This window comes from Actinacidiphila polyblastidii (assembly GCF_036353415.1).
Lineage (GTDB): Bacteria > Actinomycetota > Actinomycetes > Streptomycetales > Streptomycetaceae > Actinacidiphila > Actinacidiphila polyblastidii.
Genome location: NZ_JAZEWV010000016.1, coordinates 1 through 57,159 on the forward strand (window position 1 = coordinate 1; position 57,159 = coordinate 57,159).

Annotated in this window: 49 protein-coding genes (1 of these 49 only partly in view); 17 read left to right on the forward strand and 32 right to left on the reverse strand. The window is 73.8% G+C overall.

The window, feature by feature from the left end; genetic code table 11:
• Positions 1–195 precede the first annotated feature (195 nt).
• From V2S66_RS19895 to V2S66_RS19930, 8 genes are all read right to left on the reverse strand, one after another.
• A complete protein-coding gene (locus V2S66_RS19895) occupies positions 196–825 on the reverse strand; it encodes a hypothetical protein (RefSeq protein ID WP_330797232.1) in 630 nt (209 codons plus the stop codon).
• A 93-nt stretch (positions 826–918) separates the two neighbouring features.
• Positions 919–2,370: an adenosylhomocysteinase gene (ahcY, locus tag V2S66_RS19900; protein ID WP_330797233.1), complete on the reverse strand. Its 1,452-nt coding sequence runs from the start codon at positions 2,368–2,370 to the stop codon at positions 919–921.
• A gap of 247 nt (positions 2,371–2,617) precedes the next feature.
• Positions 2,618–3,577, reverse strand: a complete 960-nt coding sequence (locus V2S66_RS19905) for a cation diffusion facilitator family transporter (RefSeq protein WP_330797234.1) — start codon at positions 3,575–3,577, stop codon at positions 2,618–2,620.
• Between the two features lie 96 nt (positions 3,578–3,673).
• Positions 3,674–4,882 (reverse strand): mannose-6-phosphate isomerase, class I, encoded by a 1,209-nt coding sequence (manA, locus tag V2S66_RS19910; RefSeq protein WP_330797235.1) that lies wholly within the window; start codon positions 4,880–4,882, stop codon positions 3,674–3,676.
• A 5-nt stretch (positions 4,883–4,887) separates the two neighbouring features.
• Positions 4,888–6,039 (reverse strand): SIS domain-containing protein, encoded by a 1,152-nt coding sequence (locus V2S66_RS19915; RefSeq protein ID WP_330797236.1) that lies wholly within the window; start codon positions 6,037–6,039, stop codon positions 4,888–4,890.
• Between the two features lie 105 nt (positions 6,040–6,144).
• Positions 6,145–6,324 (reverse strand): Trm112 family protein, encoded by a 180-nt coding sequence (locus V2S66_RS19920; RefSeq protein WP_330797237.1) that lies wholly within the window; start codon positions 6,322–6,324, stop codon positions 6,145–6,147.
• A 288-nt stretch (positions 6,325–6,612) separates the two neighbouring features.
• Entirely contained in the window at positions 6,613–7,971 is a 1,359-nt protein-coding gene (locus V2S66_RS19925) for a phosphomannomutase/phosphoglucomutase (protein WP_330797238.1), read from the reverse strand.
• A gap of 238 nt (positions 7,972–8,209) precedes the next feature.
• Positions 8,210–8,680 (reverse strand): DUF3499 domain-containing protein, encoded by a 471-nt coding sequence (locus tag V2S66_RS19930; protein WP_330797331.1) that lies wholly within the window; start codon positions 8,678–8,680, stop codon positions 8,210–8,212.
• Between the two features lie 245 nt (positions 8,681–8,925).
• Between V2S66_RS19930 and V2S66_RS19935 the strand changes: the two genes are divergently transcribed.
• Entirely contained in the window at positions 8,926–9,378 is a 453-nt protein-coding gene (locus tag V2S66_RS19935; RefSeq protein ID WP_330797239.1) for a metallopeptidase family protein, read from the forward strand.
• Positions 9,379–9,450: 72 nt separating this feature from the next.
• Here V2S66_RS19935 and V2S66_RS19940 read toward each other — a convergent pair whose 3' ends face one another.
• The 3 genes from V2S66_RS19940 to V2S66_RS19950 form a co-directional block, all read right to left on the reverse strand.
• Positions 9,451–10,977, reverse strand: coding sequence for a DUF5719 family protein (locus V2S66_RS19940; RefSeq protein ID WP_330797240.1), 1,527 nt, complete (start codon positions 10,975–10,977; stop codon positions 9,451–9,453).
• The gene (locus V2S66_RS19945; RefSeq protein WP_330797241.1) at positions 10,974–15,026 is read right to left on the reverse strand and encodes a glycosyltransferase; all 4,053 of its coding nucleotides are present in this window, start codon (positions 15,024–15,026) and stop codon (positions 10,974–10,976) included. The genes V2S66_RS19940 and V2S66_RS19945 overlap by 4 nt, the downstream gene beginning before the upstream one ends.
• A 210-nt stretch (positions 15,027–15,236) precedes the next feature.
• Positions 15,237–15,500, reverse strand: coding sequence for a WhiB family transcriptional regulator (locus V2S66_RS19950; protein ID WP_031519519.1), 264 nt, complete (start codon positions 15,498–15,500; stop codon positions 15,237–15,239).
• Positions 15,501–16,185: 685 nt separating this feature from the next.
• On the opposite strand from V2S66_RS19950, the gene V2S66_RS19955 reads away from it, so the two are divergent.
• Genes V2S66_RS19955 through V2S66_RS19965 form a run of 3 tightly spaced genes read left to right on the forward strand, consistent with a single transcriptional unit; the run spans position 16,186 to position 19,052 of the window.
• Complete coding sequence (locus V2S66_RS19955; protein WP_330797242.1) at positions 16,186–16,713, forward strand: cysteine dioxygenase; 528 nt, start codon at positions 16,186–16,188, stop codon at positions 16,711–16,713.
• Between the two features lie 39 nt (positions 16,714–16,752).
• The gene (gene cofD / locus V2S66_RS19960) at positions 16,753–17,709 is read left to right on the forward strand and encodes a 2-phospho-L-lactate transferase (RefSeq protein ID WP_330797243.1); all 957 of its coding nucleotides are present in this window, start codon (positions 16,753–16,755) and stop codon (positions 17,707–17,709) included.
• A complete protein-coding gene (locus tag V2S66_RS19965) occupies positions 17,706–19,052 on the forward strand; it encodes a coenzyme F420-0:L-glutamate ligase (protein WP_330797244.1) in 1,347 nt (448 codons plus the stop codon). The genes cofD and V2S66_RS19965 overlap by 4 nt, the downstream gene beginning before the upstream one ends.
• Positions 19,053–19,073: 21 nt before the next feature.
• On the opposite strand, the gene V2S66_RS19970 is transcribed toward V2S66_RS19965, so the two are convergent.
• Together V2S66_RS19970 and manB are read right to left on the reverse strand one after the other, a co-directional pair.
• On the reverse strand, positions 19,074–20,027 hold the full coding sequence (locus V2S66_RS19970; RefSeq protein ID WP_330797245.1) for a DNA-3-methyladenine glycosylase family protein: 954 nt from the start codon (positions 20,025–20,027) through the stop codon (positions 19,074–19,076).
• Between the two features lie 244 nt (positions 20,028–20,271).
• Positions 20,272–21,474, reverse strand: coding sequence for a mannose-1-phosphate guanylyltransferase (manB, locus tag V2S66_RS19975; RefSeq protein ID WP_330797246.1), 1,203 nt, complete (start codon positions 21,472–21,474; stop codon positions 20,272–20,274).
• A 153-nt stretch (positions 21,475–21,627) separates the two neighbouring features.
• Here manB and V2S66_RS19980 point away from each other — a divergent pair, with 153 nt between their 5' ends.
• The 4 genes from V2S66_RS19980 (at position 21,628) to V2S66_RS19995 (ending at position 27,889) form a co-directional block, all read left to right on the forward strand.
• Complete coding sequence (locus V2S66_RS19980) at positions 21,628–22,401, forward strand: TIGR03089 family protein (protein WP_413966436.1); 774 nt, start codon at positions 21,628–21,630, stop codon at positions 22,399–22,401.
• 224 nt (positions 22,402–22,625) lie between these two features.
• Complete coding sequence (locus tag V2S66_RS19985) at positions 22,626–24,035, forward strand: LCP family protein (RefSeq protein ID WP_330797248.1); 1,410 nt, start codon at positions 22,626–22,628, stop codon at positions 24,033–24,035.
• 152 nt (positions 24,036–24,187) lie between these two features.
• Positions 24,188–25,948: an LCP family protein gene (locus V2S66_RS19990; RefSeq protein WP_330797249.1), complete on the forward strand. Its 1,761-nt coding sequence runs from the start codon at positions 24,188–24,190 to the stop codon at positions 25,946–25,948.
• Positions 25,949–26,077: 129 nt separating this feature from the next.
• The gene (locus V2S66_RS19995) at positions 26,078–27,889 is read left to right on the forward strand and encodes an LCP family protein (protein WP_330797250.1); all 1,812 of its coding nucleotides are present in this window, start codon (positions 26,078–26,080) and stop codon (positions 27,887–27,889) included.
• Positions 27,890–27,965: 76 nt separating this feature from the next.
• Here the strand turns inward: V2S66_RS19995 and V2S66_RS20000 are convergent, their stop codons facing one another.
• On the reverse strand, positions 27,966–29,024 hold the full coding sequence (locus V2S66_RS20000; protein ID WP_330797251.1) for a glycosyltransferase family 2 protein: 1,059 nt from the start codon (positions 29,022–29,024) through the stop codon (positions 27,966–27,968).
• A 113-nt stretch (positions 29,025–29,137) separates the two neighbouring features.
• Here V2S66_RS20000 and V2S66_RS20005 point away from each other — a divergent pair, with 113 nt between their 5' ends.
• Positions 29,138–31,015 carry an LCP family protein gene (locus V2S66_RS20005; RefSeq protein ID WP_330797252.1) on the forward strand — a complete coding sequence of 626 codons (1,878 nt, stop codon included), beginning with the start codon at positions 29,138–29,140 and terminating at the stop codon, positions 31,013–31,015.
• 24 nt (positions 31,016–31,039) lie between these two features.
• On the opposite strand, the gene V2S66_RS20010 is transcribed toward V2S66_RS20005, so the two are convergent.
• The gene (locus V2S66_RS20010; RefSeq protein WP_330797253.1) at positions 31,040–31,666 is read right to left on the reverse strand and encodes an acyl-CoA thioesterase; all 627 of its coding nucleotides are present in this window, start codon (positions 31,664–31,666) and stop codon (positions 31,040–31,042) included.
• A 117-nt stretch (positions 31,667–31,783) separates the two neighbouring features.
• Between V2S66_RS20010 and V2S66_RS20015 the strand changes: the two genes are divergently transcribed.
• Entirely contained in the window at positions 31,784–32,977 is a 1,194-nt protein-coding gene (locus V2S66_RS20015; protein ID WP_330797254.1) for an LCP family protein, read from the forward strand.
• Between the two features lie 114 nt (positions 32,978–33,091).
• Here V2S66_RS20015 and V2S66_RS20020 read toward each other — a convergent pair whose 3' ends face one another.
• The 4 genes from V2S66_RS20020 to V2S66_RS20035 form a co-directional block, all read right to left on the reverse strand.
• Positions 33,092–33,514: a hypothetical protein gene (locus V2S66_RS20020; protein ID WP_330797255.1), complete on the reverse strand. Its 423-nt coding sequence runs from the start codon at positions 33,512–33,514 to the stop codon at positions 33,092–33,094.
• Between the two features lie 196 nt (positions 33,515–33,710).
• A complete protein-coding gene (locus V2S66_RS20025; RefSeq protein WP_330797256.1) occupies positions 33,711–34,397 on the reverse strand; it encodes an LAETG motif-containing sortase-dependent surface protein in 687 nt (228 codons plus the stop codon).
• A gap of 215 nt (positions 34,398–34,612) precedes the next feature.
• On the reverse strand, positions 34,613–34,984 hold the full coding sequence (locus V2S66_RS20030; RefSeq protein ID WP_330797257.1) for a VOC family protein: 372 nt from the start codon (positions 34,982–34,984) through the stop codon (positions 34,613–34,615).
• Positions 34,985–35,073: 89 nt separating this feature from the next.
• On the reverse strand, positions 35,074–36,414 hold the full coding sequence (locus tag V2S66_RS20035; protein WP_330797258.1) for a UDP-glucose dehydrogenase family protein: 1,341 nt from the start codon (positions 36,412–36,414) through the stop codon (positions 35,074–35,076).
• A gap of 143 nt (positions 36,415–36,557) precedes the next feature.
• On the opposite strand from V2S66_RS20035, the gene V2S66_RS20040 reads away from it, so the two are divergent.
• From V2S66_RS20040 to V2S66_RS20050, 3 genes are all read left to right on the forward strand, one after another.
• The gene (locus V2S66_RS20040) at positions 36,558–37,709 is read left to right on the forward strand and encodes an LCP family protein (RefSeq protein WP_330797259.1); all 1,152 of its coding nucleotides are present in this window, start codon (positions 36,558–36,560) and stop codon (positions 37,707–37,709) included.
• A gap of 83 nt (positions 37,710–37,792) precedes the next feature.
• Entirely contained in the window at positions 37,793–38,968 is a 1,176-nt protein-coding gene (locus V2S66_RS20045; RefSeq protein ID WP_330797260.1) for an acyl-CoA dehydrogenase family protein, read from the forward strand.
• A gap of 197 nt (positions 38,969–39,165) precedes the next feature.
• Complete coding sequence (locus V2S66_RS20050) at positions 39,166–40,188, forward strand: lysylphosphatidylglycerol synthase domain-containing protein (RefSeq protein ID WP_330797261.1); 1,023 nt, start codon at positions 39,166–39,168, stop codon at positions 40,186–40,188.
• Between the two features lie 50 nt (positions 40,189–40,238).
• On the opposite strand, the gene V2S66_RS20055 is transcribed toward V2S66_RS20050, so the two are convergent.
• The 4 genes from V2S66_RS20055 to V2S66_RS20070 all read right to left on the reverse strand — a co-directional run bounded on the left by V2S66_RS20055 (position 40,239) and on the right by V2S66_RS20070 (position 44,206).
• Positions 40,239–40,940: a hypothetical protein gene (locus tag V2S66_RS20055; protein ID WP_330797262.1), complete on the reverse strand. Its 702-nt coding sequence runs from the start codon at positions 40,938–40,940 to the stop codon at positions 40,239–40,241.
• A gap of 313 nt (positions 40,941–41,253) precedes the next feature.
• Entirely contained in the window at positions 41,254–42,438 is a 1,185-nt protein-coding gene (locus tag V2S66_RS20060) for a dipeptidase (protein ID WP_330797263.1), read from the reverse strand.
• A gap of 81 nt (positions 42,439–42,519) precedes the next feature.
• On the reverse strand, positions 42,520–43,074 hold the full coding sequence (purE, locus tag V2S66_RS20065) for a 5-(carboxyamino)imidazole ribonucleotide mutase (protein WP_330797264.1): 555 nt from the start codon (positions 43,072–43,074) through the stop codon (positions 42,520–42,522).
• On the reverse strand, positions 43,067–44,206 hold the full coding sequence (locus V2S66_RS20070; protein ID WP_330797265.1) for a 5-(carboxyamino)imidazole ribonucleotide synthase: 1,140 nt from the start codon (positions 44,204–44,206) through the stop codon (positions 43,067–43,069). The genes purE and V2S66_RS20070 overlap by 8 nt, the downstream gene beginning before the upstream one ends.
• Positions 44,207–44,388: 182 nt before the next feature.
• On the opposite strand from V2S66_RS20070, the gene V2S66_RS20075 reads away from it, so the two are divergent.
• Complete coding sequence (locus V2S66_RS20075; protein ID WP_330797266.1) at positions 44,389–44,916, forward strand: GtrA family protein; 528 nt, start codon at positions 44,389–44,391, stop codon at positions 44,914–44,916.
• Between the two features lie 78 nt (positions 44,917–44,994).
• On the opposite strand, the gene V2S66_RS20080 is transcribed toward V2S66_RS20075, so the two are convergent.
• Together V2S66_RS20080 and V2S66_RS20085 are read right to left on the reverse strand one after the other, a co-directional pair.
• On the reverse strand, positions 44,995–46,263 hold the full coding sequence (locus V2S66_RS20080; RefSeq protein WP_330797267.1) for an ATP-binding protein: 1,269 nt from the start codon (positions 46,261–46,263) through the stop codon (positions 44,995–44,997).
• A 12-nt stretch (positions 46,264–46,275) separates the two neighbouring features.
• Complete coding sequence (locus tag V2S66_RS20085) at positions 46,276–46,950, reverse strand: response regulator transcription factor (protein ID WP_330797268.1); 675 nt, start codon at positions 46,948–46,950, stop codon at positions 46,276–46,278.
• 185 nt (positions 46,951–47,135) lie between these two features.
• Between V2S66_RS20085 and V2S66_RS20090 the strand changes: the two genes are divergently transcribed.
• Complete coding sequence (locus V2S66_RS20090) at positions 47,136–48,668, forward strand: peptide MFS transporter (RefSeq protein WP_330797269.1); 1,533 nt, start codon at positions 47,136–47,138, stop codon at positions 48,666–48,668.
• A gap of 57 nt (positions 48,669–48,725) precedes the next feature.
• Here the strand turns inward: V2S66_RS20090 and V2S66_RS20095 are convergent, their stop codons facing one another.
• Entirely contained in the window at positions 48,726–49,271 is a 546-nt protein-coding gene (locus tag V2S66_RS20095) for a carboxymuconolactone decarboxylase family protein (protein ID WP_330797270.1), read from the reverse strand.
• A gap of 47 nt (positions 49,272–49,318) precedes the next feature.
• Here V2S66_RS20095 and pdxR point away from each other — a divergent pair, with 47 nt between their 5' ends.
• Positions 49,319–50,851: a MocR-like pyridoxine biosynthesis transcription factor PdxR gene (gene pdxR / locus V2S66_RS20100; RefSeq protein ID WP_330797271.1), complete on the forward strand. Its 1,533-nt coding sequence runs from the start codon at positions 49,319–49,321 to the stop codon at positions 50,849–50,851.
• Between the two features lie 25 nt (positions 50,852–50,876).
• Here the strand turns inward: pdxR and V2S66_RS20105 are convergent, their stop codons facing one another.
• Together V2S66_RS20105 and V2S66_RS20110 are read right to left on the reverse strand one after the other, a co-directional pair.
• A complete protein-coding gene (locus V2S66_RS20105) occupies positions 50,877–51,374 on the reverse strand; it encodes an ATP-binding protein (RefSeq protein ID WP_330797272.1) in 498 nt (165 codons plus the stop codon).
• A 143-nt stretch (positions 51,375–51,517) separates the two neighbouring features.
• A complete protein-coding gene (locus tag V2S66_RS20110) occupies positions 51,518–51,886 on the reverse strand; it encodes an STAS domain-containing protein (protein WP_330797273.1) in 369 nt (122 codons plus the stop codon).
• A gap of 203 nt (positions 51,887–52,089) precedes the next feature.
• On the opposite strand from V2S66_RS20110, the gene V2S66_RS20115 reads away from it, so the two are divergent.
• Complete coding sequence (locus V2S66_RS20115) at positions 52,090–52,974, forward strand: RNA polymerase sigma factor SigF (protein WP_330797274.1); 885 nt, start codon at positions 52,090–52,092, stop codon at positions 52,972–52,974.
• Here V2S66_RS20115 and hutI read toward each other — a convergent pair.
• The 4 genes from hutI to hutU form a co-directional block, all read right to left on the reverse strand.
• A complete protein-coding gene (gene hutI / locus V2S66_RS20120; RefSeq protein WP_330797275.1) occupies positions 52,939–54,162 on the reverse strand; it encodes an imidazolonepropionase in 1,224 nt (407 codons plus the stop codon). The genes V2S66_RS20115 and hutI overlap by 36 nt on opposite strands.
• A gap of 133 nt (positions 54,163–54,295) precedes the next feature.
• On the reverse strand, positions 54,296–55,642 hold the full coding sequence (locus tag V2S66_RS20125; protein ID WP_330797276.1) for a formimidoylglutamate deiminase: 1,347 nt from the start codon (positions 55,640–55,642) through the stop codon (positions 54,296–54,298).
• On the reverse strand, positions 55,633–56,847 hold the full coding sequence (locus V2S66_RS20130; RefSeq protein ID WP_330797332.1) for an allantoate amidohydrolase: 1,215 nt from the start codon (positions 56,845–56,847) through the stop codon (positions 55,633–55,635). Before V2S66_RS20130 ends, V2S66_RS20125 begins: the two co-directional genes overlap by 10 nt.
• Before the next feature lie 92 nt (positions 56,848–56,939).
• Positions 56,940–57,159, reverse strand: partial view of a urocanate hydratase gene (gene hutU, locus V2S66_RS20135; protein ID WP_330797277.1) — the end only. It continues 1,445 nt past the right edge of the window; the window shows 220 of its 1,665 coding nt (coding positions 1,446–1,665); its start codon lies beyond the right edge, outside the window; it ends in the stop codon at positions 56,940–56,942.

The following is a 57,159-nucleotide window of genomic DNA, read 5'->3' on the forward strand; positions in this document are numbered from 1 at the left end:
AACCTTAGCAGATGCTTTCCGGTCGGAATTACCACCCGCTTTTCGAAGACACGAAAGCCCAACCTGAGATTTCTCCCGGCTTGAGCTTGTTGGTGACTTCGTCGAGCGAAGTAGCGACGATCCATTGTTCACGTCCGGGTAGTCCCAGCTCGTGACAACCGTTCAAACCTACATCCCCCCCACGGCAGCGTCAAATCAGCCGAAGCTGGGCGCGCCGAAGGACGAGGGGGGCGACTCCAGGTCCTCCAGTTCGATGCCGGGAGCGGCCAGGACCACGTCCCCCGCGATGTGGATGTCGTACTGGTCTCCGGTGGCCAGGTCGGCGACGCGGTAGTTATCCACAGGCAGCGAACCGCTGTCCGTCGAGTGTGCTGTCCTGGTGATCAACGACCAGGACTGGTCGACGGTCAGCGGTGCGAGCACGGGGGGTTGGAATGACACGAGCCGGATGCGGGTGGCGGGGCCGCCTGGCTGCAGGCGTAGCAGTCTCGCGGTGGCGATCAAGAACGCGGGCGAGGCGCCGGTGAAGGCGTGGGCCTGGGTGTTCCCCTCTTGCGCGTGTTCGCCGGCGGGGTCGCTCCGGACCCAGGTCACACCGTCGAGCGCGGCTCCGCGGACCTGCCAGGAGGCCGCGTGCAGTTCGAGGCGGATGGGACGGCCGAGGTCGTCGAGCGTGAGGTCGACGGAGCCCGCGTGGGCGCCGTCGGGTGCGGTGTTCTGTGCCGTGTAGCGCCAGCCGGAGGGACCGGTGGCGCAGTGGAAGTGTTCTGAGCCGAGGGAGGTGTGGTCATGGGTGTCGTGGAACGAGTAACGGCCGCGGGGCATGGTGTGGTCTCTGAATCCGGCGAGGCCCCCGCCTCGCGGGCGAGACGGGGGCCGGTGTGCGTCAGGAACTGCTTCGGTCGGGTGCGCCGCTGGTCAGTAGCGGTAGTGGTCCGACTTGTACGGGCCCTCCACCTTGACGCCGATGTAGGCCGCCTGCTCGGGGCGCAGGGTGGTGAGCTTGACGCCCAGCGCGTCGAGGTGGAGCCGGGCGACCTTCTCGTCGAGGTGCTTGGGCAGCACGTAGACGCCGATCGGGTAGGACTCCGGCTTGGTGAAGAGCTCGATCTGGGCCAGCGTCTGGTCGGTGAAGGAGTTCGACATGACGAAGGACGGGTGCCCGGTCGCGTTGCCGAGGTTCAGCAGCCGGCCCTCGGACAGGACGATGAGCGTCTTGCCCTCGGGGAAGGTCCAGGTGTGGACCTGCGGCTTGACCTCGTCCTTGACGATGCCGGGGATCTTGGCCAGGCCGGCCATGTCGATCTCGTTGTCGAAGTGGCCGATGTTCCCGACGATCGCCTGGTGCTTCATCCGGGCCATGTCGGAGGCCATGATGATGTCGCGGTTGCCGGTCGTGGTGACGAAGATGTCGGCGGTCTCGACGACGTCGTCCAGGGTGGTGACCTGGTAGCCGTCCATCGCGGCCTGCAGTGCGCAGATGGGGTCGATCTCGGTGATGACGACGCGTGCGCCCTGGCCGCGCAGCGACTCCGCGCAGCCCTTGCCGACGTCGCCGTAGCCGCAGATGACGGCGACCTTGCCGCCGATCAGGACGTCGGTGGCGCGGTTGATGCCGTCGACGAGGGAGTGCCGGCAGCCGTACTTGTTGTCGAACTTCGACTTGGTGACCGCGTCGTTGACGTTGATCGCCGGGAAGAGCAGCGTGCCTTCCTGCTGCATCTCGTACAGCCGGTGGACGCCGGTGGTGGTCTCCTCGGTGACGCCGCGGATCTCGGAGGCGAGCTGCGTCCACTTCTGCGGGGTCTCGCCGAGGGTGCGGCGGAGCAGGCCCAGGACGTAGCCGTACTCCTCGCTGTCCTCCGCGGTGGTGGCGGGGACGCTGCCGGCCTTCTCGAACTCGACGCCCTTGTGGACCAGGAGGGTGGCGTCGCCGCCGTCGTCCAGGATCATGTTGGGGCCGCCGGTGGGGGTGTTCGGCCAGGTCAGCGCCTGCTCGGTGCACCACCAGTACTCTTCGAGGGTCTCGCCCTTCCAGGCGAAGACGGGGACGCCCCTGGGGTTGTCGGGGGTGCCGTCGGGGCCGACGGCGATGGCCGCGGCGGCGTGGTCCTGGGTGGAGAAGATGTTGCAGGACGCCCAGCGGACCTGCGCGCCGAGCGCGACGAGGGTCTCGATCAGGACGGCGGTCTGCACGGTCATGTGCAGGGAGCCGGTGACGCGGGCGCCGGCGAGCGGCTGGGCGTCCGCGTAGTCCTTGCGGAGCGACATCAGGCCGGGCATCTCGTGCTCGGCGAGGGTGATCTCCTTGCGGCCGAATGCGGCAAGGGAGAGGTCCGCGACCTTGAAGTCGGTGGCGGTGGTGGTCATGCGGGCTGCTCCTCGCGGTTGAGGTCGAGGTGGACGGGGATCGAGCGCGGCCGTGGGGCGGCGTGGGATGCCACGCCTTACGGACACACCCGTCCCCTTGCGGCAGCGCAATCCGTCGGAGGCCCTCTCTCCCTCGGCCGGTCTCCGTGCGGGGACCGCCCGACCGCCATCAGCAGCGACGTCTGGCTAAGGACGAATCTACACCGGCGGGCCCATGCGCCCCAGCGGACCGGGAGAACAGGTGTCCTCAGCGTCCGCCGGGGGTCTGGTCGGGGTCGGGGCCCGCCGCGGCTGCGGCTTCGCTGTAGATGTCGGGTTCCAGGTAGATGACCCGGGAGAACGGTTCGGCGGCCCGGATGCGGGCCTCGGCGGCGTCGATGGCCCGGGCGACCTCGGTGGCGCTGTCGTCGTGCCGGACGGCGATCTTGGCGGCGACGAGGAGTTCCTCCGGGCCCAGGTGCAGGGTGCGCATGTGGATGACGCCGGTGACGGTGTCGCCGTCGACGATGGCGTCGCGGATGCGCGCGGCGGATTCCGGATGGGCGCCTTCACCGATGAGCAGCGACTTGGTCTCGGCGGCGAGCACCAGGGCGATGCAGATGAGGAGGGTGCCGATGCAGAGGGTGCCGACGCCGTCCCAGATCCCGTCGTCGGTGGCGAGCGAGATGCCGACGCCGGCCAGGGCCAGGGCGAGGCCGATGAGCGCGCCGAAGTCCTCGAGCAGGACGACGGGGAGCTCGGGGGCCTTGGCCCGGCGGATGAACTCGATCCAGGAGTGCTGGCCGCGGGTGTGGTTGGACTCCTTGATGGCGGTGCGGAAGGAGGAGCCCTCGGCGACGATCGCGAAGGCGAGGACGCCGACCGGCCAGTACCAGTGGTCGATGGCGTGCGGGTGGCGGATCTTCTCGTAGCCCTCGTAGAGCGCGAACATGCCGCCGACGGAGAACAGGACGATGGAGACGAGGAAGGCGTAGACGTACCGCTCCCGGCCGTAGCCGAAGGGGTGTTCCTCGTTGGCGGCGCGGGTGGCCTTTTTGCCGCCGATGAGGAGCAGGGCCTGGTTGCCCGAGTCGGCGACGGAGTGGACGCCCTCGGCGAGCATCGAGGAGGAGCCGCTGAAGGCGAACGCCACGAACTTGGCCGCGGCGATGGCCAGGTTGGCGCTCAGCGCAGCGACGATCGCCTTGGTTCCGCCTGACGCGCTCATAGCTGGTGGAGGTCCCTTCCGTCGTCCTGCTGTGTGCCACCTGTTGACGCCCGGTGGCGGACGGTCATTCTTGCAGCCGCCTGCCCCGGTCCGGCGTCAGGAAGCCACGGTGGCCCGGAAGACGGTGCCTTCGCCGTCGAGTGCGGTCCGCTCCCCGGCCGGGACGAAGGCGGATTCTCCGCGCGCCAGGGTGAGGACGTCGCCGGGGTCGCCGGGGGTGCGCAGCCGGACGGTGCCGCTGGTGCAGAGCAGGATCTGCGGGGCGCCCGGGTCGAGGACGCGGGCGTCGGCGCCGGGGGCGAGGACGTAGCGCGAGAGGCGGAACTCGTCGATGGGGGCGGCGTACAGCTCCTCGCCGTCGGGGGCGGCCTCGGGGCGGAGCACCCCGGGGTCGCCGGCCTCGAAGCGGACGATGCGCAGGAGTTCGGGTACGTCGATGTGTTTGGGGGTGAGGCCGCAGCGCAGGACGTTGTCGGAGTTGGCCATGATCTCGACGCCGAGCCCGTCGAGGTAGGCGTGCGGGACGCCGGCGCCGAGGTAGAGCGCTTCGCCGGGCTGGAGCCGTACGTGGTTGAGGAGCATCGCGGCGATCACGCCGCGGTCGCCGGGGAAGCTGCGGGCGGCCTTGGCGTAGGCGGCGTAGTCCGCGGCGTACCGGGCGCCGGGGGTGCCGGCGAGGCGCGCGGCGGCCTCGGTGGCGGCGTGCACGGTCTCGGCGATCGCTTCGGCCTCGGCGCCGAGGATGGCGGCCAGCACCTCGCGCAGCGCCTGGTCCTCGGGGTGGGCGCGGAGGATGTCGGCGTAGGGCCGCAGGGTGTCGACGCCGAGGGCTTCGATGAGGTCGGCCGCCTCGGCGGGCCGCCGGAAGCCGCACAGCCCGTCGAACGGCGAGAGGGCCACGATCATCTCGGGCTTGTGGTTGGGGTCCTTGTAGTTGCGGTGCGGCGCGTCGAAGGGGACGCCGCGGGCCTCCTCGTCGGCGAAGCCGGCCCTGGCCTGCTCGAGGTCGGGGTGGACCTGCACGGACAGCGGGGCGCCCGCGGCCAGCACCTTGAGGAGGAACGGCAGGTGGGGGCCGAAGCGCTTGACGGTGGCCTCGCCCAGCTCCGCGGCGGGGTCGGCGTCGATCACGGCGTCGAGCGGCACGGGGCCGTCGCCGCGGTCGACGCGGGAGGGTGCGCCGGGGTGGGCGCCCATCCACAGTTCCGCCTGGGGTTCGCCGGTGGGTTCGGCGCCCAGGAGCTCGGGGATGGCGGTGGCGGAGCCCCAGGCGTAGGGGCGGACGGTGTTCGTCAGGCGGTTCATGCCGGTCATGGTCTCTCGGTCGTGGCGACGGCCAGGTAAACGGCTGCGAAGTCCGTCAGGGCCAGGAGTTCGGCGGCGACGTCGAGGGCGTTGCCGCCGGCTGCGGTGATCTCGCTGAGCGGGGTGTCGTGCGCGTAGGCCTGTTCGCGGGCGGCGGGGGCGGCCGAGCCGGACTGGTCGGCGGCCTCCTGCAGCAGCACGATGCGCAGCCGCAGGCTCGGGGATTCCTCGACGCGGTCGCGGAAGAAGTCCTCGGGGTCGGCGGACAGGGCGGCGGCGCTCGCCTGGAGCGGGCCGTGCACGGTGAGGGCGGCGGGCAGCTCGGCGCTGAGGGCCGGCTGTCCCGAGCGGGTGCCGAGCACGGATGCGAAGCGGCGGGCGGCGGCCGCGGCGAGCGGGCCCTGGCTCCACAGCAGCGGGAGGGAGTCGTTGAGTTCGGCCGCGAGGGTCTTGGCCGGGTTGGAGTAGGTGGCGACGGCGGGGCCGCAGCGGGTGGCGACCTCGTCGAGCCGGTCGGCGACGCCCTGGAGCACGTCGGCGGGCGCGGTGATCACGCCGAGCCGGTCGGCGAGGGCGAGCATCGGGGTGAGCAGGGCCCAGAAGGCACCGGTGTCGGAGGCGGCGTTGTCGCCGTACGCGCCGCCGTAGGAGGGCACTCCGGTGCCGTTGTCGCCGCCGGCGAAGGGCAGGGCGAGGCCGCGGACCTGGGCGACGGCCGCGGCCAGCGGCGCGTCGGCGGGGGTGACGGCGCAGGCGGTGCAGCCGCGCCGGTAGGCCTGTTCGACCAGGTCGGTCAGGCCCTGCTCGGCGCCCTGCGGGGTGATCAGCAGCAGCAGGTCGAGCGGGCCCGCCCAGCCGGGCAGGGTCCAGCGGGACTGCTGCGGGGTGGGTCCGGTGGGCGTCAGCACCTCGACCGGGCAGCTGCCGGCGCCCAGCGCGCCCAGCAGGTCGGCGATGGCGGCGGCCTCGGGCCCGCTGCCGGCGACCAGCAGGGTGCGGGGGCGGCCGTCGGGGCGGAGCGCGCCCACGCCGGCCTCGTCGGCGAGCCGCAGGGCGGTGCGCACCCGGGCGCCGGCCGCGGCGACACCGCGCAGCAGTCCGTGCGCGTCCGCGCGGGCGAGCGCTTCGGGATCTTCCAGCAGCGACTCGTCGAACAAGGTGCGACCTCCCGGTCGGATGGGGTCCGCTCCGCCCCGGACGCCGTCGCGGGCCTCGGTGGGTCTTCGCGGGGGCCGGGCGGGGTGGGGTGGGCCGGGGGTGGCTCAGACGGGGCGGCGGGCCTCGTCGACCAGGAGCACCGGGATCTCGTCGCGCACCGGGTAGGCCAGGCCGCAGGTGTCGGAGGTGCAGACGAGCTCCTGCGCGTCGACGTCCTCGCGCAGCGGGGCGTGGCAGGCCGGGCAGGCGAGGATCTCCAGAAGGCCGGGTTCGACGAGCGGCATGACGATGTCCTCCGGACGGGTGGTACGACAGGGCGGTTCCGCGGCGCGGCGGCCGCCGGAAGTGCGGGACGGCGAGCCGCCCGGCGGCCCTTCGGTGAGGGGTCCGCGCAGGGTTTCTCTCCGCCTCCTCAGCCTATCGCCAGGCGGTCGCGCCCGGTCGCCCCGGCCGCATGCCCGATCGGCTCGGCCGTACACCCGGCCGGCCCGGCCGGTTCGCCCCGTTGAGCCGGTTCAGCCGGTTCTCCCGCGTCAGCCCGTCAGCCGTCGGCCCGTCAGCCCGTCAGCCCGTCAGCCGCGGACGATCGCCAGTACCTCGTCGCGGACGGCCGCGACGGTGGCGGCGTCGCGGGCCTCGACGTTGAGCCGCAGCAGCGGTTCGGTGTTGGAGGCCCGGAGGTTGAACCACCAGTCGGCGGCGCTGACGGTGAGGCCGTCGAGGTGGTCGAAGCAGACGCCGTCGCGCCCGGTGTAGGCCGCCAGCACGGCGGCGGTGCGGCCCTCCTGGTCGGCGACGGTGCTGTTGATCTCGCCGGAGGCCGCGTAGCGGTCGTACTCGGCGACCAGTGCGGACAGCCGTCCGTCCTGGCCGCCGAGGGCGGCCAGCAGGTGGAGGGCGGCGAGCATGCCGGTGTCGGCGTTCCAGAAGTCGCGGAAGTAGTAGTGCGCGGAGTGCTCACCGCCGAAGACCGCGCCGGCGGCGGCCATCTCCTGCTTGATGAAGGAGTGCCCGACGCGGGTGCGCACCGCGATACCGCCGTGCTCGGCCACGACCTCGGGCACCGAGCGGGAGGTGATCAGGTTGTGGATGATGACGCCGCCGGGGTTCGCGGCCAGCTCGCGGGCCGCGACCAGCGCGGTGACCGCCGAGGGGGAGACGGGCTCGCCGCGCTCGTCCACGGCGAAGCAGCGGTCGGCGTCGCCGTCGAAGGCCAGCCCGAGGTCGGCGCCGGTCTCCAGGACCTTCGCCTGGAGGTCGACGAGGTTCTTCGGGTCCAGCGGGTTCGCCTCGTGGTTCGGGAAGGTGCCGTCGAGTTCGAAGTACATCGGCACGAGGTCGACGGGCAGCCCGGCGAGGACGGTGGGCACGGTGTGGCCGCCCATGCCGTTGCCGGCGTCCACCACGACCTTCAGCGGCCGGATCGCGGCCAGGTCGACCAGGGAGCGCAGGAACTGCGCGTAGTCGCCGAGGACGTCGCGTGCGGTGATCGCGCCGGGCGCGGCGGCGGAGGCGGGCACGCCGGTCCGCGACCACTTCTCGGCGAGCGCGCGGATCTGCGCGAGCCCGGTGTCGCGGCCGATGGGGGCGGCGCCTGAGCGGCACATCTTGATGCCGTTGTACCGGGCGGGGTTGTGGCTGGCGGTGAACATCGCGCCGGGCAGCGAGAGCCGCCCGCTCGCGAAGTACAGCTCGTCGGTGGAGCACAGGCCGATCTCGGTGACGTCGGCGCCCCTGGAGGCGGCGCCGCGGCCGAAGGCGCGGCTCAGGCCGGGCGAGGAGGGCCGCATGTCGTGGCCGACGACGATCGCCGTCGCGTCGGTGACGGTGGCGAAGGCCGCGCCGAAGATCTCGGCGAGCGGCTCGTCCCACTGGTCGGGTACGACGCCGCGCACGTCGTACGCCTTGACGATCTGCGACAAGTCGGCCACTGAGCACCTCTGTTGAACGTGTGCGGAAAGGTCCCGGGCGCCTGTCGCGGCCCAGCGGCGCACCCGCGCCCGGATGGCAGCGGAAAAGCCCTGCACAACCTACCGAACGACCCGCACCCGCCGGACCTGCCCCGACCGCGATCCCGGCCAGGGGACCGGCCCCGGCCACGACCACGGCACCGACCCGGTTCCGGATACGGCCTCGCGGGAGGGCGTGTGGCGGCGGTCCGGGAGCGGTCTAGGAGTCGGGCGAGCGCAGCACCCGCAGGTGGCCGCGGCGGGCGACCTCCAGCGGATCGATGTCGCGCGGTCCCGGCCCGCTCCTGCGCCGCTCCTGGGGCCGTGCGGCCTCGCGCACCGCGTTGGCGAGCGCTTCCAGGTCGTCTCCGCTGGGCCGCACCGGACCGGAGTCCGTGGCCAGCCGTACGACCTCCCAGCCGCGCGGCGCGGTGAGCCGCTCGGAGTGCTCGGAGCAGAGGTCGTAGCAGTGGGGTTCCGCGTAGGTCGCGAGAGGGCCGAGGACGGCCGTGGAGTCCGCGTAGACGTACGTCAGCGTCGCGACGGCGGGGCGGCCGCAAGCGGTGCGCGAACAGCGACGTACAGGGCTCACGAGGTTGGACGGTACCGCACTCTTGAGCGGGCCGCGACGACTCTCCGCGAGGTCACCCGCTCGTGTCGCCGGCCGCCGATCCGAAACGGTCGCGCCGATCACGCCGGGCTGACCTGCGGGTACGGGGAGTGCGGCGAACCGGTGTACCGAGGGTAACGCCGCGGTCACCTGGGCGGAGTGTGACGGGTTCGGTCGCCCGGTGGCGCATATCCGTCAGTTCCGTGGCCGGATGCCGTCCAGGCCCGCCGCGGCGCGCGCCGTGAAGCCGGAGGCTTTCGCTCGATCGGCGACAAGGGCAGGATCTGTGGCTGTGCGCGCCTTCCGCGAGGACTAGGCTCTCGCTGATGGACAGCTCGGCTCCCACCCCTCCGATCCCGCCCTCGCCGCGTCCGCGTCACCGCGACCGGCACGGGCGCGGGATGCGCGGGCCCATCGCGCCCCCGCAGGTGCCGCTGGCCCTCACCAGGGCCGACGCCTTCGACGATCTGGTGCGGGACGCCGCGGACCGGCTGGAGCGGCGCTGGCCGCAGCTCGCCGACGTGGAGTTCGCCGTCCAGGAGGTCCCGTGGCCGCAGGACGGGCCGGCCAGGGACGGCGACTCGGTGCCGCTGGGGCGCCTCATCGGGGCGGCGAAGGACCGGCCGAGCCGGATCGTCGTCTACCGGCGGCCGGTGGAGATCCGCGCCAAGACGCGCGACGAGCGGGCCCTGCTGGTCCACGAGATCGTGGTGGAGCAGGTCGCCGAGCTGCTCGGCCTGTCACCGGAGAACGTCGACCCGAAGTACGGCGAGGACTAGGACCGGCAGAGCCGCCCCGCCGCCCGCGCCGGCGCCGCCCACCCCCGGCGGCAGGCGGCCCCGGCGGCAGGCTCAGCGATTCAGGATGCGCAGGTCGGGCCCCGCGTCCGGCACCGCGACGAGCCCGCGGTCGTCCGGCATCGGCTGGATGGTGAACATCTGCACGCCGCCCTGCGGCAGCGCCAGCGTCCGCGAGGCGTAGACCGGGCCGCCGGAGAGCGTCTGGACGGTCACCGCGAAGACGCCCTTGCCGCCGTCCGGCTGCGGCGCCGCCAGCGACAGGGTCGCGCCCGCCTTGACCGTGACGGTGCTGGTCCTCGCCGTGCCGCCGGACGAGCCGGCGGACGAGGTGATCTTCACGCTGGCGGCGGCGCCGGGCGCGGTGAGCGCCAGCGTCGAGCCCTTGGCGCGGTTGTCGGCGACCGTCGAGCGGGTGCCGACCGGCGCGGTCGACGGCAGGAACGCCAGCTCCTGCGAGCTGCCCTTGCCGCGGGTGATCCGCAGGGCCGCGACCACCGGTTCCGCGCTGTGCACGGTGCTCGACCCGAGGATCAGCGAGCCGGCGTCGCCCTTGGTGATGTCGCCGAGGTCGACGGCGGTGGTCATACCGCTCTTGACGTGCAGCGTCTCGTGTCCGGCCGGGGTGATCGGGCCGGTGGAGGTGGCCAGCTTCAGGGTGAGGTCGGCGTCGTTGGAGCCGGTGGTGAAGGCGATCAGCCGCACGTCGGTGGCGTCGGCGGGGATGCCGGGCATCACCAGCGAGGTCGCCGGGTCCGCGGCGGCCGGCAGCCAGTCCGCGCCCTTGCCGGGGTCGGTGGCCTGCACCGCGGCGCCGACGCGGCCGCTGCGGGCCACCACGTGCACGGTGAGGTCCTGCTCCTTGTCGACCACCAGTGTGGAGAGCAGCACCGGCTCCGAGCTGTTGCCCGGCACCGTGATGCCGTCGCCGGTGGACGCCTTGAGCAGGCCGTTCTTCCCGTAGAGCTGGACGTCCACGACAGCGGGCGCCTCGTCCGGGTTGACCAGGTGCAGGTAGTCCTGGCGGCCGCCTGCGGTGCTCGCGCCGGGGAGCCAGAACTCGCTGTCCGGCACCAGGCAGGACGTGCCGAGCAGGCCGCGGCCCGCTCCGGAGTCGACGACGGTGCTCTGCTGCACGGTCCAGCCGGGCGCGAGCGGCCCGTCGGCGCCGCCGATCAGCGCGGGCGCGTCGGTCTTGTCGGTGGTGGTCGTGACGGGCTTGCCGGTCGCGGTCAGCGGGGTCAGCGGCTTGGCCTTCGGCGTCGCGGGCAGCAGCGTCGCCCTCCCCGCCGTATCCGAGCCCGAGCCGGAGGCCGCGCCGGGGGTCGCACCAGGGGTCGAACCGGAGCCGGGGGTCGAGGCGGCCGCCGTCCCCTGCGGGGTGAACGACGTGTAGGTGGTCGTCGCGAACTCCGACGTGGAGGGGGCCGGGCACAGCAGCGTGCTGCGCTGCACCGGCAGCCGGGCCGCGGAGCCCGCGGGCGCCGCCGAGGAGTCGTTGCCGCCGGTGAGCGAGGCGGCGCCGGTCAGGACGACGAGCGCGGCCACCGCGCCGGCCAGGGAGATCGTGCTGCGGTTCACTGGTGGTCGCTCCCGTCACGCCGCGGGTCGCCCTCGGCGTAGTACGTGGCCGGGTCGGGGTACCCGTTCGGATCGGGGTAGGCGTTCGGGTCCTGGTAGGACTGCTCCGGGTAGCCGCCCTGTGTGTCGTGGCCGCCTTGGCCGCTGTGGCCGCCGCCCTGGCCGTCGTGGGCGTCCTGGCCGTCGTAACCCTGCCCGGGATAGGGCTGCTCGGGTGGGTAGCCCGGTTCGCCGTATCCCTGCTCGCCGTAGCCGGGCGCCGGATAGCCGCCCTGGTCCGGGGCGTAGCCCCCCTGGTCCTGGTAGCCCTGGGCGTCCTGGCCGGCCGGGGCGTAGGGGTCGTAGCCGGGGGCGGGCGGGACGTAGCCGTAGCCGGGCTGCTCGTATCCGCCGGCGTCGGCGGGGTAGGGCTGCCGGCCGTCCCACTGCTGCGCCGGGTCGCCACCGTAGGCGGGGTCGGGGTAGCCCTGTTCGGGCGCGGCGGGGGCGGCCTGCTCGTCGTAGCCGTAGCCTTCGGCGCCGGCCGGGGCCGCGTAGGGGTCGTAGCCGCCTTCGGCCGGGTCGTAGGCGGGCGGCTCGTACCCTTCGGCGGCCTGCTCGTACGCTTCCGCCGCCTGTGCGGTCTCCTCGGCGCCCTGCGCGAGGACCGGCTCCGCGGCGTCGTGGCCGCCGTCGCGCGGGTCGGGCACCGATCCGGCGGCGGGCGCCGCCGCCTCCGCTTCCGCCTCGGCCGCGGCCTGGAGGCGGCGGGCCCTGCGGCCCTCGCCCGAGTTCTGGCCCGGCAGGTCGGCCGCGGCGGCCGCCGCGGCGGCGGCTCCGGCCTCGGGCAGGTCGTCGTCCACGTCCGCGCGCCGGCCGGGCAGCGCCAGCACGACCACCACGAGCAGCAGGAACGCCTGAACACCCAGCCAGCCGATGTGCGCGACGGGCTCCTCGTAGGTGACGTCGAGGCGGCCGCCGCCCGCGGGCAGCGCGAAGCCCTGCGCCCAGCCGTCCACGGTGGTGGGGGTGAGCGTCGCGCCGTCGAGGGTGGCGTGCCAGCCGGCGGCCGCGGAGTCGGCGATCCGCAGCACCCGGCCGGCGGGGCCCGCGGGCACCGTGGTGTGCGCCTCGACGCGGCCCGACGCGACCGGGACGGTCGCCGCGCCCTTGGCGGTGATCGTCATCCGGGAGACCGTCGCCGACTCGACGCGCCACAGCTCGCTGCCGCCGGTCTGGCTGACCCGGGACAGGCCCGGGGTGCTGTCCAGGATGCGCGAGAAGGAGCGCGGCGCGCCCTTCTGGGCGAGGACGTAGCGGATCGCGTAGCCCGCGAGGCGGCTGCCCTGGTCGGCGCCCGAGCCCGCGACGAGGTTGGCGACGACGCCGTTCAGGGCCGGGTCTGCGGGGGCCTCCGCGGCGAGTTCGGCGTCGCCGATACGGGAGCCCGCGCCGCGTACCAGAGCGTACGAGACGTCGCCGGGGGTGCCGTTGAGGACCAGGGTGCGGGGCTGGTCGCGGGTGGTGGTCTCCTCGGCGACGAAGGCCGGGACCTGCTGCGGGTCCCCGCGCCTGATCGGGCCGTCGGCGCCGTCGAGGACCCACGTGAACGCGGCCAGCAGCGGCGCGGCCGCCGCGGCGAAGGCGATCAGCGCGGCGACCGGCTGGCGCCAGCCGAAACCGCTGGCGGCGATGCGCTCGTTGGCGCCCTCCGCGCCGACCGTCGCGGCGGCCAGCAGCGCGAGGCCGTAGACGAGCGTGGCCGGGCCCGCCCAGTCCTTGCCGTTCTCGACGACGGCGAAGAGCAGTCCGGTGGCGGCGACCGCCCAGGCGGCGACGACGGCGGTGCGCCGGGAGTCGCGCATGAGCGCGGCGAGCGCCGCGAGCACCACGCCGACCAGCAGGAAGCCGCCGGACGCCTTGGGCCCGCCGGGGCTGAGCAGCAGCAGGTCGACGCCGGAGGCGCTCTTGGTGCCGTACGCGAGTCCCGCCTCGTCGAGCAGCCGGCCGGGGTGCCCGATCAGGCCCAGCGACCAGGGCGCGAGCAGCACGATCGGGGTGACGGCGAGCGCGGCGAGCCGCAGCAGGTGCGGCACCAGCAGCCGGCGCTGGCCGTTCAGCACCCGCCAGCCGGGCACGGCGGCGGCGAGCACCAGCGCGATCGGCCAGGTGACCGGGGTGAAGGCGGTGGTGAAGGTGAGCATCAGCGCCAGCGCCCAGGTGGCCCGCCAGCCGGGCCGGGCGCCGCGTTCGACGGCGGCGTCGCCGAGTTGCAGGCCCGCCATGGCGACGGCCGCGCGGGCCATCAGCGGCAGCAGGATGGCCAGTACGGCGGTGCCGAGCCGGCCCGCGGCCAGCGCGCCGGTGGCGGCGGGCAGGAAGGCGTAGGCGACCGACGCCCAGGCGCGCAGCAGCCGGGACTCCACGAGCGGGCGGGACGCGAAGTAGGCGGTCACCCCGGCCAGCGGCACGGAGGCGACCAGGAACAGGGTGAGGGTCAGGCCGGTGGAGCCGAAGAGCGCGGTGGCGAAGAGCGCGAGCACCGCCAGGTAGGGGGGCGCCGACTGGGTGCCGCCGGTGCCCAGCGCGTGCCAGGAGCCGGCGTAGGTGCCCCACAGGTCGGAGGCCCCCGGGTCGGCGGGCAGCAGGGCGCCGCCGTAGAGGGCGCCGCCGCCGAGCAGTCCGCGGCAGGCCACCAGGGACACCAGCAGCAGGACGGCGAAGAGCACCGGTCCCGGTTTGCGGGCGATCCGCTTCAGCCGCGCGAACTGCTCGATCTCCAGGAACTCGCCGTCCTCGTCGCCGGGTCCCGACTCCACGGCGCCGCCGTGCCGTCCGGCGGCCGCCGACGCGGCGTCGGCCCGGCCGGAGATGTTGCTGACGACCTGGTCGACGGTGGCGCGCACGGTGGCGCCGGGCGGCGGGAAGAGCGGGCGCAGCTCGGCGGGCGGCACGGTGCCGCGGCCGCGCCGGGCGCGGGCGCCGAGCAGCCGGCCGGGCCGCAGCAGGACGCCGGCCAGACCGACGATCTCGTCGACGGCCTGGCCGGGGACCTTGCCGACGAGGTAGGCCAGGGTGCGCAGCAGGGTGCCGACGACGATCCGCAGCGCGACGTAGGGCAGCAGCGGGCCGCGGGTGTTGGCGAGCAGGGTGTAGACGGCGCCGGCCTTGTCGACGCGGTGCGGGTTGACCGCGGAGCGGCCCGCGCAGTCGACCGGGCGGCGCTCACGGGAGGCCGCCTCGGCGTGCCACATGACTGCGTCGGGGGCGATCAGCACGGTGTGCCCGGCGGCCTGGGCGCGCCAGCAGAAGTCGACGTCGTCGCGCATCAGGGGCAGCCGGCGGTCGAAGCCGCCCAGCTCCTCCCAGACGTCGCGGCGCACCAGCATGCCCGCGGAGGAGACCGAGAGCACCGGACGGGTCTGGTCGTGCTGGCCCTGGTCCTGCTCGCGGCGCTCCAGGCCGGTCCAGCGGCGGCCGCTGCGGGCGATGCTGACGCCGACTTCGAGAAGCTGCCTGCGGTCGTACCAGCTGCGCAGCTTGGGGCCGATCACGGCGGCCGAGCGGCCCGCGGCCAGCTCGGCGTCGGCGGTGCGCAGCAGCGCGGCGAGCGCGCCGGGGTCCGGCTCGCAGTCGTCGTGCAGCAGCCACAGCCACTGCACGGGCTCGCCGTGCGGCTGGTCCGGCTCGTCGTAGGCGTCGTCGTTCCAGCTGCGGCTGACGGGGTCCCAGCCGCTGCGGCGCTGGAGGTAGGGCAGCTGCGCGGCGGTGAGCGGGGCTGCGGCGCGGGCGGCCTCCTCGACGGCGGCGCCGAAACCGGTGCGCCGGGCGAGGTGCAGCACCCGCTGGTCGCCGAGGGATTCGGCGAGCAGCCGGGCGGAGTCGTCGGCGCTGCCGGTGTCGGCGGCGACGACGTCCTGGACCGGGCGGTCCTGGGTGAGCAGTCCCCCCAGCGCCTTCGGCAGCCACCGCGCGCCGTCGTGCGCGACCAGCACGGCGGTGACGACGTGGCGCGGGAACTCAGGGGTGCCGGCCGGATGGGCGGCCGGTGCTGGGCTGTTCACGGACATCGAGGTTCGGGCCCCGGTTCGCTGGACTGAGGTCGACGCGCGGTCCCGCCCGGTGGCGGGGGCTGCGTCCTGGACGGCCCCCCACACTAACGGCTCATGTCGGGGCCGCCGTCCGGGTGTGGGAACAACGGCAGCCCGCCTGCCGTGCCGAAGGGCGCGGGAGACGGGCTGTTCGTGCAGGCCGCGGGCCTGGCCGGGAGGTCCCGGGGGTCAGACGACGCCCTTCTTCAGACGGCGTCGCTCGCGCTCGGACAGGCCGCCCCAGATGCCGAACCGCTCGTCGTTGGCGAGTGCGTACTCCAGGCAGTCGGAGCGGACCTCGCAGGCGAGGCAGACCTTCTTGGCCTCGCGGGTGGACCCGCCCTTCTCGGGGAAGAACGACTCGGGGTCGGTCTGCGCACACAGCGCGCGCTCCTGCCAGCCGAGTTCTTCGTCGGCTTCTTCGGCCAGCAGCAACTGGAACTGCTCGGTCATGCGCGCCCCTCGTCTGTCGTGCTTCCCCGTGGTGTGCCTGCCGGGTCCGCCCACCGGGGCGTCCGACCGAACGACACGAGTGAAATTACAAGTGCGTGGCTCCAGGCCAGTCAAGCCGAGATCTGCTATTGGGCCCGTTATTCACTCCGCTGAACCAAGCCGTGACAGAAAGTGTTGATATCGGCTCAATGAACCGCTTCCGTCAACCCTGGTCCGACCGACCCCGGCGCCCACACTCCGTCAGACGCTGCGGCGACGCGCCACGTTCCGCCCGCGGGGGTGAAGCGTTGTGGATCACATTTCGATCACAGAAGTACAACGTCACACCGGGCGGCGCGTTCTCCCAGACCGGAATTCGGATCTCCAGTGGATCTGCACGGATGCCGCACCACCTATCCTCGGTTCACACTGCACAAACCTTTCGGCACAGACCGTTACCGGATCAGGTGAACCTGCTGGACATAACGGTCATCCGTTTGACAAGCACCCGCGTGGACCGGTCTTCTTGACGTCATGTACGCCGAGCACCACGCGCCCGAGAGGACTCGCCCCCGCGAGTCCCGCTGCGTCGCGCTCGCGCAGAGCTGTTGTCGTTCCTGTCGCTGCCGCTGATCCCCGGCCGGTGACCGCTCCCGGTCCCGGCGCTCGTCCGCATCACGCGCAACCACTGAGGAACGCAACCCCCATGTACTCCGACGTCTCCATCGCCGGCGACCCCCTGGCGCTGCCCCACCTGCTCCCCCCGGTGCCGCAGCACCCCTCCACCGTCGCCGGGTTCGCCGGGCTCGCCCGCTCCATCGCCGCCGACACCGCGCGGTGGGCGCCGCTGGTGCGCTACGACGCCACCACCCGCTGGTACGCCCGGCTGCAGACCGGACCCGGCTACGAGGTGTGGCTGCTGAGCTGGCTGCCCGGCCAGAGCAGCGGCCTGCACGACCACGGCGGCTCCTCCGGCGTGCTCACCGTGCTGCGGGGCGCGCTGCGCGAACGCGCGCTGACCGCACGCGGCGAGGCCGCCCGCGCGCTGACCCCCGGCCACCAGCGGGTCTTCGCCCCCGGCTACGTCCACGAGGTGGTCAACGACTCCCTCGAAGGCACCGTCAGCCTGCACGTCTACTTCCCCGGGCTGACCGCGATGACGCCGCACGCCTGCACCCCCGCGGCGCAGGATGCCGCCGCCGCGCGCCCGGCCGGGAGCCCGGCCGCGGTATGACCGCCCGGAGCGCCACGGCGGGCTGACAGACTGGGCCCCATGCGAATCGTGGTTCTGGCCGGAGGTATCGGAGGAGCGCGCTTCCTGCGCGGCCTCAAGGCAGCGGCGCCGGAGGCGGACATCACCGTCGTCGGCAACACCGGAGACGACATCCATCTGTTCGGGCTGAAGGTGTGTCCCGACCTCGACACCGTGATGTACACGCTCGGCGGCGGCATCCACGAGGAGCAGGGCTGGGGGCGCGCGGACGAGTCGTTCGCGGTCAAGGACGAGTTGGCCGCCTACGGGGTCGGCCCCGAGTGGTTCGGCCTCGGCGACCGCGACTTCGCCACCCACATCGTCCGTACCCAGATGCTCGGCGCGGGCTATCCGCTGAGCGCGGTCACCGAGGCGCTGTGCGCGCGCTGGAAGCCGGGGGTGCGGCTGATCCCGATGTCCGACGACCGGGTCGAGACGCACGTGCTGGTCGAGGTCGACGGCGAGCGCAAGGCCGTGCACTTCCAGGAGTACTGGGTGCGGATGCGCGCCGCGGTCACCGCGCACGCCGTGGTCGCGGTCGGCGCGGAGGCGTCCAAGCCGGCCCCCGGCGTGCTGGAGGCGATCGCCGCGGCCGACGTGATCCTCTTCCCGCCGTCCAACCCGGTGGTCAGCATCGGCACCATCCTGGCGGTGCCCGGCGTCCGCGAGGCCATCGCCGAGGCCGGCGTCCCGGTGGTGGGACTGTCCCCCATCGTCGGCGACGCCCCGGTGCGCGGCATGGCCGACAAGGTGCTCGCCGCGGTCGGCGTGGAGTCGACGGCCGCCGCGGTCGCCGCGCACTACGGCTCGGGACTGCTGGACGGCTGGCTGGTCGACACGGTGGACGCCGGCGCGGTGGACACCGTCGAAGGGGCGGGCATCCGCTGCCGCGCGGTCCCGCTGATGATGGACGGCGTCGAGGCGACCGCGCAGATGGCCCGCGAGGCGCTGGCCCTCGCCGAGGAGGTGCGGGTATGACCGCGGACACCGGCGCGCCGGCGGGCTCCCCCGCCCCCGCCGCCCGCTACGAGGTCTTCGGCGTGCCCGGCATCGGCGAGGTGCGGCCCGGCGCCGACCTGGCCGGGCTGATCGCCGCGACCGGGACAGCACTCGCCGACGGCGACGTGCTGCTGGTCACCTCCAAGATCGTCAGCAAGGCCGAGGGCCGGATCGTGCGGGCGGACGACCGCGAGGCGGCGATCGACGCGGAGTCGGTGCGCCTGGTGGCCCGCCGCGGCCTGACCCGCATCGTGGAGACCCGGCACGGGTTCGTCATGGCCGCGGCCGGCGTCGACGCCTCCAACACCCCCGCGGGCACCGTGCTGCTGCTGCCCGAGGACCCCGACGCCTCCGCCCGCCGCATACGCGAGGGACTCCTGGAGTCCCTGGGCGTCCGCGTCGGCGTGCTGGTCACCGACACCTTCGGCCGGCCCTGGCGCGACGGCCTCACCGACGTGGCGATCGGCGCCTCCGGAGTCCGGGTGCTGGACGACTTCCGCGGCGGCCAGGACACCCATGGCAACCCGCTCAACGCCACCGTCACCGCCACCGCCGACGAACTCGCCGCCGCGGGCGACCTGGTGAAGGGCAAGGTCTCCGGCGTGCCGGTGGCCGTCGTACGCGGCCTGCCCGCGGTGGTCGACCCCGAACCCGGCGAGGACGACCCGGGGGTGCGCCCGCTGCTGCGCCGCGCCGCCGACGACATGTTCCGGCTCGGCACCTCGGAGGCGGTGCGCGAGGCCGTCTCGCTGCGGCGCACCGTGCGGGAGTTCACCGACGAGCCGGTCGACCCGGAGGCGGTGCGCCGCGCCGTCGCGCTCGCCGTCACCGCGCCCGCGCCGCACCACACCACGCCGTGGCGGTTCGTGCTGCTGGAGACCGAACAGGCCAGGAAGCAGCTGCTCGACACCATGCGCGACGCCTGGGCGGCGGACCTGCGCGCGGACGGCTTCTCCGAGGAGAGCATCGCCAAGCGGCTGCGCCGCGGCGACGTCCTGCGGCGGGCGCCGTACCTGGTGGTGCCCTGCCTGGTCGCCGAGGGCGCGCACGCCTACCCGGACCCGCGGCGGGCCGCGGCGGAACGCGAGATGTTCGTGGTGGCCGCGGGCGCCGGCGTGCAGAACCTCCTGGTCGCGCTGGCCGGCGAGCAGTTGGGCTCGGCCTGGGTGTCGTCCACGATGTTCTGCCGCGACGAGGTCCGCGAGGCGCTGGCCCTGCCGGCCGGCTGGGACCCGATGGGCGCGGTCGCCGTCGGCCGGCCCGCCGCCGCCCCGCCGGCCCGGCCGGCCCGCGACGGCGCCGCGTTCATCGCGGTCCGCTGACCCCGGCGCGCCGGGCCGCGGTCACGACCAGCGGCCCGGCGGGTTCGGCGCGAGCCGCGGCGCGCGGCGCGGCGGCCCGGAGGCGCCGAGCAGGATGAGCCGGGCGGCGCGGTGCCGCTGCCCGGCGTACGGCTCCAGCAGCCGCAGCATCGTCTCGTCGTCGGTGCGCTGCGCGCCGGTCAGCGCGTAGCCGATGTGGTGCGACAGGTGCAGGTCGCCGACGCTCACGAAGTCCGTCGCGCCGTGGCTGCGCTGCAGCGTCTCGGCCGCCGTCCACGGGCCGATGCCCGGCACCGTCTGCAGCCCGGCCGACGCCTGCGCCGCGTCCCGCGCCGCCAGCGCGTCCAGCCGCGGGCCGAGCCGCACCGCGCGCATCACGGTGGACGCGCGCTTGTCGTCCACGCCCGCGCAGTGCCAGTCCCAGGACGGCACCCTCGCCCAGCCCCGCGCGTCCGGCATCACCCGCATCCGGTCGGCCGGCGCCGGCCCCGGCGCCCGCTCCCCGTGCTGGAGCAGCAGCAGCTTCCACGCCCGGTACGCCTCGGCGGTGGTGACCTTCTGCTCCAGGATCGACGGGATCAGCGCCTCCAGCACCAGGCCGGTACGGGTCAGCCGCAGCCCGGGGTGCCGCCGGTGCGACCGGTGCACCACCTTGTGCCGCGGCACGAACTCCGCGCCCTCGTCGAGGCCGCCGAGCAGCCCCGGCATCGCCGCCAGCATCCACTGCGCGCCCGGCCCCCACGCGTGCCCCTCCAGCGCGGCCGCGCTGCCCGTGATCCGCAGCGTGGCCGGCCCCTCCGGCGTACGGCTGGCCCGCCACACCGCGCCGTCGGGCGTGATCCGGAACGCCGGATCACCGCCGCCCCGCCGCAGCGGGGAAACGGTCAGCCGAACGTCGAGCGGCCCGTCCGGCGCCCACGCGCGCGTCTGCGCGGCGGGAGCGCCCCCGACACGGCTCGCGGGGATCAAAGACACCCGCCGAGGGTACCCGGGGGCGGGGCGGGGTGCGCCCGTCTCTGCCCCTGCCGGGGCCGCCGGTCCGGGATGTCTCCTCGGCCCACCACCCCTCCCCCCGTCCCACGACCACCCCGCCGCACACCCGACCCCGTACACCCCGGTCGTACAGCGGGCCGGAGCAGAAGCCCGGTCGACCGCCCGCACGAGCACAGCCAGGCACAACCCGCGGCCGAAGGCCGCACCGCGCCCTCAGCCCGCGCCCTCAGCCCGCGTCCGAGGAGAAGCGGATCGAGCCCGGCTCGATCCGCGCCCCGCACCACACCCGCACCCCGTCCAGCAACTCGTTGTCCGCCCCGACCTCCGCGCCGTCCCCCACCACGACCCCGTCGAGCACCGTCCGCGCCCCGATCCTCGCCCCCGCCCCGATCAGCGAGTTCCTGATCACCGCGCCCTCGGCGACCGCCGCCCCCGCCAGCACCGCGCTGCCGTCGAGCCGCGCCCCCGGCCCGACCACCGCGCCGGCGGCCACCGACGTGCCGCCGAAGAGCTTCGCGTCCTCCGCCACGTCCGCGCCCGGCAGGACCAGCCGCTCGCCGCAGCGTCCCGGCACCGCGGGCGAGGGGGCGCGGCCCAGCACGAGGTCCGCGGAGCCGCGGACGAACGCCTGGGGGGTGCCGAGGTCCAGCCAGTACGTGGAGTCGACCATGCCCTGGAGGTGCGCGCCGTCGGCGAGCAGCCCGGGGAAGGTCTCGCGCTCGACGGACACCGGCCGCCCCGCCGGGATCGCGTCGATGGCCGACCGGGTGAAGACGTACGCGCCCGCGTTGATCTGGTCGGTGACGATCTGCTCGGGTGTCTGCGGCTTCTCCAGGAACGCGGTGACCCGCCCGTCCGGGTCGGTGGGCACGAGCCCGAACGCGCGGGGGTCGGGGACCTTCGTCAGGTGCAGGGAGACGTCCGCGCCGGTACGGCGGTGCGTGGCGACCAGCGCGGGGATGTCGAGCCCGGTGAGGATGTCGCCGTTGAAGACGAGCACCGGGTCGCCCGGCGCGGAGTGCAGCCGGGCGGCGACGTTGCGGATCGCGCCGCCGGTGCCGAGCGGTTCGGTCTCGGTGACGTACTCCAGGTGCAGCCCGAGCGCGGAGCCGTCGCCGAAGTGGGGTTCGAAGACCTCGGCGAGATAGGACGTGGCGAGCACGATGTGCTCGATGCCGGCGGCGCGGGCGCGGGCCAGCTGGTGGGTCAGGAAGGGGACGCCGGCCGCCGGGACCATCGGCTTGGGGGTGTGGACGGTGAGCGGCCGCAGCCGGGTGCCCTTGCCGCCGACGAGCAGCACGGCCTCGGTCGCGCGGGTGTGCCGCGGCGCGGGGCCGGTGCCGGGCGCGGGGACGCTGCGGGCGGCTCGGGCGCCGTGGGGCACGGCTGCGTCGTCCGTCACGGTCGTGGTCTCGGAGTGTGCTCGCATGGGCATGATGGTGACATAAGCCGTAAAGCCGATGAATCAGCACCTGATGAGACGTCGGATGCGCCGCACCGAGCGGACCCGCACGGCGTACCGGGCGGTCGCGCGGACCCTATCGCAGCGGCGGGAGCCGCCCGGCCCCGGCCGCGCCCGATCATGCCAGGTAGCCTGGCCCGCGTGACAGCCACCGTCCAGACCCCCGCAGGATTGCTCACCCAGGCCCTGAGCGGCGACCCCGGCCGCCCGCTGATCACCTTCTACGACGACGGGACCGGCGAGCGCGTCGAGTTGTCGGTGGCGACCTTCGCCAACTGGGTGGCCAAGACCTCGAACCTGTTGCAGGGCGACCTCGGCGCGCAGCCCGGCGACCGGCTCGCGCTGCTGCTGCCCGCGCACTGGCAGAGCGCGGTGTGGCTGCTCGCCGCCTTCTCCACCGGCGTGGTCGCGGTCCCCGGCGGCGACCCGGCCGGCGCGGACCTCGTGGTGACCGGACCGGACACGCTGGAGGCCGCGCGGGCCTGCCGCGGCGAGCGGATGGCGCTGGCGCTGCGACCGCTGGGCGGCCGCTTCCCGCAGGCCCCGGTGGGCTTCGCGGACTACGCGGTCGAGGTGCCGTCGCAGGGCGACCGCTTCGCGCCCTACGCGCCGCTCGGCCCGGACGCGCCGGCGCTGGAACTGCCCGGCGAGGGCGTGCTGTCCGGCGCCGACGTGGTCGCCAGGGCCGGGGCGCAGGCCGCCGCGCTCGGACTGACCCGCGGCTCGCGGCTGCTGTCCGGGCTCTCCTACGACGACTGGCCGGGGCTCGCCGCCGGGCTGCTCGCCCCACTGGCCGCGGACGCGTCGGTGGTGCTGTGCCGCCACCTGGACCGGCTGCCGGAGGAGCGGCTGGCGCAGCGCAAGGACGCGGAGCGCGTCACGCACGTCGCGTAGCCCGACGGCCGCCGACCTCGACCACCGTGTGGCGGACGGGGCCACTGTGACGCCTGCGACCAGGCGGGCTTCCCGTTGGCCGCATGCCGGCCGTCTTGGCCGATGAACGGGTCGCGCAGGCAACCAACCTCGGGGCTGGACTGTCTGAACGAGTGCCGGACGGGCATTCGAATCCGAGAGCCGGCGACCCGGCAACCGGCGACCTACCGAGGACGGCCACCGACGTGACCACGCCAGCAGACCCCGACGAGGGCGACAGCGCGCCCGAGCACATACCCGCGGCGCCGGAGCCGGAGAAGCCGGCGGCGCCCACCCCCGCGCCGGCGCCGGAACGGACGCCGGAATCCGCACCGGAACCGGCACCCGAGCCCGCGCCCGAGCCCGAGCCCGCGTCCGCGGCGGCGTCCGCGCCCACCCCGGGCCCGGACGCCGCCCCGGACGCCGCCTCGGACTCCGCTCCGGCCCCGGCCGCGGCCCCCGCGCCCACCGCGGTTCCGGCCCCCCGGCGGCGACGGCCCTGGATGCGCCTGCTGGCGGCCGGCACCGCGCTCCTCGTGCTCGCGCTGGCCGGCGGCACCTGGTACCTCTACCGGCACCTGAACGCCAACATCACCACGGACAACGTCACCGAGACGGAGTTGAAGGCGCAGGAGGCGCAGCGCCCGACCGCGGAACCGACGCAGGCCGAGAACATCCTGCTGATCGGCTCGGACAACCGCGGCAACGGCAACGGGAAGTACGGCGAGGACACCGGCACCCAGCGCTCGGACACCGCGATCCTGCTGCACCTGTCCGCCGACCGCAGCAACGCGACGGCGATGAGCATCCCCCGCGACCTCATGACCCAAGTCCCGGAGTGCACCAAGCCGGACGGCAGCAAGGTCAGCCCGAGGTTCGAGCAGTTCAACTGGGCGTTCCAGGCGGGCGGCGCTGCCTGCACGATCCGCGCGGTCGAGCAGATGACCGGCATCCGCGTCGACCACCACCTGACCGTGGACTTCAACGGCTTCAAGAACATGGTCGACGCGGTCGACGGCGTCGAGGTGTGCCTGGCCGCCCCCGTGCACGACCACGACGCGCACCTCGACCTCCCCGCGGGACGGCAGAAGCTCGACGGCGAGCAGGCGCTGGGCTTCGTCCGCGCCCGGCACGGGCTGGGCGACGGAAGCGACACCGGACGGATCGGCCGCCAGCAGGACTTCCTCGCCTCGCTGGTCACGAAGGTGCAGAGCAACGGGGTGCTGCTCAACCCGGTCAAGCTCTACCCGCTGCTGAACTCGGCCACCAAGTCGCTGACCGCCGACCCCGGGCTGGACTCCCTCAGCGAGCTGTACAAGCTGGCGCAGAGCCTGCAGAAGGTGCCGTCCGGCGCGATCCACTTCCTCACCGTGCCGCAGGAGCAGTACGTCGAGGACCACAACCGCGACCAGCTCGTCCAGCCGGACGCCGACCGGCTGTTCGCGGCGGTACGTGCCGACCGGCCGGTCACCGTCTCAGACGGTACGGGCTCCGGCGGCACGGCGACCCCCACCGGGTCGCCCACCGGGTCACCCGTCGGCGCCGGAACCCCCACCGCCTCGCCGACCTTCCAGGGCACCACCGCCGATCGTGACATCTGCGGCAAAGATCGATGAAAACCTGCTGAAAGGGCGGCCCAAACCTCGCGCGAGATCGCCGTTTTTGTCCGGTTGTAGGGGCACAGGATTTGTCACGGCCGGATATCGGCGCTGAACTGGACGGCTAGTGTGAGCGATCCGGCCGATCCCGGAGGAGGACCTGAGGGACCGTGGACACGCAAGGCCGTAGGAACATCGACCCCGCGGACCAGTGGGTCCTCGACCCCGCCACGGGCACCTACCAGCTGCGGCTGGACCCGGACGCGGCCGGACAGGACGCCGCGGCGCAGGCGCCCGGTGTCCCGGCGCAGGCGCGCGGCGGCGACGCCCCCGCCGGGAGCGCCCGGACGCCCGGTGACACGGTGCCCGCGGCCAGGACCGCGCCGCCCTCCCCGCACGGCGGCCGGCGCGCAACACGCACCGCGGCCGCGGCCGGCGCGACCGGCGCCGCGGGACCGGGCGGGCCGCGCAGCCGGCGCAGGGCCAAGCCGAAGACGTCCCGCAGGAAGAAGGCGCTGGCCTGGACCGGCGGCGCCGTCGGCTTCGTCGTGGTCGTCACCGCGGTGGGCGGCTACCTGGTCTACGAGCACTTCAACAACAACATCACGACGGTCGACGTCGGCGACGCTGGCAGCAAGAGCGTCACGCACGACGGCCCGATGAACATCCTGGTGATCGGCACCGACAGCCGTGAGGGCCTGGGCAACAAGTACGGCGACGCCGGCAGCGTGGGCCACGCCGACACCACGATCCTCTTCCATGTCTCCGGCGACCGCTCCAACGCGACCGCGCTGAGCATCCCCCGCGACATCGTGACGGCCATCCCGGACTGCCCGACGAAGCAGAAGGACGGCTCGACGAAGGTCGTTCCCGGCACTCCGGTGCAGGCGACCTCGCCGAAGTTCAACGAGAGCCTGGGGCAGGACGGCCGTGACCCGGGCTGCACGATGCGCCTGGTCAGCCAGATGACCGGGCTGAAGATCGACCACTTCATGATGGTCGACTTCGAGGCGGTGAAGACCCTGTCGACCGCGGTCGGCGGCGTCGACGTGTGCCTGTCCCGGCCGCTGGTCGACCCCAAGTCACATCTCGACCTGGGCGCGGGCCCGCACAAGCTGGAGGGCGAGCAGGCCCTGGAGTTCGTGCGCACCCGGCACGCGCTGCAGAACCAGAGCGACCTGGACCGGATCAAGCTGCAGCAGAACTTCCTCAGCGCGATGATCCGCAAGATGAAGTCCGGCGACACCCTGAGCAACCCCAAGAAGCTCTTCACGCTGGCGAACGCCGCCACCAAGGCGCTCACCGTGGACAGCGCGATCGGCAGCGTGAGCAAGCTCAGCAGCCTGGCGGGCGACCTGAGCAAGGTGAACACCAAGAACATCACGTTCACCACGCTCCCGGTGCTCGACAACCCCCACGAGAAGATCCACGCCACGGTCGTCGTCGACCAGACCAGGGCCCCGGCGCTGCTGACGATGATCAAGGACGACATCTCGCTGACGAAGACCAGGAAGACCCCCGCCACCCCCGACCCGCGGCTGTCGGGCCCCAAGGCCACACCGCACGACACCCGGGTCAACGTCCGCAACGGCAGCGGGATCTTCGGCGCCGCCCAGGACACCGTCAACTGGCTGCAGAACGACGAGGGCGTCAACCGCTCGGCGAACATCGGCAACGCGCCCGGAAACGTGGCCAGGACGACGCTGGAGTACGCGCCGAACCAGGCCGACCAGGCGCGCTCGCTGGCCGCGATGATGGGACTGCCCGCCTCCGCGCTGCACGAGGGCACGGTGAACGCGAAGCCGCTGGCGTACATGACGCTCACCCTCGGCAAGGACTTCACTGCGCCGGGCACCCCGATCGGCCCGCCCACCAGCCTGCCGACCACCATCCAGAAGACCGAGGCGGACAGCGCCGCCTGCGTGGGCTGACCCGCCCCGCGGAGAAGCGGAGTCGCGGAACGTGCAACTCCGTGACCTGTACAGCCGTCTGATACAGGGATGGCTGCGACGGACAGCCCAGGGGAAGGGCTGAACGCCCGCAGCAGGGGAGGACCACGCATGCGCGACGGCACGCCGGGGAGCGACGGATACGGACCGGGGGGATACGGTCCGGCCGGCGCGGCCCCGGGCGGCGTACGCTCCGGAGGGCTCGACTGGGACCAGGTCCCGGGGCCCTACCGGGACGACGCCGGGACGTACGCCCCGCCGGAACCCGGCATACCCGGGCCGCGCGCCCCGGAGCCCGAGGCCGGGCCGGCCGGCGTCGGCGCGGGCGGGCAGGGCGGCGGCGCGGGCGGGCAGGGCGGCGGCGGGCACCGCAGGGGCGGGCGGCGCCGGGTCAGGAGCCGCAGGCGCAGGGTCCTCAAGTGGATCGCGATCGCCGCCTCGCTGGCGGTGCTGGGCAGCGCGGGCGCGGCGTACGGCTACTACGAGTACCTGTCCGGCAAGATCCGCAAGGGGCAGCGCGTCAGCGGGCAGACCAGCGTGGCCAAGCCGAAGGCCAACGCCGACGGCACCAGCGCGATGAACATCCTGATCCTCGGCTCGGACAGCCGCGACAGCGCGGAGGACGCCGAACTCGGCGGCGCCAAGGACGCGACCGGCGAGCGCGCCGACGTGATCATGATCGCCCACCTGTCGGCGGACCGCACCAACATGTCGGTGGTCAGCATCCCGCGCGACACCCGGGTGCACATCCCGCCCTGCACCGATCCGAAGACCGGTCACCTGTGGCCGGCGACCGAGGACATCATCAACGCCTCGCTGGGGCGCGGGGGCGCCGGTTGCACCCTGGCGACCGTGCAGAACCTCACCAAGGTCTACATCGACCACTGGATGCAGATCGACTTCGCCGGCGTGGTGCAGATGGCCCAGGTCGTCGGCGGCGTCGACGTGTGCGTGAAACAGCCCGTGCAGGACCACCCGACGGCCAGCGCGCCCGGCTCCTCGCACCTGCTGCTGAAGAAGGCGGGCCGGCAGACCATCACCGACCCGAAGATGGCGCTGGCCTGGCTGCGCGCCCGGCACCCCTTCATGGACGACGCGGGCCGCGCCGAGGCCCAGCACATGTACATGAGCTCGCTGATCCGCAAGCTGCGCAGCCAGAACCTCTTCACCAGCCCGAGCCGGCTGAACCACATCGCCACCACCGCGATGTCCGCGTTCAAGGTGTCCGAGGAGATCGGCACCCCGAAGAAGCTGTACGACCTCGGCATGCAGCTCAAGACGGTGCCGCCCCAGCGCATCACCATGCTGACGATGCCTCACGACGCGGACCCGCTGGCGCCCGCGGCGCACTACGTGCCGTCGCGGGACGCCGACACCGTCTGGTCGCTGGTGCGCAACGACACGGCGATGGACGCCAACGGCAAGGCGGCGGTGCCCGGCGCGCCGTCCGCCAAGCCGACGCAGACGACGCCGGCGGGACCGGCCGCCGCGGCGCCCTCGACGCTGCGCGTCACCGTCGTCAACGGCACGGCGGGCGGCGCGGGCCGCACTCCGGTGCCGCTCCGGGCGAAGGCCGTCGCCACCGCGCTGAACACCGCGGGCTTCACCCTGGCCGCCGCCAGCCAGCAGGCCGACCCGAGCCCGGCGACCACCCTGCTCTACCCGGCGAGCGCCGGCGCGCAGGGCGCCTCGGACGCGCTGTCGGTCGCCAAGGTCTTCAAGATCCCGGCGGCGGACGTCAAGCCGTCGACGTCCGTGCAGCAGCTCACCCTGACCGTGGGCTCCGACTGGCGGACCGGCCTGGACTTCAGCAGGACCGCGCCCAAGGCGGGTTCGGTGCCGACCAGCGCGCAGGCGCTGAACGGCGCGGACGACACCACGTGCATGCCGGTGTACTGGCCTTACGTCTACCACGGCAGCTGAACGGAACCCGGACCCGGCGCAATCGCCGGGTCCGGGTCAGGGAGCGTGCTCGGTGGCCATGCCGCGTGCTGGGGCGCTATGCGTCGGCGCGGGCCGTCTCCGCCGCGGCGGTCACCGCGGGACGGCGGCTGGCGATCACCCGACGGGCCAGCGAGCGGGGACTGGTGACGAAGCCGTAGCCCCAGCACATGTGCATCGTCGCCAGCGCCAGCGGGATGCGGACGCGGGCCGCCGCCGACAGCCCGCGGCCGGCCGGCAGCGAGCCGGCCGTGATGCCGGCGAGGTAGGCGGCCGGCACCAGCAGCGCCCACGGGGTGACGGCCGCGCCGACCACCACGCCCGCCAGGTTCGCGACCAGGGCGGCCGGGGCGGCGAGGTAGCGCAGGTTCACCGAGCCCCGGTGGTAGCGGGTGACGACGCGGCGCCAGCGGCCGTAGTCCTTGTACTGCTTGGCGAGCGTGCGCACGCTCGGGCGCGGGCGGTAGGAGACCCGCAACTCGGGCGAGAAGAAGATCAGATGACCGGCCTCGCGGATGCGGTAGTTCAGCTCCCAGTCCTGGGCGCGGATGAACTCCACGTTGTAGCCGCCCTGCTGCTCCAGCACCTCGCGGCGGAAGACGCCGAGGTAGACGGTGTCGGCGGGGGCGGCGGCGCCACCGGTGTGGAAGGCCGCGTTGCCGACGCCGATCTTCGCGGTCATCGCGGCCGCGACGGCCTCCTCCCAGGCGTTCTCGCCCTCGGCGTGCATGATGCCGCCGACGTTGGCCGCGCCCGTCTCGTCCAGCAGCCGCACCGCGGTGGCGATGTAGTCGGGCGAGAGCATGCCGTGGCCGTCGACCCGCACCACGACCGGGTGACGGGACGCCTTGATCGCGGCGTTGAGGGCGGCCGGGGTGCGGCCGGTGGGATTGGGCACGGTGTGGACGCGGGAGTCCTCGGCGACCAGCTCGGCCGCGATCGCGTCGGTACGGTCCCCGGACGGGCCGAGCGCGATGACGACTTCGAGGTCGCCCGGGTAGTCCTGTTCCAGGATGTGCCGGACGGCGTTGCGCAGGTGGCGCTCCTCGTTGAGCACCGGCATGATCACGGAGACGGCCGGGAGCGCGGGGTTCGAGCGGTGAGTGGCGGCGTTCATCACGGGAAACGTTACCGCTATCGGGGGACACCAGCGTGTGGGGTCATAACTGACAGTCCTATTTGTCCCTAGGCTGAACGGATTCTGTCGCCCGCTCGCCCGGAGGTCCCCCCGTGCCGCCCACCCGACGCCGCCCCTCCACCGCAGCCGGGCGGCCGGGGGGACCGACACGGCGCCCACGGCGGCCGCCGGTCCGCTGGACCACCAAGATCGCCGGCGGGCTGGCGCTGCTCGTGATCACGGCCAGCGGCCTCGGGCACGCGGTGGTGAATTCGCTGAGCGGCGCGATCGACCGGGTCGACGCCTTCGGCGGCATGCAGGGCCGCCCCGACGGCACCAAGGGCACGAACTTCCTGCTGGTCGGCACCGACGGCCGCGACGGCCTCGACCACGACGAGAAGCAGCAGTACCACCTCGGCGGCGCGCCCTGCCACTGCACCGACACGATCATGCTCGTCCATCTCTCCGCCGACCACCGGCGCGCCAGCATCGTCAGCATCCCCCGCGACAGCTACGTCCTGCTCCCGAACCGCCCCCGGCCGGGCGCCTCCAGCGGTAGGGGGAGCACCGCGCCGGGTGCGGCGGCCGCCGCTCCCGGGGCAGGGGGCGCCACGGGCGCCCAGGGCGTGCCGGCCGCCGCCGGCAGCGCGGACGCCAAGGGCGCCGCCGCGAGCACGGGAGCCGCCGGCTCACCGAGCGCCACGGCCACGGCCGCGGTGACCACGGAAGGCACGGCCACCACGGCGGCCGCGGAAAGCGCCCAGGGCGCCGCGGTCTCCGCGCGGGCCGCGAGCGTCGCGGACGTCGCCGCCGGCCCGGACACGACCCCCCCGGACACCGCCACCCCCCCGGACGCCTTGGACGCCAAAGGCGCCGGCGCCGGCCCGGTGGAGGCGGGGGCGCCGAGTGGCTCGGCGGCCCCTGCGGCGCCAGCCGCTGCCGTCGCCGGCGGCGCGCCGTCGCCGTCCGCCGACGCCGACACCGACGCCGGTTCGCACCCCGCGAAGATCAACGAGGCGTACGCGGACGGCGGCCCCAAGCTGACCGTGCGGACGGTGGAACGGCTGACCGGGGTGCACATCGACCACTACCTGGAGGTCGACTTCACGAGCTTCATGAAGACGGTGGACGTCATCGGAGGCGTACCGGTCTGCACGACCGAGCCGCTGACCGACTCGTACACCGGCCTGGACCTGCCCGCCGGGACGACGCGGCTGGACGGCGGGCAGGCGCTGCAGTACGTGCGGTCCCGGCACATCGACGGGTCGGCCGACCTCGGCCGGATGCAGCGGCAGCAGAAGTTCCTCGCCCAGGTCATCCACAAGATCACCGGCAGCGGGGTGCTCGGCGATCCGCTGGAGCTGAGCAGGATCGCGACCACCGTGCTGGGGTCGGTGCGGGCCGACCGGGGGCTGACCGCGACCGACCTGATCTCGCTGGCGGAGGGCATGAAGGGCTTCTCGCCCAGCTCCTCGGAGTTCGTGTCCGTGCCGCTGAGCGACCTGGACTACCGCGTGCCCCGCATCGGCTCGACGGTGAAGTGGGACGAGGCCAGGGCCGGCCGGCTGTGGGCGGCGATCCGCGCGGACCGGCCGCTGGCGCAGCACCGCAGGGCGTCGCACACCGGGGCCCGGGTCGACGTGGACCCGGCGACGATCAGGGTGACGCTCGCGAACGGCACCGCCACCAACGGCCTCGCGTCGGCGGCGCAGAAGGCCCTGCACGCCACCGGGTTCGTGACGCCCGGCCTGCCGATCACCGCGCCGCAGCGGGTCGACCGGACGGAGATCCGCTACGACCCGCGCTGGGACCGGTCGGCACGGTCCCTGGGGGCGGCGCTGCCGGGGGCCCGGCTGGTGCCGGTCCCCGGGCAGGGCGCGGTGATGCAGGTCACGCTGGGCGCGGACTTCACCGAGGTGACACCGGTGACGGTGCGGAGCAACGCGGTCGGCGAGGACGCGGTCACCGGCGACGAGGTGGCCTGCCCGTAGCGGACCGCCCCGCTGGGCAGCCGGTCAGTCGTCGAGGCCCTCCGCGGCCCGCTCGCGGCGCAGCTCGACGATGGCGCGGCGGCGGGCCAGCCGGTGGGTGCGGCGGATCTGCGCCTCCTGCCGGCGGCGGCGGTCGCGGTCGGTCTCGGGGAGCACCTCAGGCACCCGGCGCGGCTGCCCCTCGGCGTCGACGGCCACGAAGACCAGGTAGGCGCTGGCCACCTGCTTGGCCGGTCCCGACTCGTTCCAGCGCTCGGCGACGACCCGCACCCCGACCTCCATGGAGGTCTTGCCGGTCCAGTTGACCTGGGCCCGCACATGCAGCAGGTCGCCGACCCTGACCGGCTCCAGGAAGATCATCTCGTCCATCGCGCCGGTCACCGCCGGGCCCTCGGAGTGGCGTCCCGCGACCGCGCCCGCCGCGTCGTCCACGAGCTTCATCACGACGCCGCCGTGCACGGTGCCCAGCAGGTTCGTGTCGTGGGCGCTCATGATGTGGGAGAGGGTGATGCGCGACGCGGAGGTCGGCTTGCCGCGGGGCACCGCGACGGCGGGGGTGGCCGGCGGTTCCGGGGTCTCCGGAGGCTGCGGGCCCGGCGCCGGCCGGCCTTGTGGGCCGGGCGTCCGCGGGTCTGGTGAGGACTCGATCATGACATCCACCCTATGTCCGTCACGGAACGGCTGCGGCCCGGGTGCGAATGCATCGGATCTGCTACAGAACCGCCTGTGATTCCGGGTGACCCGCCACGGCCGGGCACACTTGCGGACATGAACGGTTGGAGCGATGACACCGAGCAGCGCCGGCTCTCCGAGCCGCCGCTGCCGCCAGAACTGTCGCCGCGCAGGGCCGCGGCCACGTCCGGCGGCGTTCCGCCGCAGGCCGCCCGCCGCCCCCAGCCGGGCGGCGGCCCCGGTGGCTACGGCCCGCCGCAGGGCGGCCAGGGCGCCGGCAGCGGCCCCCGGCGGCCCCGCTGGAGCGCCCGCAGGAAGATCGGCTACACCGCGCTGGGCCTGGTCGTGGTGCTGCTCGCGGTGTCGGTCTCCACGTACTTCTGGGCCGACTCCAAGGTGCGCCGCGAGGTCGACCTCAGCAAGGTCGAGGACCGGCCGGCCGCCGGGAAGGGCACGAACTACCTCATCGTCGGCTCGGACAGCCGCGAGGGGCTGACCAAGCAGGACGAGAAGGACCTGCACACCGGCGCCGCCTCGGGCCAGCGGACCGACTCGATGATGATCCTGCACACCGGCGGCAACGGCGCGACCATGCTGAGCCTGCCGCGTGACTCCTACGTCACCATCCCGGCGTTCACCGGCCAGCAGTCGGGCAAGCGCTACGCGGCCTCGACGCACAAGCTGAACCGGGCCTACTCCGACGGCGGCCCCGAGCTGCTGACCAGGACGGTCGAGTACAACACCGGCATCCACATCGACCACTACGCGGAGATCGGCTTCGCCGGCTTCGTGAACCTGGTCAACGCGCTCGGCGGGGTGGACATCTGCCTGGACAAGCCGCTGCACGACAAGGCGTCCGGCGCGGACTTCGCCGCGGGCTGCCAGAAGATGAACGGCCAGCAGTCGCTGGCGTTCGTCCGGCAGCGCCACCAGGAGGCCGACCAGGACCTGGGCCGGATGCGGAACCAGCAGAAGTTCCTGTCCACCCTGGCCCACCAGGCCGCCTCGCCGTCCACCGTGCTCAACCCGTTCAAGCTCTACCCGGTGATCGGGTCGGGGCTGGACACGCTGATCGTCGACAAGAAGATGAGCCTGCTGGACCTGACGCACATGTTCTGGGCGATGAAGGGCGTCACCGGCGGCTCCGGCACGTCGATGACCGTGCCGATAGCCAACGCCAACTACATGACGGCGAACGACGGCGACGCGGTCAAGTGGGACATGACGAAGGCCAAGAAGCTCTTCGGCGAGCTGAAGGCCGACCAGAAGGTCACCGTCACCGGCAACTGACCGGCAGGACCCGGCCGGTGGCGCCATCACGGCGACAGCACACGAGCGGCCCGGCACCCCGTCCGCGGGGTGCCGGGCCGCTTGCCGCCGTGGCGGGCGGCGCGTGACGCGGGGTCAGGCCGCGATCGGCTGACCGGTGACCGCCGGGACCCACTGGTCCAGCTCGGCGCGCCAGTAGCGGTTGACGTTCAGCCGGGTCGGCTTGGGCTCGCCGGGCAGCTGGAAGCGCAGGGAGCTCCACAGCGGCTTGCGGCGCACGTCGCTGACCAGGCCCGCGGCCTCCTGGCGGGGTATCGCGACGACGAGCTCCTTGGGGCGGGCGGTCATCCGGCCGGCCTTGTGGAAGACCACGGCCTGCTCGGTGACCGTGACGAAGTAGTACTTCACGAACGCCTGGGCGAGCAGCCCCAGGTTGTCCATCAGCCACGGGCTGGGGCCGGTCACGGTGTGGAAGGTGACGATCGGCCGGTCGGCCGGGTTGATCTCGGCGATCGCCTGCGCGACCTGCTCCTGCATCGTGGACTTGCGAATGGCCATGGGGCTCCCCCAGTTGCGGTGGTACGGGTCTGCTGAGACCGCGACACCCCCGTCGGTGACCGACGGGGGTGTCGCAGCGTACCGCCTGATGCATGTCAGGTACGCGCCGGGTGTGAACCCTCGGCGCGCGGCACCCGACGGTGGTGCGGTTGGTGCTCAAGTGCCGCGCGAGCGGCGGTTCTCCGGTGCCGCCGGCTCAGTGGCGCGCGGTCGCGGAACGGCGCCGCAGCGCGAACACCGCGCCACCGCCGACGGCCACCAGCGCGGCCGCGATGCCCGCGATCATGCCGGTGTTGCTGCCGCCACCGGTCTCGGCCAGGTCCTGGCCGCCGCCGGCCGCGGGGGACGGCGCGTTGGTGTCGCCGACGGCCGGCGCCGAGGTGGTGCTGCTCGGGCTGGTCGCCGGGGTGGTCGCGGGCGTCGTCGCCGGGGTGGTGGCCGGCGGCGTCGTGGGCGGCGTGGTGGGCGGCGGCGTGGTGGGCGCGGAGCAGGTCTTGCCCGCCGTGCTCAGGTCGCCCTTGGTGACGTCGCTGTCCACCTTGTACTTGTCGGAATCGGTCTTCACGTGCACGCGGTAGGTGGTGTCGGCCTGCCACGGCACCGAGATGTCGATGCTGGCGCCGCCCTTGGGGCTGTCGAAGCGGCCCTCGCCGACCTGCTGTCCGTCGGCGAAGACGGTGACGTCGGCCGAGGTGCCACTGGTGTCGGAGTCCGTCACCTTGATGTCGGCCTTGCCGGTGCCGGGCTCGCAGGACACGTTGGCGGTGAACTCGGTGATGCTGCAGGCGAACGCGGTGCCGCCGACGCCGAGCGCGAGCGCGGCAGCGGCGGAGACGACTCCGATGGATCGCACCGCTATGGCGGTGCGGCGGTTTATGGACACGACTTCCCTTCACGGGACGGGAGCTCAAGCGAGGAACGCCATCCGCGCGACCGAACGGCCCCCCGTCCCGCTGCAGATGACCTGCACAGCTCTATAAGGCGCCGTGACTGCTTGTCAATTGGCAGCAAATCGCACCCTAAACCTCTTCACCCGCGCAAAGTCGTCACTGCTTCACACCAGTCACCGGCGTTTATTACAGAGTTGAGACGAACCTGTCAGCAGGCGCAGAGGCAGAAGGGGTGTCCGGCCGGGTCCGCGTAGACCCGCCAGTTCCGCGCGCCGTCGTGGTCGCCCTCCAGCAGCGTGGCGCCCAGCTCCAGGACCCGCTGCTCGGCCGCGTCCATCTCGGCCCGCGCCACCTTCACGTCCAGGTGGAGCTGCTGCGGGCGTGCCGGGTCACGCCAGACGGGCGGCCGGTGGTCGGGGGCGAGCTGGAAGGCGAGGTGCGGGCCGTCGCCGTCGTGGCGCAGCTCCACCCACTCCTCCGCCTCGACCTCGACGGTGCCGCCGACGACCTCGGCGTAGAAGGCGGCGAGCGCCTTGGGGTCGGGGCAGTCCAGAGCGACCGCGGACAGCTTGCCGATCATGGCGTGGTTCCTTTCCTCGTCGGATGTCACCGGGGGCCGGGCGCGGTCACGCAAGGAGGTGCGGTCCGGGGCCGCGGCGGCCCCCGCCGTCACGCGTGGGGGCGGCCCATCGCGCGGTACGTCCAGCCGGCCTTGCGCCACAGCGCGGGGTCGAGCGCGTTGCGGCCGTCCAGCACGCAGCGCTGCCTGACCACGTCGCCGAGCGCCGCCGGGTCCAGCTCGCGGAACTCGCGCCATTCGGTCAGGTGCAGCACCGCGTCGGCGCCGCGGACCGCGTCGAGCGCGGTCGGCGCGTAGCCGAGGGTGGGGAAGAGCCGGCGGGCGTTGTCCATGCCCTTGGGGTCGTAGACGGTGACCTGGCCGCCCTGGAGCTGGATCTGGCCGGCGACGTTGAGCGCGGGGGAGTCGCGGACGTCGTCGGAGTCGGGCTTGAAGGCCGCGCCGAGCACCGCGATGCGCCGGCCGAGGAAGCCGCCGCCGACCGCTTCGCGGGCCAGCTCCACCATGTGCCCGCGGCGGCGCATGTTGATCGAGTCGACCTCGCGCAGGAAGGTCAGCGCCTGGTCGGCGCCCAGCTCGCCGGCCCTGGCCATGAAGGCGCGGATGTCCTTGGGCAGGCAGCCGCCGCCGAAGCCGATGCCGGCCCGCAGGAACTTGGCGCCGATCCGCTCGTCGTAGCCGATCGCCTCGGCCAGTTTGGCGACGTCGCCGCCGGCCGCCTCGCTCACCTCGGCCATCGCGTTGATGAAGGAGATCTTCGTGGCGAGGAAGGCGTTGGCCGCGGTCTTGACCAGTTCCGCGGTCGGGTAGTCGGCCACCACGAACGGCGTGCCCTCCGCGACCGGACCGGCGTACACCTCGCGCAGCAGCGCCTCGGCGCGCTCGCTGGTCACGCCGACCACGATCCGGTCCGGGTGCAGCGTGTCCTGGACGGCGAAGCCCTCGCGCAGGAACTCGGGGTTCCAGGCCAGCTCGGCGCCGTCGCCGGCGGGCGCCAGCTCGCGCAGGGTGCGCGCGAGGCGCTCGGCGCTGCCCACCGGGACCGTCGACTTGCCCACCACCAGGGCCGGCCGCGTGAGGTGCGGCGCGAGCATGGCGAAGGCGCTCTCGACGTAGCTCATGTCGCACGCGTACTCGCCGTGCTTCTGCGGGGTGTTGACGCACACGAAGTGCACGTCGCCGAACTCGGCCACCTCCTGCCAGGAGGTGGTGAAGCGCAGCCGTCCGCTGGAGCCCTCGATGCCGTCGACGTGCCGGGCGAGCAGGTCCTCCAGGCCCGGCTCGTACATCGGCACCCGGCCCTGCGCCAGCATCTCGATCTTGGCCGGCTCGATGTCGAGCCCGAGCACCTCGAAACCGAGTTCTGCCATGGCTGCGGCGTGGGTGGCTCCGAGGTAACCGGTGCCGATGACGGTGAGCTTCAGGGGCATGCCGGAGAGCATAGTCCGCACCGGCTGCGCCAAACCCTGGGCGGTGACCTGGCCCGGGGTCCACAATGCACCCCATAGATCGCATGCATAGATCTATGGGGTGGGCCCGGGCGGTCCCGAGAGGCGCGGGGTGGGGAGCGGTCGTGGCGGACGGCACGGACGGCACGGACGGCACAGCGGAGTCGGCCGACCCGGTGGAGGCCGGCGACCGGCCCGGCGCCCTGGTGCCGGGCGGCGCCCCCGACGACCCCGCGCGGCGCGCCCGCCGGCGCCGCCGCACCCGCCGGGTGCTGTACGGCGCGCTGATCCTGCTGTGCACCGGCGTGCTCCTCGTCGCGGGCACCGGCTACTGGGCGTACGAGCACTACACCGGCCGGGTCGCGCGCATCCCCAACGCCTTCCCGACGAACGTGCCGAAGGCCGCGCTGCCGCCGCCGTCCAAGGACGGCAGCCAGACCTTCCTGCTGGTCGGCGTCGACGCGCGCTCCGACCTGCCGACCACCGGCAAGGACGCCAAGGTGCCCGAATGGCGGCCGGGCGCCCAGCGCAGCGACACGATGATGCTGGTGCACCTGCCGGCCGACCACAAAAGCGCCTACGTGGTCTCGCTCCCCCGCGACTCCTGGGTCGACATCCCCGGCCACGGCAAGGCCAAGCTCAACGCCGCGTTCTCCTGGGGCGGTCCGCCGCTGCTGATCGACACCGTACAGCGGCTGACCAAGGTGACCGTCGACCATCTGGCGGTCATCGACTGGAGCGGCTTCAGGAAGCTGACCGACGCGGTCGGCGGCGTCGACATCACCGTCGACAAGACCGTCACCCGGTACAACGGCCCCGGCGGCTTCTGGACCGCGGGCACCCACCACATGGACGGCGACGACGCCCTCGACTACGTCAGGGAGCGCTACGGCCTGCCGCGCGGCGACCTCGACCGCACCCACCGGCAGCAGAACTTCCTGCGCGCGGTGCTGTCCAAGATGCTCTCCGGCGGCACCTTCTCCAACCCGCTCACGCTCAAGCACACCCTGGACCAGGTGACGTCCGTGGTCAGCGTGGACGACCGGCTGTCCGACTCCGACCTGCGCGGCCTGGTGTGGAACATGCGCGGGGTGCGCTCCTCCGACATGACGTTCATGAACGCGCCGGTGGCCGGGTTCGACATGATCCGCAAGCAGTCCGTGGTGCTGCTCGACGACAACGGCGCCTCCGAGCTGTGGGAGGCGATGCGCAACGACACGATGGCCGACTACGTGCGCACCCACACGGTGGACTCCCTCGGCGACAAGGTGTCGTGAAGCTCACGTACGACGCCTGGCGCGCACACCCCTAGGATCGTAGGGTTACTTAACGGTAGTTAGCACTCGGGGAGTGAGACTCAGTGGCCGGATCCTCCGACTTCGACCTTTTCCGGACCTCCGAGGAGCAGGACATGCTCCGCGACGCGATCCGCTCGCTCGCCGAGGCCAAGATCGCGCCGTTCGCCGCCGAGGTGGACGAGCAGGCCCGCTTCCCGCAGGAGGCCCGCGAGGCGCTGGAGGCCAACGACCTGCACGCCGTGCACGTCCCCGAGCGCTACGACGGCGCGGGCGCCGACGCGCTGTCCACGGTCATCGTGATCGAGGAGGTCGCCCGGGTGTGCGCCTCCTCCTCGCTGATCCCCGCGGTCAACAAGCTCGGCTCGCTGCCCGTGCAGCTGTCCGGCTCCGAGGAGCTGAAGACGAGGTACCTCGGCGCGCTGGCCCGCCGCGAGGGCATGTTCTCCTACTGCCTGTCGGAGCCCGACGCGGGTTCCGACGCGGCCGGCATGAAGACCCGCGCGGTGCGCGACGGCGACTACTGGGTGCTCAACGGCGTGAAGCGGTGGATCACCAACGCCGGCGTCTCGGACTTCTACACCGTCATGGCGGTCACCGACCCGGACAAGCGCTCCAAGGGCATCTCGGCCTTCGTGGTGGAGAAGGACGACGAGGGCCTGTCCTTCGGCGCGCCGGAGAAGAAGCTGGGCATCAAGGGCTCGCCGACCCGCGAGGTCTACTTCGACAACGTCCGCATCCCCGCCGACCGGATCATCGGCGAGGAGGGCACCGGCTTCGCCACCGCGATGAAGACCCTGGACCACACCCGCGTCACCATCGCCGCGCAGGCGATCGGCATCGCGCAGGGCGCGCTGGACTACGCCAAGGGGTACGTGCAGGAGCGCAAGCAGTTCGGCAAGGCCGTCGCGGAGTTCCAGGGCGTCCAGTTCATGCTCGCCGACATGGCGATGAAGCTGGAGGCCGCCCGGCAGCTGACCTACGCCGCCGCCGCCAAGTCCGAGCGCATCTCCGGCGGGGGCAAGGAGGAGGACCTGACCTTCTTCGGCGCCGCCGCCAAGTGCTACGCCTCCGACGTCGCGATGGAGATCACCACCGACGCCGTCCAGCTCCTCGGCGGCTACGGCTACACCCGCGACTACCCGGTCGAGCGCATGATGCGCGACGCCAAGATCACCCAGATCTACGAGGGCACCAACCAGGTCCAGCGCATCGTCATGGCGCGCAACCTGCCCTCGTAGTCGCACCCCCGGCGCTCCCGCTCGCCCCGGTCCGCCGCGGTGTCCGTGCACCGCACGGCCACCGCGGCGACCGCTGTTCCCCGTCCGCGGTACGCCGGTACGTCGTCCGTCCGGAGGAGGCTGCCCGTACGGGGCCCGCGGCGGACGGCCCGTAGGGCCCGGCGGACCGGAAGCGGGGACGGGGAGCGGTGGGCGGCATGGCGGGGGCGGACACGGCGGGCCCGGGGACGGGCGAGCCGGAGGCGGCGGAGCCGGACGGCGCGGCCGCGGCCGCGCCACGCCCGCGCAGGGGTCCGTCGCCGCGCACCCTCGTCGGGCTGCTGCCGGCCGCTCTGGTCGCGGCATGGGTGTGCCGGCACCGGTCGCTGGTCGCCGCAGGCGGCCGGGACCTGCTCGCCGCCGACCGCGGCTGGCTGCTGGCGGCGCTCGCCGCCACCGGCCTCGGCTGGGTCGCCAACGCCTGCGCGCGCCAGGGCAGCGTCCTCGAACGGCTGCCGCCCGTGCGGTTGCTCATCACGCAGTTCGCCGCGACGGCGGCCGGCCAGCTCGCCCCCGCGGGGCTCGGCGCGAGCGCGGTCAACCTCAGGTTCCTGCGGGCGCGCGGGGTGCCGCTGGCGCGCTCCTCCGCGGCGCTCGCGCTGTACTCGCTCGCCGAGTCCGTCGGCCGGGTCGGCCTGCTGCTGGTGCTCCTCCTCGCCTTCCCGCACGCCCTGCGCACCGGCGGCCCGCTACCGCACGGCGGCGCCCTGCTGGCGGTCGCCGCGGCGGCCGTGGCCGCGCTGGCCCTGCTGGTCGCGGCGCTGGCCGCGATCCGGCCGCTGCGCCGCGCCGCCCGCGGCTTCGCGCTCGCCGCGCTGGCCGACGCGCGCGCCCTGCACGGCCGGCCCTCCAGGGCGCTGGCGCTGTGGGACGGCTCGGTCGCCTTCCCGGTGCTGCAGGCGGCCGCGATGGCCGCGGTGGCGACGGCCCTGCGGATGCCGGTGCCGGCCGCCCATGTGGCGCTGGCCTACCTCGCCGCGACCTGCCTGGCCGCGGTCGTCCCGACGCCCGGCGGCATCGGCGCGGTGGACGCCGCCCTCACCGTCGCGCTGGTCGCGGCGGGCTCCCCCACCGCGACCGCGGCCTCCGCGGTCCTGGGCTTCCGCGTCGTCACCGTGTGGCTCCCGCTGGTCCCCGCCGCGCTGGCGCTGGCCGCGCTGATCCGCCGCAGGGTCCTGTAGGCGTCCCCCGGGCCGGCGGCCGTGCCCCGGCCGCCGGCCCAGGGCGCGGATCAGCCGGAGTAGGACCAGACGGTCACGCTCAGCACGACGTACGCGGGATGCGCGGAGGTGATCTTGACGCCGGCCATCATGCCGGACTCGATCAGGCAGAAGGCGGTGCCGGGCTTGCTGTCGGCCTGGGTGGCGAAGACGGTGTCGGCCGCGCAGCCGGCGTAGGAGGGGGTGGCGCCGTCGTCGAGGCTGACCATCCTGTCGCCGTTGATCGGCACGAAGACCAGGTGGTCGGCCGGGGCGGCGGTGCCGAGGTCGCCGAGCCCTGTGGTGCTGAAGTCGCTCTGGCGCGGCTTGGTCGCGCCGAGCGGGATGGAGTGGCCGAAGCCGATCTGGACGGTGTAGGAGTTGAGTTCGGTCCCGCCGACGGCGGCCGGCGTGGTCGGCTGCACCGGCGGCGTGGTGGTCGGTTCGACGATGGCGGTCGGTGTCGGCGTCGCGGTGGGCGGCACCGTCCGGTACACCGTCGTGGCCGGGCCGGGGTCCGAGGAGGCGGTGCTGTGCCCGACCGCCGCACCACCGCCGAAGAGGGCGGCGGCGGAGACGATCACGGTCACGATGCCGACCACATTGGTCAGCAGGTCTTTGATCGTTCCGAGCGTGGCGACAACATTGCCCCGCTTGCGGTTTTCGGTGGCGCCCGGCCCCTCTCCCGGCGGATGATCCGGCGGAGCCGGCTGCTGGGTGCTCCCACTGCTCATGGTGACGTCCCCCCACCTTCTGGGAAACGTCCACGCGCGGCGGCCGAAAGCCCTTTCCCTCCCCGCGGAAGGACCGTCCGAACCCCCTGCTCACCTGCACGGACACCACGCGTGGACGGATGCGGAACTGCATCTCACCGCAGCTGGACAAACCCCATGACACGGTCGTTGGAAACTTTGCCTCACCTTTACGGTGAGATGGCCACCAATTCCCTCTCCCGGAATTCACGCCCCACCCGCCCCGATTTCCCCGGCGGCCGCGTATATGCGCGGCCGCGAAAGAAGATCGGGGATTCGGCGGGCCGTGCGCGTGTCAGCCGTCGAGCTGGGAGATCGTCGCCGTCGACGGCCCGCGCTCGGCGCGCAGCCGGGCGCCCGCCACCTCGGCGTCGCGCAGCACCCGTACCGCGTTGGTCCAGGTGAGCTTGGCCAGGTCGGCGTCCGACCAGCCGCGGCGCAGCAGTTCGGCGATCAGGTGGGGGTAGCTTCCGACGTCCTCCAGGCCCTGCGGGGTGAAGGCGGTGCCGTCGTAGTCGCCGCCGATGCCGATGTGGTCGACCCCCGCCACCTCGCGCATGTGGTCGAGGTGGTCGGCGACGGTCGCGGCGGTGGCGAGCGGCCGCGGGTGGTCCGCCTCGAACGCCCGCTGCACGGCCATCCCCTCCGGGGTGGTGTCCAGCGCGTGGAAGCCGTGCGCGCGCATGTTCGCGTCGGCCTGCCGGGTCCACTCGATGGCGGCGGGCAGGATGAACTTCGGCACGAAGGTGGCCATCGCCACGCCGCCGTTGGCCGGCAGCGCGGCGAGCACGTCGTCGGGCACGTTGCGGACGTGGTCGCAGACCGCGCGGGCCGAGGAGTGCGAGAAGAGCACCGGGGCCTGCGCGACGCGCAGCGCCGCCCGCATGGTGTCGGCCGAGACGTGGCTGAGGTCGACCAGCATGCCGAGCCGGTTCATCTCCCGCACCACCTCCTCGCCGAAGGCGGTGAGGCCGCCGGGCAGCGGCTCGTCGGTCGCCGAGCCCGCCCAGGGGGTGTTGTCGTTGTGGGTGAGCGTCATGTACCGCACGCCCAGGTCGTACAGCGAGCGCAGCACGCCGAGCGAGCCGTCGAGGCAGTGGCCGCCTTCCGCGCCGAGCAGCGACGCGATCCGGCCCTCGGCGCGGGCCGCCTCCATGTCCGCCGCGGTCAGCGCGAGGCGCAGGTCCCCGGCGTAGCGCGCGGTCATCCGGCGGACCACGTCGATCTGCTCCAGCGTCGCGGTGACCGCGTCGGCGCCCTTCAGCTCCACCGACACGTACACCGACCAGAACTGCGCCCCGACGCCGCCCGCCCGCAGCCGCGGGATGTCGGTGTGGGTGCGCGCGCTCTGGTCCGTTGCGATGTCCAGGCGGTCGAGGTCGTACGCCACCTGGTGGCGGAACTGCGACGGCAGGTCGTTGTGCCCGTCCACCACGGGGTGGACGGCGAGCAGGTCACGGGCGCGGGCGAGGAGATCCATGACCGCCAGCCTAGGCGGCTGCCACGGCGGCCCCCGGCCCGGCGGGTCGGGCACGCCGGACCCGACGGACCCGCCCGGGTGCTACTTGGCGAAGCCGAAGCCCGCCGCTCCCGACACCTTCGCCCGCAGCCGGCGGCCCTTCTCCTGCGCCTGCTCGGTCAGCGAGGACTGGAACTCCTCCATCCGCGCGCGCAGTTCGGGGTCGTACGCGGCCAGCACGCGGACCGCGAGCAGCCCGGCGTTGCGGGCGCCGCCGATCGAGACGGTCGCGACCGGCACGCCGGCCGGCATCTGCACGATCGACAGCAGCGAGTCCATGCCGTCGAGGTACTTCAGCGGCACCGGCACGCCGATGACCGGCAGCGGGGTGACCGACGCGAGCATGCCCGGCAGGTGCGCGGCGCCGCCGGCGCCGGCGATCACCGCCTTGATCCCGCGGTCGGCGGCCTGCTCGCCGTACGCCACCATCTCGTGCACCATGCGGTGCGCGGACAGCACCTCGACCTCGTACGGCACGGCGAACTCGTCCAGCGCCCGGGCGGCGGCCTCCATGACCGGCCAGTCGGAGTCCGAGCCCATCGCGATGCCGACCAGCGCGGCCGGCGCCGCCCCCGCGGACTGCGGCGTCTCACTCATCGATGGTTCCTCGCAGGTAGCCGGCCGCGTGGCGGGCGCGCTCGCGCACCTCCGCCAGGTCGTCGCCGTAGGTGTTGACGTGGCCGACCTTGCGGCCGGGCTTCACGTCCTTGCCGTACATGTGGATCTTCACCGCGGGGTCGCGGGCCATGCAGTGCAGGTAGGCCGCGTACATGTCGGGGTAGTCGCCGCCGAGCACGTTGGCCATCACGGTCCAGCGGGCCCGCGGGCGGGGGTCGCCCAGCGGCAGGTCGAGGACGGCCCGCAGATGGTTGGCGAACTGCGAGGTGACGCTGCCGTCCATGGTCCAGTGGCCGCTGTTGTGCGGGCGCATCGCCAGCTCGTTGACCAGCACCCGGCCGTCGGCGGTCTGGAACAGCTCCACCGCGAGGTGGCCGATCACGCCCAGCTCGCGGGCGACGGTCAGCGCGAGCTGCTGGGCCTGCGCGGACAGCTCGTCCGGCAGGTCGGGCGCGGGCGCGATCACCGTGTCGCACACGCCGTCCACCTGCACGGACTCCACGACCGGGTAGGCCACCGCCTGGCCGTGCGGCGAGCGCACGACGTTCGCGGCCAGCTCCCGCACGAAGTCGACCTTCTCCTCGGCGAGCACCGGGACGCCCGCCCTGAAGGGCTCTTCGGCGTCCTGCGGCGAGCGGACGATCCAGACGCCCTTGCCGTCGTAGCCGCCGCGCACGGTCTTCAGCACGATGGGGAAGCCGCCCACCGACGCGGCGAAGGCCGCCGCGTCGGCCGGGTCGGCCACGATCCGGTTGCGCGGGCAGGCCACGCCGATCTCGGCCAGCCGGGTCCGCATGACGCCCTTGTCCTGGGCGTGCACCAGGGCCTCGGAGCCGGGGCGGACCACGACGCCGTCGGCCTCCAGGGCGCGCAGGTGCCCGGTCGGGACGTGCTCGTGGTCGAAGGTCAGGACGTCGCACCCCGCGGCGAAGGCGCGCAGCGTCTCCAGGTCGCGGTAGTCACCGACGGTGACGTCGGCGACGACCTGGGCTGCGGAGTCCTGCGGGGTGTCGCTGAGGATCTTGAAACGGATGCCGAGCGGGATGCCCGCCTCGTGGGTCATACGGGCGAGCTGGCCTCCGCCGACCATGCCGACTACGGGATATGTCACGTTGACCAGGGTATCCGCCGTACAAGCACACGAAGACCGCCCTGCGATCGCCGTATTTTCGCACTAGGCGGTTAGCATGAGGGGCGAGAAGTGCTCCTTCTCCGGGCCCCACCGGCCCTCTGCCAGCCTTGGCGCATCACGGCGGCACCCCCCGACTCCCCACAGACAAGGCCGAGCGACATATGAGCGGACCGCGCGGACTGCGTCCGAAGCTGGCCCTGATGTATCGCGAGATCGCCAGGTTCGGCGTGGTCGGCGGCGCAGGCGTCCTGGTGAACATCGGCGTCTTCAACCTGGTGCGGCACAACTCGGGACTCCAGACGGTACGCGCCTCGATCCTGGCCACGCTCGTCTCCATCGTCTTCAACTACGTGGGCTTCCGGTACTTCACCTATCGTGACCGCGACAAGGCCGGGCGGACCAAGGAACTGAGCCTGTTCCTGCTCTTCAGCGCGATCGGCCTGGTCATCGAGAACGGCGTGCTCTACCTCGCGACGTACGGCTTCGGCTGGGACAGCCAGCTGCAGGCGAACGTGTTCAAGTTCGTCGGCATCGGGGTGGCGACGCTCTTCCGCTTCTGGTCCTACCGGACCTGGGTCTTCCGCGCGCTGCCGGCCCGCGAGGCCGTCGAGCAGGCCGAGGCGATCCTCGCGCAGGCCAAGCCGCAGCGGCAGCGCGCCAGGGCCGGCGTCAAGCGCGCGGGCCGCTGACGCCGGGCTGCTGATGCCGCGCCGCTGACGCCGGGCCGCCGGTGCCGGGGCCGGGACCGCGACCGCGTCGGGCGGCGCTCAGGCGATGACGTTCTCGCGCGGCGGTTGCGGCGCGATCTCCTGGGCCAGGAACAGCGCGAACACCGGCGGCCGTTGCTGCAGCAGCTCCAGCCGCCCGCCGTCCGCCTCGGCGAGGTCGCGGGCGACCGCGAGGCCGAGCCCGGTGGAGTTGCGGCCGCTGACCGTGCGCTCGAAGACCCGCGGGCCCAGGTCCGGCGGGACGCCCGGCCCGTCGTCGGTGACCTCGACGACCGCCTGGTTGCCGGTGACCCGGGTGTGCAGGGTGACCGTGCCCGCGCCGTGCATGAGCGAGTTCTCGATCAGGGTGGCGAGCACCTGCGCGACCGCGCCCGGCGTGCCCACCGCGCGCAGCCCGCGCGCCCCGGACAGCACCATCGAGCGGCGCTCGCCCTGGTAGGCCGGCCGCCACTCCTCGACCTGCTGCCTGATCACCTCGTCGAGGTCGAAGTCGACCGCGGAGCCCGAGCGCGGGTCGCGCGAGTTGGTCAGCAGCCGCTGCACGACGTCGGTGAGCCGCTCCACCTGGCCGAGCGCGATGGTCGCCTCCTCCTTGACCGCGTCCTCGTCCTGCGCGGTCGCGACGATCTCCTCCAGCCGCATCGACAGCGCGGTCAGCGGCGTCCGCAGCTGGTGCGAGGCGTCCGCGGCCAGCCGGCGCTCCGCGGTGAGCATCCGGCCGATCCGCTCCGCGCTGGCGTCCAGCACGTCGGCGATCCGGTCCAGCTCGGGCACGCCGTAGCGGCGGTGGCGCGGCCGCGGGTCGCCGGAGCCGAGGCGCTCCGCGGTCTCGGCGAGGTCGGTGAGCGGGTCGGCCAGCCGGCGGGCCTGCAGAACGGCGAGGGCGACCGCGGCGAGCACCGCGAGCAGCGCCACCGCGAGGATCACCAGCAGGGTGCGGCCGACCTCCTGGCTGACCGTGGAGCGGGACTCCTCGACCGTCACCGACTCGCCGTGGTCGCCGTGCTGGGTGGAGGCGATGACCCTGCCCGACGGCCGCTTGCCGAGGTGCACCTGGGGGTGGCCCGGCACCCGCACCACCGCGTACCGGTCGTCGGCGATCTGCCGGTCCAGGCCGCGGGCGTCGACGGACTCGCCGGCCAGGATGCGGTTCTCGACGATGCCGGTGAGCCGGACCGCCTCGGAGTCCACGCCGTCCTGGGCGCTGCTCCTGATGGTCCGGGACTCCACGATGACCAGGGACAGCCCGAAGACGCCGATGACGACCAGCACCACGGCGAGCGTGGAGGAGATCAGACGGCGGCGCATGGAGGCGTCGGGTCAGTTCTTCTCGAAGCGGAAGCCCACTCCGCGCACGGTGGAGATGTAGCGGGGGTTGGCCGCGTCGTCGCCGAGCTTCTTGCGCAGCCAGGAGATGTGCATGTCGAGGGTCTTGGTGGAGGACCACCAGGTGGTGTCCCAGACCTCGCGCATCAGCTGCTCGCGGGTGACGACCCGTCCGGCGTCCCGTACCAGCACCCGCAGCAGGTCGAACTCCTTGGCGGTGAGCTGGAGTTCGTCGTCGCCCATCCAGGCGCGGTGCGACTCGACGTCGATCCGCACGCCGTGGGTGGAGGGCTGGGCGGCCTCGGTGGTGCCGCGGCGCAGCAGCGCCCGTACCCGGGCGAGCAGTTCGGCGAGGCGGAACGGCTTGGTGACGTAGTCGTCCGCGCCGGCGTCGAGGCCGACCACGGTGTCGACCTCGTCGGCGCGGGCGGTGAGCACCAGGACCGGGAAGGAGTGGCCTTCGGTGCGGATCCGCCGGCAGACGTCCAGACCGTCCATGCCGGGCAGGCCCAGGTCGAGCACCACCAGGTCGACGGCGCCCAGCAGGGCGGTCTCCAGAGCGGTCGGTCCGTCCTCGCGCACCTCGACCTCGTACCCCTCGCGGCGCAGGGCGCGCGCGAGCGGTTCCGAGATGGATGCGTCGTCCTCGGCGAGAAGTACGCGGGTCATGGGCTTGATGGTAGTCCGCACGGGGCAGCCGCGACCCGGAGGTGGCCGCAGGGGCCCACCGGGGGTGTGAGCTGGATCGCACATGGGTCTATACCACATGCGTTGCTGTCATAAGGTGTTCAAACGCCCGTCTCGGACCATACGAACCGCTCCGGTCCGAGCCTTCCCCCACGAGGACTCCTTCCATGGCGACCAGCCTGACGACGAAGCACGCCGACGCGCGGCAGAGCGGCCGCGCCTCCGGCGGGACCTTCTTCGGCCACCCCCGCGGTCTGGCCACCCTTTTCATGACCGAGATGTGGGAGCGTTTCAGCTTCTACGGCATGCGCGCCCTGCTGCCCCTCTACCTGATCGCCGGCGGCCCCGCCGCCGGCAAGGGCTCGCAGGGCGGCGGCCTGGCGATGAACGCGGCCACCGCCACCGCGATCTACTCCATCTACATGGCGATGGTCTATCTGCTCGCCATGCCCGGCGGCTGGTTCGGCGACCGCGTCTGGGGGCCGCGCAGGACCGTGGCGGTCGCCGCCGTGGTCATCATGGCCGGCCACCTGACGCTGGCGCTGCCCGGCGAGGGCGCGTTCTTCGCCGGCCTGGCGCTCGTCGCGATCGGCTCCGGGCTGCTCAAGGCGAACATCTCCACGATGGTCGGCCACCTCTACGACGGCCCCGACGACCCGCGCAGGGACGGCGGCTTCACCGTCTTCTACATGGGCATCAACATCGGCGCCTTCGCCGCGCCGCTGGTGATCGGCACCGTCGGCCAGAACTACAGCTGGCACCTGGGCTTCGCGCTGGCCGCGGCCGGCATGGCGCTGGGCCTGGTGCAGTTCCTCTTCGGCACCCGGCACCTGGACCCGCGCAGCAGCGTCGTCCCCGAGCCGCTGACCCGCGCGGAGCGGCAGGCGGTGCTCCGCAAGGGCCTGTACTGGCTGATCGCCGCCGCCGGCTTCTACGCCGTGGTGGTGCTCAGCGGCGCCTACACGCTGAACTGGGCGCTGGTGCCGATCACCGTGATCGGCCTGGTCATCCCGGTCGGCGTGCTGGTGCGGATCAAGCGCGACCGCGAACTGCCCGCCGCCGACCAGTCGAAGATGACCGGCTACATCTGGTTCTTCGTGGCCGCGGCCGTGTTCTGGATGATCTACGACCAGGGCGGCTCGACGATGGCCGTCTTCGGCGACACCAAGGCGTCGGGGCAGCTCTTCGGCATCGGCTTCCCCTCGTCCTGGTACCAGTCGGTGAACCCGCTGTGGATCATGGCGCTGGCGCCGGTCATGGCCTGGGGCTGGATGTGGCTGGCACGGCGCGGCCAGGAGCCGAGCACCACGGTGAAGTTCGCCATGGGCCTGGTCCTGATCGGCGCGTCCTTCTTCGTCTTCGTGGTGCCGATGGCGCTGTCCAGCGGCGGCGGCAAGGTCAGTCCGCTCTGGCTGGTCGGCGTCTACCTGATCCAGACGGTCGGCGAGCTGTGCCTGTCGCCGGTCGGCCTGTCCGTCACCACCAAGATGGCGCCGGCGAAGTACGGCAGCCAGATGATGGGCGTGTGGTTCCTCGCGGTCACCGCGGGCGACTGCACCACCAGTCTGCTGTCGCTGGCCGGCGTAGACCTCAACGGCACCGGGGTGGTGGCCCTGGAGGCCACGCTCGCCTGCATCGCCGGCTACGCGGTGTGGATGTACCGCAGGCGGGTCATCGCGCTGATGGGCGCGGTGCGCTGAGGCGCGCGGGGGCGCGAGCCCCCGCGTCCCCCCGCCGCCCGCCCGCGGGCCACCGGCTCAGTCCAGCGGCCAGGGGCGGGCGGTGGCGCCCAGCCGGTTCCAGGCGTTGATCACGGTGATCGTCCAGATCAGCTCGGCCAGTTCGGTCGGGTCGAACTGCGCGGCGGCGCGGTCGAAGACGTCGTCGCCGACCGGGTGGCCCGCGAGCCGGGTCGCCGCCTCGGTCAGCTCCAGGGCGGCGCGCTCGCGCGCGGTGAAGAACGGCGTCTCGCGCCACACCGGCAGCGCGTACAGCCGCCGCTCGCTCTCGCCCGCGTCCCGGGCGTCCCTCGCGTGGGTGTCGACGCAGTAGGCGCAGCCGTTGAGCTGCGAGGCGCGGGCCCGTACCAGCTCCAGCAGGGAGCCCTCCAGGCCGACCTGGCGGGAGGCCGCGTCCAGGGCGTTCATCGCCCGGTTGATGTGCGGGGCGAGTTCGTCGACGGCGAGGCGGACGGCGGGGACGACCCGGGTGTTCCGGGCCGCGCGGGCCTCGGGGCCGTCGGCGGCCGCGTCGGGGACCTCAGGGGCGGTGGTGCGGGTGCTGGTGCTCTCGGCTGCGCTCATGCGGATCACTCTACGAACGGATTGGGTCTGGGATAAGCTCCACTTCCATGGCTGAATCATGGCCCAATTCCGTGGACCTCCATCTCGACCTCCCGCTCGACGGCCCCGCCGACGCTCCCCCCGACGCCCCTCTCGACGTCCCCCTCGACCTTCCGGCCGGGCCCGGCTCGGGGGGCCGCAGGGCAGCGCTGGAGCGGGCGCTGCGCGACGCGGTGCGCGGCGGCCGGCTGGCGCCCGGCGCCCGGCTGCCCGCCACCCGCCGGCTGGCCGACCAGCTGGGCCTGTCCCGCGGCACCGTGAAGGCGGCGTACGACCAGCTCGTCGCCGAGGGCTACCTGACCGCGCGCCAGGGCTCGGGCACCGCCGTCGCGCAGCGCCCCGGCGGCGGCGCGGCGGCCGCGGCCAGGCCGGTCCGCGACCTGGCCGCGCCCCGGCACGACCTGCGGCCCGGCAGCCCCGACGTGACCGCCTTCCCGGCCGCCGCGTGGCTGCGCGCCACCCGCAGGGCGCTGGCCGCGGCGCCCTCGGCCGCGTACGACTACGGCGACCCGCGCGGCCGGATCGAGCTGCGCACCGCGCTCGCGGAGTACCTGGGACGGGCCCGCGGGGTGGCCGCGGACCCCGAGCGGATCGTGGTCACCACCGGCTACGTGCAGGCGCTGGCGCTGCTGGTGCGGACCACGGGCGGCACCGTCGCCATGGAGGACCCCGGGCTGTCCTTCCACCGCGAGGTGGTGCGCAGGAACGGCGGCCGCGTCGTGCCGCTGCCGACCGACGCCCGCGGCGCCCGCAGCGACCTGCTGGGCGGCCCGGTCCGCGCGGACACGGTGGTGGTGACCCCGGCGCACCAGTACCCGACCGGCGTGACCCTGCATCCGCAGCGGCGGCTCGCACTGACCGCGTGGGCCCGGCGCGAGGGCGGCATGGTCGTCGAGGACGACTACGACGGGGAGTTCCGCTACGACCGGCAGCCGGTCGGCGCGCTCCAGGGCATGGCCCCCGACCACGTCGCGTACGTGGGGACCGCCTCCAAGACGCTGGGGCCCGCGCTGCGGCTGGGCTGGATCGTGCTGCCGCCGCACCTGGTGGAGCCGGTCGCGCAGACCAAGCTGCACAGCGACTTCCACACCAGGGTCATCGAGCAGCTGACGCTCGCCGAGATGATCGCCGGCCACGACTACGACCGGCACGTACGCGCCGGCCGGCTGCGCTACCGGCGCCGCCGCGACCTGCTGGTGTCCCGGCTCACCGGCCGGTACGCGCCCGCGGGGATCGCCGCCGGACTGCACGCGCTGGTCGCGCTGCCCGCGGGCGGCCCCGGCGAGGCGGCGGTCCAGCGGCAGGCGGCACGGCTGGGCCTGGCCGTCGGGACGCTCGCCGACCACTGGCACCGGGACGGAGCGCGGCAGGGCCCCCGGCCCCCTGACGGTGCGCGGCCGGGGGCCGGGGACCCGCGGACGCAGGAAGGCCCCGCGGCCGCAGAGCGCCCGCAGGGCCTGATCGTGGGCTACGGCACCCCCGGGGAGGGCGCCTACCCCGGCGCCCTGGCCGCGCTGGTCCGGGCGCTGGAGCTGGCCTGAGGCACCGGCTCGCCGGTGCGACGGTTCAGGACGGCGCGGCCATCTCCGCCCAGACCGTCTTGCCCGGCCGGTCGGCGCTGCGGACGACGCCCCAGTCCAGGCAGAGCCGCTGGACGATGAACATGCCGTGGCCGCCGGGGCGCCCCGAGCGGTGCGGGGTGCGCGGCGTCGGATCTCCCGCGCCGCCGTCCACGACCTCCATGCGCAGTCCCTTGGGGCCACGGTGCAGGCGCAGCTCCTCGGGGCCGCCTGCGTGCAGGCACGCGTTGGTGACCAGCTCGGAGACGACCAGCAGCACGTCCTCCGCGGCGGCCCTGCGGTCGGCGGTGGCCGCGGGCAGCCATCCCCAGTCGCGCAGCGCCTCCCGCGTGAAGTCCCGGGCGCGGGGCACTATCCCGCTCTCGCCCGAGAGGGCCAATCGCCTCATGGGGTCCACGGCACGGGTCTCCACCTCGGATTCTCCGTCGGAGTCGCCCACGTCGGGACCACGGTCGTCCGCGGCGTAGGGCCTGGTGGTGCTCATCTTGGCCTCACCTCACGGATGTCCGACGGGGTCCGTCATTCTTCTGCCCGGTCGATCTCCGGGAACACGTCCGGCGCGCCATAAAACCCCCGGCGCGGCCGATCACCTCGCTCATGCGTCCAGCCCCCGTCGCCCGCTCCGACCTACTCCTGAAGTGCCTGGTCAAGCGTGTCGTGCACGGTGAAGACCGCTTCGGCGCCAGTGATCTCGAACACCCGCGCGACGGTCGGCTGCATCGCGGCAAGGTGCACCGCGCCGCCGAGCGCCTCGGCCCGCAACCGCGCGCCGAGCAGGACGTTCAGACCGGTGGAGTCGCAGAAGGCCAGCTGCGAGCAGTCCACCACCAGCCGCGTCGTCCCCGCGTCGACGGCGGCGTCGAGCGGCGCGGACAGCAGGTCTGCGGTGTGGTGGTCCAGCTCCCCCGCGGGCGTGAAGACCGCGGAGTGACCGTGCTGCGTGACCAAGACATGCAGTCTGCCCAGGTCGGCGGTGCCGACCGCCTCGCGGTCCATGTGTCTCCTTCGTGCATCCCAGCCGATGACAACACGGCTGACGCGACCCCGACCCTACGCGGTCACCCCACCTGACGGTAGTCGGCAACTTTTACCCCCGGAAGTTGCGGCGCCCGGGTGAATCGGGGTAGGGGTGGATATACGGCTGAAGGATGCCACCGAGTTCCGGCACAGCCTGACCGCCGCGAGAGAGGGATGAGCACATGACACCCCGGCTCGGCCTGGATCATGAGCAGGAGCAGACAGCAGGCAGCGACCTGACCGGCGCGGGAGTGCCGGAGGGTCTCGAGGGGCTCCCGGAAATCCCGCCATACGACCACATCGGACCGGTCGACGCGCGCGCCCTGTCCAAGACGCTCTTCGCCCGGCTGCGGACGCTGGAGGAGGGCACCCACGAGTACAGCTACGTCCGGAACACGCTCGTGGAGCTGAACCTGGCGCTGGTGAAGTTCGCCGCGTCCCGGTTCCGCACCCGCAGCGAGCCGATGGAGGACATCGTCCAGGTCGGCACGATCGGCCTGATCAAGGCCATCGACCGGTTCGAGCTGAGCCGCGAGGTGGAGTTCCCCACCTTCGCGATGCCGACGATCGTCGGCGAGATCAAGCGGTTCTTCCGCGACACCAGCTGGTCGGTGCGGGTGCCGCGGCGGCTCCAGGAGCTGCGGCTGGACCTGGCGAAGGCCGGGGACGAGCTGGCGCAGCAGCTGGACCGCACGCCCACCGTGCGGGAGCTGGCGCAGCGGCTCGACCTGCCCGAGCACGAGATCATCGAGGGCATGTCGGCGAGCAACGCGTACACCGCGAGCTCGCTGGACGCGCAGCCCGCGGAGGACGACCCGGAGGGCGCGCTCGCCGACCGGATCGGCTACGAGGACCACGACCTCGAAGGCGTCGAGTACGTGGAGTCCCTGAAGCCGCTGATCGCGCAGCTGTCGCCGCGCGACCGCACGATCCTGTCGCTGCGCTTCGTGGGAAACCTCACACAGTCCGAGATCGGCGAGGAGCTGGGCATCTCCCAGATGCACGTGTCGCGGCTGCTGAGCCGCACGTTGTCACGTCTGCGCCGGGGGCTGATGGTCGAGGAGTAGCCGCCCGCCGCGCCACACCGCCGCCGTCAGGGGCACTCCCGGGCGGTAGGCGAGGTGGATGTGGCTGGGAGCCTCCAGCAGCAGCAGATCGGCGCGCGCGCCCACGCTGACCGTGCCCACGTCGGTGCGGCGCAGGGCGCGCGCGCCGCCGTCCGTGGCGGCCCTGACCGCCTCGTCGGGGGTCATGCCCATGTCCCGGACGGCGACCGCGACGCAGAACGGCATCGAGCTGGTGAACGACGAGCCGGGGTTGCAGTCGGTGGACAGCGCCACCGTGACGCCCGCGTCGAGCAGCCGCCGGGCGTCCGGGTACACCGCCCTGGTGGAGAACTCCGCGCCGGGCAGCAGCGTCGCCACCGTGCCGGGGCCGCCCGCGGTCGCGCTGTTCGCCAGCGCGTCGACGTCGGCGTCGGTGAGGTGGGTGCAGTGGTCCGCGGAGGCCGCCCGCAGCTCCACGGCGAGCTGCACGCCCGGCCCGTGGCCGAGCTGGTTGGCGTGCACCCGCGGGGTCAGCCCGCGGCGCACACCCGCGGTGAGGACCGCGCGGGCCTGGTCGCCGTCGAAGGCGCCCCGCTCGCAGAACACGTCGATCCAGCGCGCGTGCGGCGCGCACGCGTCCAGCATCTCGCCGGTGACCAGCGCGACGTAGCCGTCCGGGTCGCCCTCGAACTCCGGCGGCACGACGTGCGCGCCCAGGTACGTCGTCTCGTCGGTGTGCCGGCGGGCCACCCGGAGCGCCCTGGCCTCGTCGGCGGCGGTCAGCCCGTAACCGGACTTGGTCTCGACGGTGGTGGTGCCCTGGCGCAGCGCCTCGGCGACGAACCGGCCGACGTTGGCGGACAGTTCCGCGTCGCTCGCGGCGCGGGTCGCGGCGACCGTGGTGCGGATGCCGCCCGCGGTGTAGGGCCGGCCGGACATCCGGGCGGCGAACTCGGCGCTGCGGTCGCCCGCGAACACCAGGTGGGCGTGCGAGTCGACGAACCCGGGCAGCAGCGCCCGGCCGCCGACGTCGATCCGGTTGTCGGTGGCCGGCGCGTCCGCGGCCGGCCCGGTCCAGGCCACACGGCCGCCCTCGATGACGACGGCGGCGTCCGCGACCAGCCCCAGCGGGTCGCTGCGCGGGTCCACCCGCGCGGGGTCGTTGGTGACCAGGCTGCCGATGTTGGTGATGACCGTGCTGGCCGTCATGGCCTCCGCGTCCTCGTCTCGTCGTCGTCGGGCGTCATGAAGTGTCGTCGTGCGGCGCCGCCGCGCACCGCGCTCGTACGCCGCGGGCGCGCCCGCCCCGGCCGTACGCCGCCGCGGCCGCACTCCGCCGCGCTCAGCCGTGCAGTGCGGCGCCGATCGACCGGGCCAGGGCGCCCGGCACGTCCTCGACCAGCAGGTGGTGCCCGTCCCGCACGATCTCCCGGCCCGCCACCACGGTGTGCCGCACGTCGGCGGCGGTCGCGGCGAACACGGCCGTCTCGGGGCCCAGCCGGGGGGCGGGGCCCGCGGTGCGCACCGAGTCCAGGGCGACGGTGGCGAGGTCGGCGGGCGCGCCCGCCTCCAGGCGTCCCGCCTCGGGCCAGCCGAGGCAGGCGTGGCCGTCCGCGCTCGCCGAGCGCAGCAGCTGCGCCGCGGTCCAGTGGCCGCGGGTGCGGCTGCGCAGCCGCTCGTTCAGCTCCATCGCGCGCGCCTCGCCGAGCAGGTCGATCACCGCGTGGCTGTCGCTGCCCAGGCTCAGCGCGCTGCCCGCGCGGCGCAGTTGCGGCGCCGGGCCGATGCCGTCGGCGAGGTCCCGCTCGGTGGTGGGGCACATGCAGACGGTGCTGCGGGCCCGGCCGAGCAGCCCGATGTCCTCGCCGGTCAGGTGGGTGGCGTGCACCGCGGTGGTGTGCCGCCCCCAGAAGCCGGAGTCGGCGAGCAGCCGGGCGGGCGTGCGGCGGTGCACCGCCAGGCACGCCTCGTTCTCCGCGGGCTGCTCGGACAGGTGGACGTGCGTGGGCACGCCGTCGGTCCAGCGGGCGAAGTCGGCGTAGCCGTCGCGGTCGGAGAAGGCGCGCACCGAGTGCATGGCGGCGCCGATCCTGGCGTGCTCGGCGCCCTTGAGCTGCGTCCAGCGGTCGTGCCAGCGCTCGGCGGTGCCGTCGCCGAAGCGCGCCTGGACGCCCTCCAGCGGCCGGTACCCGTCGCGGGTCAGGCCGCCGTGCAGGTACACGGTGTCCAGCAGCGTGATGCGGATGCCCGCCTCCGCCGCGGCGGCGATGAGCGCCTCGCCCATCGCGTTGGGGTTCGCGTAGGGCCTGCTGTCCGCCTGGTGGTGCAGGTAGTGGAACTCGCCCACGCAGGTGACACCGGCGAGCGCCATCTCGGCGTAGACCGCGCGGGCCAGCTCGAAGTACGAGTCGGGGGTGAGGTGGAAGGCGACCGAGTACATGAACTCGCGCCAGGTCCAGAACGTCCCGGTGCCGACCTGCACGGTGCCGCGCAGCGCCCGGTGGAAGGCGTGGCTGTGCGCGTTGGCCAGCCCCGGCAGGGTCAGGCCGCGCAGCACCGTCACGCCGGGCGGCGGCGCGACCACACCGGTGTCCACCCGCGCGATCAGCCCGCCGTCCACGGTCAGCAGGACACCGGGCTCGACGACCGGGTCCAGCCACGCGTGCTCCAGCCAGTACCTCACCTGCACGCGAGACCCTCCAGTACGTCGGCGAGCGCGGTCACCCCTGCGACGCAGTCGTCCTCCGCGGCGGTTTCCGCCGGGGAGTGCGAGACGCCCGTGGGGTTGCGTACGAACAGCATGGCGGTCGGCACGGCTTCCGAGAGGATTCCCGCGTCGTGTCCCGCGCCGGTCGGCAGCACGGGGGCCGGGGCGCCCCCGCCGACCAGCGCGGCGAGGCGGTCGCGCAGTTCGTGGGAGAACTCCACCACGGGGGTGAAGGACTCCCGCGTGACGTGCACCGAGACGCCGTCGCGGGCGCCGCGTTCGCGGGCCGCCTGCTCGATCGCCGCGACCACCTCGGCGAGGGTCTCCTCGTCCGCCGCGCGCGAGTCCAGCCAGCCGCGGACCAGCGAGGCGATGGCGTTGACGCCGTTCGGCTCGACGGACACCTTGCCGAAGGTGGCCAGCGCCCCGGCCAGCCGGGCCTTCTTGCGGGCGGCCAGCACGGTGGTGGCGTAGGTGAGCATGGGGTCGTGGCGGTCCTGCAGCCGGGTGGTGCCGGCGTGGTTGGCCTCGCCGGCGAAGTCGAACCGCCAGCGGCCGTGCGGCCAGATCGCGGAGGCGACACCGACGGCGTGCGCGGGGGCGCCGCCGCCGGCCGGCTCGGCCAGCGCCCTGCCCTGCTCGATGTGCAGCTCGACGAACGCCGCGACGCGCGCGAGGCGTTCGGGGTCCGGGCCGATCGCCGCCGGGTCGTGCCCGGCGCGCTCCATGGCCTGCGCCACGCTGACGCCGTCGGCGTCGCGCAGCGCGCGGGCCGCGTCCGGGTCGAGCCGGCCCGCGGTCAGCCGGGAGCCGGTGCAGGCCAGGCCGAACCGCGCGCCCTCCTCGTCGCCGAAGTTCACCACGGCCACCGGGGCGCGGAAGGCGGCGCCGCGCTCGCGCAGCACGTCCAGGGCGGCGAAGGACGACACGACGCCGAGCGGGCCGTCGAAGGCGCCGCCGTCCGGGACGGAGTCCAGGTGCGAGCCCGTGACCACGGCGCCCTCGCCCCGCGGGTCGCCGAGCCACGCCCACTGGTTGCCGTTGCGGTCCGTCTCGTAGTGCAGCCCGCGCGCCTCGGCCTGGTCGCGGAACCAGGCGCGGCAGTCGGTGTCGGCGGCGCTCCAGGCGTAGCGGCGGTAGCCGCCGGAGGCGGCGTGCCGGCCGATCGGCGCCAGGTCCCGCCACATCTCGTGGAAGCCGGCCGCCGGGCGGAGCCCGGTCGCGGCGGGGCCGGGCGCCGCCGGGGCCGTCGCCGAGGGGTCCGCGGCTGCGGGGTCCGTCACTGGGGGGTGCCTTCGCGCATCGGGACGCGGACGCCGCGGTCGGCGGCGACCTCGTCGGCGCGGTCGTAGCCGGCGTCGACGTGGCGGATGACGCCCATCCCGGGGTCGTTGGTGAGCACCCGGCGGATCTTCTCGGCGGCCAGCGGAGTGCCGTCGGCCACGGTGACCTGCCCGGCGTGCAGCGAGCGGCCGATGCCGACGCCGCCGCCGTGGTGG

Coding starts and splice junctions, on each gene's coding strand:
- V2S66_RS19895 (WP_330797232.1), bottom strand. CDS start 825: ATGCCCCGCGGCCGTTACTCGTTCCACGACACCCATGACCACACCTCC.
- ahcY (WP_330797233.1), bottom strand. CDS start 2,370: ATGACCACCACCGCCACCGACTTCAAGGTCGCGGACCTCTCCCTTGCC.
- V2S66_RS19905 (WP_330797234.1), bottom strand. CDS start 3,577: ATGAGCGCGTCAGGCGGAACCAAGGCGATCGTCGCTGCGCTGAGCGCC.
- manA (WP_330797235.1), bottom strand. CDS start 4,882: ATGAACCGCCTGACGAACACCGTCCGCCCCTACGCCTGGGGCTCCGCC.
- V2S66_RS19920 (WP_330797237.1), bottom strand. CDS start 6,324: ATGCCGCTCGTCGAACCCGGCCTTCTGGAGATCCTCGCCTGCCCGGCC.
- V2S66_RS19935 (WP_330797239.1), top strand. CDS start 8,926: ATGGACAGCTCGGCTCCCACCCCTCCGATCCCGCCCTCGCCGCGTCCG.
- V2S66_RS19945 (WP_330797241.1), bottom strand. CDS start 15,026: ATGTCCGTGAACAGCCCAGCACCGGCCGCCCATCCGGCCGGCACCCCT.
- V2S66_RS19950 (WP_031519519.1), bottom strand. CDS start 15,500: ATGACCGAGCAGTTCCAGTTGCTGCTGGCCGAAGAAGCCGACGAAGAA.
- V2S66_RS19955 (WP_330797242.1), top strand. CDS start 16,186: ATGTACTCCGACGTCTCCATCGCCGGCGACCCCCTGGCGCTGCCCCAC.
- cofD (WP_330797243.1), top strand. CDS start 16,753: ATGCGAATCGTGGTTCTGGCCGGAGGTATCGGAGGAGCGCGCTTCCTG.
- V2S66_RS19965 (WP_330797244.1), top strand. CDS start 17,706: ATGACCGCGGACACCGGCGCGCCGGCGGGCTCCCCCGCCCCCGCCGCC.
- manB (WP_330797246.1), bottom strand. CDS start 21,474: ATGCGAGCACACTCCGAGACCACGACCGTGACGGACGACGCAGCCGTG.
- V2S66_RS19980 (WP_413966436.1), top strand. CDS start 21,628: ATGCCAGGTAGCCTGGCCCGCGTGACAGCCACCGTCCAGACCCCCGCA.
- V2S66_RS19995 (WP_330797250.1), top strand. CDS start 26,078: ATGCGCGACGGCACGCCGGGGAGCGACGGATACGGACCGGGGGGATAC.
- V2S66_RS20000 (WP_330797251.1), bottom strand. CDS start 29,024: ATGAACGCCGCCACTCACCGCTCGAACCCCGCGCTCCCGGCCGTCTCC.
- V2S66_RS20010 (WP_330797253.1), bottom strand. CDS start 31,666: ATGATCGAGTCCTCACCAGACCCGCGGACGCCCGGCCCACAAGGCCGG.
- V2S66_RS20015 (WP_330797254.1), top strand. CDS start 31,784: ATGAACGGTTGGAGCGATGACACCGAGCAGCGCCGGCTCTCCGAGCCG.
- V2S66_RS20020 (WP_330797255.1), bottom strand. CDS start 33,514: ATGGCCATTCGCAAGTCCACGATGCAGGAGCAGGTCGCGCAGGCGATC.
- V2S66_RS20030 (WP_330797257.1), bottom strand. CDS start 34,984: ATGATCGGCAAGCTGTCCGCGGTCGCTCTGGACTGCCCCGACCCCAAG.
- V2S66_RS20035 (WP_330797258.1), bottom strand. CDS start 36,414: ATGCCCCTGAAGCTCACCGTCATCGGCACCGGTTACCTCGGAGCCACC.
- V2S66_RS20050 (WP_330797261.1), top strand. CDS start 39,166: ATGGCGGGGGCGGACACGGCGGGCCCGGGGACGGGCGAGCCGGAGGCG.
- V2S66_RS20055 (WP_330797262.1), bottom strand. CDS start 40,940: ATGAGCAGTGGGAGCACCCAGCAGCCGGCTCCGCCGGATCATCCGCCG.
- V2S66_RS20060 (WP_330797263.1), bottom strand. CDS start 42,438: ATGGATCTCCTCGCCCGCGCCCGTGACCTGCTCGCCGTCCACCCCGTG.
- purE (WP_330797264.1), bottom strand. CDS start 43,074: ATGAGTGAGACGCCGCAGTCCGCGGGGGCGGCGCCGGCCGCGCTGGTC.
- V2S66_RS20075 (WP_330797266.1), top strand. CDS start 44,389: ATGAGCGGACCGCGCGGACTGCGTCCGAAGCTGGCCCTGATGTATCGC.
- V2S66_RS20080 (WP_330797267.1), bottom strand. CDS start 46,263: ATGCGCCGCCGTCTGATCTCCTCCACGCTCGCCGTGGTGCTGGTCGTC.
- V2S66_RS20085 (WP_330797268.1), bottom strand. CDS start 46,950: ATGACCCGCGTACTTCTCGCCGAGGACGACGCATCCATCTCGGAACCG.
- V2S66_RS20090 (WP_330797269.1), top strand. CDS start 47,136: ATGGCGACCAGCCTGACGACGAAGCACGCCGACGCGCGGCAGAGCGGC.
- V2S66_RS20095 (WP_330797270.1), bottom strand. CDS start 49,271: ATGAGCGCAGCCGAGAGCACCAGCACCCGCACCACCGCCCCTGAGGTC.
- pdxR (WP_330797271.1), top strand. CDS start 49,319: ATGGCTGAATCATGGCCCAATTCCGTGGACCTCCATCTCGACCTCCCG.
- V2S66_RS20105 (WP_330797272.1), bottom strand. CDS start 51,374: ATGAGCACCACCAGGCCCTACGCCGCGGACGACCGTGGTCCCGACGTG.
- V2S66_RS20110 (WP_330797273.1), bottom strand. CDS start 51,886: ATGGACCGCGAGGCGGTCGGCACCGCCGACCTGGGCAGACTGCATGTC.
- V2S66_RS20115 (WP_330797274.1), top strand. CDS start 52,090: ATGACACCCCGGCTCGGCCTGGATCATGAGCAGGAGCAGACAGCAGGC.
- hutI (WP_330797275.1), bottom strand. CDS start 54,162: ATGACGGCCAGCACGGTCATCACCAACATCGGCAGCCTGGTCACCAAC.
- V2S66_RS20130 (WP_330797332.1), bottom strand. CDS start 56,847: ATGTGGCGGGACCTGGCGCCGATCGGCCGGCACGCCGCCTCCGGCGGC.